Origin of the sequence: Paraburkholderia sp. UYCP14C, from assembly GCF_004197395.1 — a bacterium.
Lineage (GTDB): Bacteria > Pseudomonadota > Gammaproteobacteria > Burkholderiales > Burkholderiaceae > Paraburkholderia.
On the sequence record NZ_SELS01000028.1, the window covers coordinates 57,672 to 102,127 of the forward strand.

Below are 44,456 nucleotides of genomic sequence, written 5' to 3' on the forward strand. Positions count from 1 at the left end.
CGTCCAGCTATGCCCGCACCGTGTTGATCGAGGCATTGCAACGCGCGGGTGTCGTGGTGTCGGCTGCAGCCGTGGAGCCCAACCCTGTGCAGATCCTGCCGGCACCCGGCACCTATGCGAGTTCGTCACGCGTCGCGCAACTGGTCTCCCCGACCTACGCGCAATACGCGAGGTTCATTCTGAAAGTCAGCTACAACATCGGCGCAGACACGAGCCTCGTCCTGTTCGGACTCGCGAACAACGGCTCAACGACGATATCCGGCGCGCTCGTCGCAGAAAGCGGAGTACTGGCGAAGAAGTTCGGCGTACCGGTCGACCAGTTGCACTTCATCGACGGAAGCGGAGGAGGCGATACGACCGCAACCGGCGTTTCGGTCACCGCGATGCTTGACGGCATGCGCGGCAGTGCGGTCTTTTCATCATATGTCGATGCATTGCCGAACCTCGGTGTCGATGGTTCGCTTGCTACCGTGACCGCCTTCGAGGCCGACCCCACACTTGCGGGCGCACAGGGGCAGGTTCATGCGAAGACCGGGACGTTCGTCGCGGCAGCGACTGCTCCGGCTTCGGGAATCGTACTGAAGGGGCAAGCGCTGGCCGGCTACGTGGATGCGAAAAGCGGTCGGCGGCTTTCGTTCGCGCTGACCGTCAACAATGTGCCGATCAATGGCATCCCTGACGTGGTGAACGTATTCCAGGACGAAGGAACCATCGCGGCAACGATCTGGAAACTGCAATAGGGGAAAGGGCGGCAGCAGGTGATTCGAGTTTCGGGGAATCCTGCCTGCCGCCGGCGTGCAGTCGTAAGCACATCATCGAGATCGGTGACGAGAGCCATTGCGATAACCGTCCCCGGTGACAACGCCCCGACTCAGACGTCTTCCCCGTCAGCAAATACACCGTTCTCCGGCTCCGTCTGCTCGACGTCAACGCATTGCACACGCCAGTGACCGCTGATCAGGCTGCGGCCGCGTTCGGCGCACCACTGCACGCGGCCGATCTCGCCTTCGAACGGCCCGTCGACCTGGTTCAGATCGAGCCCCTCCAGCACGCAGACCGGCGCCGAGCTATGCGGCGCGCACACGAGCGTATTGCCGCAATCCACATGCAACTCGCCCCATTCGGGCAACTCGAGCCCGAAATGACCTTCGCGCGACCATTGCCGCGTGTCCTTGTCGAGCCAGAGAATGGCGAAGGCCATCGGGTTGACACGATCGAACGTGTCGAGATGAACGGTCAAACGCATGACAAGTCTCCGCAACGTAAACGACTGATTCGCATTGCCGCCGACATCGCGCGTCGGCGGCGGCCCCGATGCATGCGCATCGAGTCACTATTGGCTAAGTACCCATTGCACGAGCGTGTGCGCGTCCTCCGCCGATAGCGGGCCGCCGCGCTCGGCCGCCGGCGGCATCGGCGTATCGCCCCAGTGCGCCTTGCCGCCGAGCCGCAGCTTGTGCTCGAGCATCGTCTGCGCGTTCGGCACGTTGCGATAGCGTTCGGCGATCTGCTGGAACGACGGCGCGAGAAACGGCGCATCGTGCGTATGGCAAAACATGCAGTGCTGCTGATCGACGAGCGCGCTCGGCTCGGGTTCGCCATAGGCGACGCCGGCGCTCAGCGCGCACACGAGCAGACAATTTCTGATTCGCGTAATCACGGCACGTCCTCCCGTATCAGGAATAAGATCAGTCTACGGCCGACAAAACGGCCCTTGTTGACCTCGATCAAACGGTGCACGGCAGGGGGCGATTGCGCGACACAATGGCGCGCCTATGCTGGTGAGGCGGTGCACGCGGCGGCCGGTCACGGCGACAGCGCGGCGCCGCCCACGCGTCCGAAGGAGAACCCAATGCGAGCGATGGTGTTCGACGGCAGCTCGGCGACGCTGAGCGAGCGGGTAGTGCCGGATCCGCAGCCCGGTGCCGGCGAGATCCTGATCGACGTTCATGCTTGCGGTGTGTGCCGCACGGACCTGCATCTGGTCGACCGCGAGCTGGAGCATCCGAAGCGGCCGGTGATTCCCGGTCACGAAATCGTCGGCGTGGTGGCCGGATTGGGCGCGGGCGTCAGCGGTTTCGCGGTGGGCGAGCGGGTCGGCGTGCCATGGGTCGGGCGCACCTGCGGTCACTGCCGCTACTGTCTGTCCGCCCGCGAAAATCTCTGCGACGACGCCCGCTTCACCGGCTACACGATCGACGGCGGCTACGCCGAGCGCACGGTCGCCGATAGCCGCTACTGCTTTCATCTGCCGCCGCACTACAGCGATATCGAGGCCGCGCCGTTGCTGTGCGCGGGTCTGATCGGCTATCGCACGTTGAGCATGGCGGGCGACGCCGAACGGATCGGCATCTACGGCTTCGGCGCGGCCGCGCATCTGGTCGCGCAGGTCGCGCGTCATCAGCAGCGCACCGTGTATGCGTTCACGCGTCCCGGCGATCACGCGGCCCAGCAACTCGCGCTGCGCCTCGGCGCGGTCTGGGCCGGCGGCAGCGACGAGGCACCGCCCAGCGAACTCGACGCGGCGCTGCTGTTCGCGCCGGTCGGCGCACTGGTGCCGCTGGCGTTGCAGGCGGTCGCCAAAGGCGGCGTGGTGGTATGCGGCGGCATTCATATGAGCGCGATTCCGTCGTTCCCGTACGCGTTTTTGTGGGGCGAGCGACGCGTCGTGTCGGTCGCGAATCTGACCCGCGACGATGGGCTCGCGTTCATGCGCTGCGCCGCCGAGATCCGGCTCGCGATCGAGAGGACCACCTATGCTTTGCGCGACGCCAACCGTGCGCTCGACGATCTGCGCAACGGCAGGCTGACCGGCGCGGCCGTGCTGTCGATCCGCCCGTGATCCGCTCGCGGGCCGTTGGCGCTTGATGCAGATCAAGCCGCCCGCCGCGCCGGCGTTCATCATGTAAGTGCGAACCGTTGGGGTCGCCGTCGCCGGCCGACGCGTAGAGCGACGCGACCGACGCGCCGCCGCGCGGTGCGACGATCCGAGGAACACTGATGAACACTGCTGCCGAGCGCAACACCTTCCACCGCGTGATGATCGCGTCCGCGGGCGGCACCGGACTGCCGTCCGGCACGCGCATCGCCAGGCAGTTCGCCGCCGCGGATGCGCGCTTTCGTCTCGTCGATATCGTCTGCAACCCGGCCGCGCGTTATCCGACGCTGATGCTCGGCTATCCCGACTGGTGCGAGGCGCATCGCGCGATGCTGCACGGCGCGCAGGCCGCGCTGCGCGACGCGGTGCTCGCGTTGCACGGCATCGTCGCGGCGACCGATGCGGAGATCGTGGATCTCAGCGCGCTGCATCAGGGCGCGGCCGAAGCGCTGGCTCACACGGCGAAGCAATGGGACGCGGATCTGGTCGTGGTGGCCGCGCATTCGCGCGAACATCGCTGGGACGGCCGCATCGATCCCGAGGAACTGGTCGCGTCGATAGGGCGCCCGGTCCTGTACATGCCGGCGGGGTCGACCGACGCGAGCGATGCGTCGGCGGTGAGCCGCGTGCTGGTTGCGATCGACGGCAGCGACACAGCGCTCGACGCGTTGCGCACCGCGCTCGCGGTCGCGCCGCCCGACGCGCGCATCAAGGTCGTCTACGCGGCCGACGACCGGTTCGCGTGGTGCGAATGGCTGCCGTTCGAAGTCGTGTCGCAGCATCGCATCGATGTGTTGCGGCGCGGCGCGACGATGCTCGACCAAAGCGGGCGCGCGGCCGAAACCGCGTTGCTCGAGTTCGACGACGATTCCGGCGATGCGTCGAGCGCGATTCTCGACGAAGCGCAACGCTGGCACGCGGACCTGATCGTGATGGGTTCGCACGGTATGCGCGGCGCGCCGCATCCATTGCCGGGCCACGTGACGTCGCGCACCTTGCGCGACGCGGCGTGTCCGGTGCTCGTGTGTCCGCGCGGCGCGTCGTCGTTGCGGACGGACGCGGTGCCGCGCGGCGAGTTCGCGCAGCCCTACCCCGGCAGCGCGGGCGGGCTCATTTATCTGTAACAGGGGCGCGTCACGCGCATTGACAAATCCAACCTCAGTGGAGAATCGGCATGTACCAGCATATCCTCGTCGCGCTCGACGGCAGCAGCTTCTCGAAACGCGCGCTGAAAGAAGCGGTGAATCTCGCCGGGTTGACGAAGGGCGTCGTGCATCCGGTCTATGTGGTCGACAAGACGCCGATCTTTTCCTATGCCGGCTATTACGATCCGATTACGCTCGTCGACGCATTGCGTAAGGACGGCCACTCGGTGCTCGACGAGGCCGAACAGGCCTGCGCCGCCGCCGGCGTGCCTTGCCGCCCCGAACTGATCGAGTCGGAGAGCCTGTCCGACGATGTCGCCACTATCGTGTTGCGCCACGGGGAGCAGATCCACGCCGATCTGCTCGTGCTGGGCACGCATGGTCGGCGCGGCGTGCAGCGTCTGGTGATCGGCAGCGTGGCGGAGCGGGTGCTGCGTTTCTCGCGCTGTCCGGTGTTGCTGATGCGCGAGCGGAGCGCCGACGAAGCGCCCGCCGAGTAGTCCGCGACAGCGGGGCGCGGCAGCGCGTGAGCATTACACGAGCGCGTCGGCCGGTATCTGGATCGAGATCCTGAAACCATGGCCCGGCGAGCTGGTGAACGACACATTGCCGCGCAACTGGCGAACGCGTTCGCGAATGCCAAGCAAACCGAACGAATTGGTTCCCTGCGGCTGATCGAGTGCGACACCGACGCCGTCATCCTCGATATCGAGCGATACGATGGGGCCCGTGCCGGCCATCTCGATGCGTACGCGCCTCGCCTTGGCGTGCCGCGCGACGTTCGTCAACGCCTCCTGAACGATGCGAAACAGCGCTGTCGCCGCGAACTCGCCGCATACCGGCTCGGCCGGTTCGAGGTGCACGCTCGAGAGCACGTTATAGCGCTTGGTGAAGTCTTCGGCGAGCCAGTCGAGCGCGGCGGCGAGTCCGAGGTCATCGAGCAGCGGGGGCCGAAGATCGGCGGCGATGCGCCGCAGCGAAGCGGCCATCCAGTCGATCTGCTTTTGCAGTTCCTGCGTCTGCGTCGCGAGCGGCTCGGTGTCGGCCTGTTTAGTCAGCTTCGCTTCGAGCAGCACGACGCTCATTTTCAGCGCGGTCAGCCGTTGGCCGAGATCGTCGTGCAGTTCGCGCGCAATGCGTTTCTGCTCGTTTTCACGAGCGATCTGCACGTGCGTGGATACCTGATCCGCGCGTTCGAGTTCCGCGAGGCGCATGCGCTCGGTCAGGTCGCGGGTGATCTTGGCGAAGCCGAGCAACGCGCCCGACGCATCGTGCACGGCGGAAACGACCACGTTGGCCCAGAAGCGCGAGCCATCGCGACGCACGCGCCAGCCCTCGTCCTCCGCACGGCCTACGGTCGCGGCGGTTTCCAATTCGCGGGCGGGCTTGCCGGCCGCGATGTCTTCGGGGGTATAGAACTTCGAGAAGTGCTGGCCGATGATCTCTTCGGGCGTGTAGCCCTTGATGCGCTGTGCGCCGGGATTCCAGCTCGTGACACGGCCGGCGGGATCCAGCATGAAGATCGCGTAGTCCTGCACCGCTTCGATCAGCATGAAATAGCGATCCTCGACGGGCACCTCCGCCCCGGACGCCGTACCGGTGAAGCGCAAAGACTCGCCACTCGACACACTCATCGCTCCTCCACGCGGTCGCGCAAGGTCGCGCACCGCATCGCACTGAGTTATATCAGGTCAGGAGCGCCGGTTCCACCCGGCATGTCCCGCGAACGAACGCGAGGCGAGCGTCGCGCCGGCCGCTCAGACGCGAGCCAGTCTTTCCGCGTCTTCGATGCGAATCGTTTTGCCGTTCGCCTTGACGAGGCGCTCGCGCTGGAACTTCGAGAACATCCGGCTTACGGTTTCGAGCTTCATGCCCAGAAAGCAGCCGATTTCCTCGCGCGTCATGCGCAGATGAAACTCCGCCGCGGAAAAGCCGCGCGCCTTGAAGCGTTTCGACAGGTTCAGCAGAAACGTCGCGACGCGCTGTTCGGCGGTCATCGTGCCGAGCAGCATCATCTGGCTCGATTCGCGCACGATCTCGCCGCTCATCATCTGGTAGATGTGATGTTGCATCGGCTTGATCTCGCGACAGATCGTCTCGAGCTGCGCGAACGGAATGATGCACACGACGCTGTCTTCCAGCGCGATCGCATCGCAATTCTGCTTGCCCTCGCCGATCCCGTCGAGGCCGAGCGAGTCGCCGGCAATCTGGAAGCCGGTCACGTGCTCGCGGCCGTCGCGATGCATCACCACCGTCTTGAACGACCCGGCGCGGATCGCGTAGATGCTATGAAACGCGTCGCCCGCGCGATACAGCGCGTCGCCGCGTTTGATCGAGCGCGTCGAGCAGATCACGGCATCGAGTCGGCTCAGTTCGTCCGAGCTCAGATCGGGCGGCATGCAGATCGCACGCATCGCGCAGGCGGAGCAGCGCGGCACGACGTGGCGTGCCGCCGCGCCGCGTGGCACGACGTGGATCGGTACGACGTGCGAGATGCGGGGCGCGTCGTGGCGGGGTTCACAGACTGCGGCAACTTGCATGATCGGCTCCTGACGGTCAGACCGGATGCGCACGACGCGCATGGGCAATCGCTTCGATGGCACGGCAGGCGAGCTCGAACTCCGAGGTCTTGTCGAAGAAGAAGTCGGCGCCCGCCGCTTCGCACGCGCGGCGGAACGCCGTCGCGCAATGGTTGGTCAGCACGATGCTGACGATGGACGGCCGCACCCGCGACAGCGCCGCGAGCAGCACCAGGTCGGTCTTGCCCGAGAAGCACGGGTCGAGCACCGCGACATCGGCGCGACTCGCGACGATGTCGTCGAACGTTTGCTCGACGCCGGCGGACTCGCCGGCGATTTCGATGCCGGGAATCAGCGCGATCAGGCAAGCAAGCAGACGCCGGACCTCGATCGCATCGTCGACGAGGAAGACTCTCGATACCTTGGCTGACAGGGTGGTGTCCATGTCGACCAGTATTGGCGACCTCATCTCAGAAATATATCGGCGGCGCTTTAAGTGACGCTAGGAGTTCAGGCAACGGCTGTAGGAATATTCCTAGTGCGTGGTTGGCGAGGCCCGATGGGGCGGGACGAGATGCGGTTTGCATCGATTGCAACGGAAGACATATAACGGTAATCGTGAGGCCGCGCGCAAGCGGGGGCGCCGCGCGGCGGCCCATTGACCTGTGTCAAGCCGCGCGGCGGCGCGCGCTTCACACTGTCGGTACAGACGCGCGATGGCACCGCTTCGGGGCGGGCCAGCGCTTTCAGAGGGAGTCCAACATGTATGAACGAATTCTGGTCGCGCTCGACGACAGTCCCAGTGCTCAGCGCGCCTTTGGCGAGGCGCTGAAGCTTGCGAAGCTGTCGGGCGCCACACTCGAAGCCTGCTGCGTGGTGGCGCACGGCAAGTGGTCGGACAACGCCGATGTGGCTTTCGAGCCGGAACCGGCGGGCGCGGCGCAAGAATTCGCCAGCCGCGCGCTCGATGGGCCACGCGAGCTGATGCGCGAGGCGCAGGTGCCCGGCACGGTGCGGGTGATCGACGCGTATGCCGAAAGCGTGTCGGCGGTGCTCGCGCGCGTCGCCGACGAAATCGAAGCCGATCTGATCGTGCTGGGCACGCACGGCCGACGCGGCGTGCAGCGGTTTCTGCTCGGTAGCGTCGCGGAGTCGCTGGTGCGGGCGACCGACAAACCGGTGCTGATCGTGCGGCATGACGAACGGGAGCAGGCGCGGCCCTGAAGCGCCGCGCCGCAGCCGGGCTTCGGCGGCTCAGGTGAGTTCTTTTTCGGCGCAGACCGGCACGGGCTCGTCGGGGGTTGCGCCGTTCGCTTGGGCCGGAATCATCAGCACCGGACAACGGGCGCTGCGCAGCACCCGCTCGGCGACGCTGCCGAGCATCAGGCGCTGGAAGCCCCGGCGGCCGTGCGTGCCCAGCACGATTGCGTCGGCGTGCCAACCGAGCGCCGCCGCGACGATGCGATGCGCGACGTCTTCGCCGGTGAGCGCGGCTTCGACGGTGCGTGGCGTGCCCTTGACGCCGCGCGCGGTCATCCGGCTCTGGGCGTCGGCCGCGATCCGCTTGCCTTCCTCGATGAAGGCGTCCTGAATCACGCATGGGTTGAACCCGGGCGCGTCGTAGGCAATGACGGGCACGTCGATCACATAGAGCGGCATCAGCTCGGCGCCCGACTCGGCGGCGAGGGTCAGCGCGGCGTCGAACGCGCGCGAGGCGGTGTCGCTGCCATCGAGCGCGACGAGAATGCGTTGAAACATGGTGGTCTCCTTACGCGCGAACTTCAGCGCGAACTTTAGTGCGAACTTCAGTGCGACAACAGCACGGGCACGGTCATCGACTCGAGCATGGTGCGCGTCGCGCCGCCCAGTACGACTTCGTGCAGACGTGAATGCGCGTAGGCGCCCATCACGATCATGTCGCAGCCGAGCTCGGCCGCCTGCGACAGCAGCGCGTCGCCGACCGGCGTGTCGGCTTCGACGCTCAGTTCGCGCACGTCGATCTTGACGCCATGGCGCGCGACGGCGAGTGCGATGTCGTCGCCGGGTACCGTGTCGCGCGGCGAACGATCGGCCGACGATTGAACCGTCAGCAGTGTGACTTTGGCCGCGTGCGCGAGGAACGGCAGCGCGTCGTGGATCGCGCGGGTGGCCTCGCGGCTGCCGTCCCACGCGATCAGCACGTGGCGGCCCGGCGCCGCGAAAGTGCCACTCGACGGCACCAGCAGCACCGGCCGCCCGGCCGACAGCACGACGTGCTCGACGAACTGTTCCGCGACGAACGCCTCGGGGTCGGTCGGGTCGGTCTGTCCGAGCACGATCAGATCGGCGAGGCGCGCATAGGGCGGCACGACGTCGTTCGCGTAGCCGTTGACGGCGGTCCAATGACCGTCGACGTTCGCGCGCGCGAGCTCGGCGCGAAACAGCCGCTCGAGCGCGCCGGCACGCTCGTGCCGCAGGCGCTCGTGCTCCGCGTAGTAGTCGGCGGTGCCGGCCATCACGAAGAACGCATGACGCGGTGGCACGTATGTCGAAAACAGGCCGGTCAGCGTCGCATGAAAGCGGTGTGCAAGCTGCAATGCGATCTCGAGACGCGGATGTGCACGAACGCTCGTATCGAGGTGAACGAGAATGCTTTTGTAGCTCATCGCCAATGCTCCGTGACAGAACGTGGGGAAACGGGCGCGAGCAGCCGCGAGCCCGTCGTCAAATGGAGTCTATGGGCCAGGCGGCCGCGGCTGTTGATGCAGATCAAGCGGGGACCGCCGGGCGCTCAATACAGTGGAAGGCGCGCTCGACGGTTTGCAACCGCCGCAGGCAATCCTATGCTGTGCTCTGGAGGGCAGTGATGATGGTTTCCGAATCCGATGCGCCGAGCGGGCGCCCCGCGTCACCATGGGCCTCGACGGCATCCGCACAGCCCGAAGGCTGGTTCGACTACGCTGCGGCGTATCAGGGCGCGCAGTGCGCGGCTCGCGAGTACGCGGAACGGAGCTTCGCCGACTGGAGCAAGTCGCTCGCCTTCGCCGCGCAGCACGAGGCGGACTGGTTCGACCAGATCAACCGCGCGTTCGCCGCCTGGTATGCGTGGTGGCAGGCGGCGTACGGCATCGCCCCGGGCGTCGCGCCTTTCGCGGGCGGCCTGAACGCATGGTGGTGGGGCTCGCAGAACGCGCTGCCGTTCGCGGGCGTCGTTTAGCCGCGCGAGCCGGCCAGGCCGGCTCGCGCACCGTCAATCGCAGACATGGCAAGGAGGGGCTCAGATGGGAACGGATCGCGTGGCATTGGTCACAGGCGGGATGGGCGGGTTGGGCGCGGCGGTCAGCCGGGCGCTGCATGACGCGGGCATGACGGTCGCGGTCACGCACTCGACGCACAACGATCACGTGTCGACATGGCTGCAGCACGAGCGCGACACGGGGCGCGAGTTTCACGCGTACGAAGTCGACATCGCCGACTTCGATTCATGCGCGCGCTGCGCGCAACGCGTGCTGTCCGAACTGGGCGGCGTCGACGTGCTGATCAACAACGCTGGCATCACGCACGACGCGAGCTTCGCGAAGATGAGCAAGGAGCATTGGGACGCCGTGCTGCGCACCGATCTCGACGGCCTGTTCAACATGACCAAGCCGCTGTTGCCCGGCATGCTCGAGCGGCGCCACGGCCGCATCGTCAACGTGGGGTCGGTCAACGGTTCGCGCGGCGCCTTCGGGCAAACCAATTATTCAGCGGCCAAAGCGGGCGTGCACGGCTTTACGAAGGCGCTCGCACTCGAAACCGCGAAGCACGGCGTCACGGTGAACACGGTGTCGCCCGGTTATCTCGCGACCGCGATGGTCGAAGCGGTGCCGAGCGAGATTCTCAACGCGAAGATCCTGCCGCAGATTCCGGTCGGCCGGCTCGGACGTCCGGATGAAGTGGCGGCGTTGATTGCGTTTCTGTGCTCAGAGGATGCGGGTTTTATCACCGGCGCGGACATTGCGATCAATGGGGGGATGCATATGCATTGAGGGCGCGCGCCTTCACCGCGCTTGACCCACGTCAATGACCGCCTTTCGCACAAGAACAAGATAGGCCCATAGCGAGCGCCCGGACCGGTGTGTATCGGGAACAGGCCCGATCAATGATCGTACCGGGAGGCGAAGATGGGCATCGACATGCAGATCGTCTACCTCGGCTTCGCGGGTGCCGCGCCGCTCGAAGCGGAAGCAGGTGCGCAACTGGTGCGTCTCGCGCGGTTCGGCGCACTCGTGTCGCACTGCCATCTCGCCATCGAGGCGTTGCGGCCGGAATCGGCGCATCCGTTCTATGCCGTGCGGCTCGATCTGGTCACGCGCACGCTAGAACTCAGGCCCGTTGCGCACAGTGCTGGCGACGACGCCGAAGCGGCGATCCGCCGTGCATTCGATGCGGCGGAAACGGCCCTCGAAGCAGCGATCGGCATGGAGGGCGGGCACTGAGTCAACCTGCGTCGTGACGTTACGTTCAACGATTGCCCGATGCGTACTGCCGACGTTTTCTCAACTGCCTTATGCCGACCTGTGGCTTGCCGGAACCCCGGCCGCGCGGCGCGGCCGCCGAACCTCCAGCGCGGCGTGCTCGACCTCGCGCCAGAATTCGCGGAGCCCCGGATAAACCGCGTCGCGCCAACGCGGCCCGATGAACAGATCGTAGTGATTGCACTGCTCGATGGTCAACTGCCGCGCGGGCCGCATCGGCGATGCATCGCACAGCGCATGCGCGCAATGCGTTTGCCCCGCGCCGGTGATCTCGTCGCTGTCGCCCTCGATCGTGCACAGCGGGGTATCGCGCAGCGCGGCGATCCGCACCGGACGTCCGGCGACCGACCACAAATCGCGCGGCAATAGATGTTCGTGAAACACCACACGAAGCATATCGAGGAAATAGCACTCCGCCATGTCGAGGACCGCGGCATATTCATTGGCCGAGCGCAGCGCCTGCTGCGCACCGGGCATGTCGCCGACGAGCCAGCGGGACCAGTAATCCGCTTCGAGTCGCAAGTGCCGCTCCGGATGCGCGGCAAAAATCGCGGCCTGCTGGATGAACCCCGGATACACGAGGCGTCCCGCGCCGCGATACGGCGGTGGAACGATGTCGATTGCATGGTCGTGAAACCACTCGAGCGTATGCGAACTCGCGAAGCGGTCCATGACGGTCGGGTTCAACCGCGTATCGATCGGGCCGCCGAGCAGCGAGACGCTCGCGATCGGCGCGGCCTCGTCCGTGGCAAGCAGCGCCGCGGCGCCCAGCGCGGGCACGCTCGCCTGACAGATCGCGACCACATGAACCGGCGACCCGAACGAGCACGCGGTGCCGACGAAGCTTTCGAGCGCCTGTACGTAGTCGGCGAGCGAAAGCGGGCCCGCCTCGCGCGGCACGTCGCGCGCGTCTGCCCAATCGGTCACGAACACGTCACGTTCTTCGAGCAGTGTTTCGACGGTCTCGCGCAGCATGACCGAATGATGGCCGGCGAGAGGCGCGCACAACAGCACCGGCAGCTTTGCGTCGGCAGGCGGCGTAGACGGGTTGCGCCTGAACCTGAGCAGCGTGCCGACCGTCAACGAGGCGACGACGCTTTCGTCGACCGCAACGCGGCTACCGTTGGCGGCAACGGAGTGGATTGCGAACGGCGGCGTTCGCTCGAAAGCGCAGCTCGACCTGAGCAGCCAGTGGCTGAACGCGTCGGCCGCCTGTTCCGGCCCGAGCCAGCCCGCTTGCGCGTTAGGCACCGACCCCGATTCGGTCAGCATTCCCCCGACCATCGCGCGAGCGAGGCGTTGCTGTGCATCGATGAAGGCGTACCACATGATGAACTCCGGCGTTCGTCGATCATGAGGGCAGCGTTGCCGCACGGGCACGAACTCGTGACGCGGATACGCTCGCAAAGCTTACCGCGAAACGTCGGGGCGAGGGGCGCGAAATCGGCGCGCACGCGGTGCGTTTTCACGCGATGGCGTGAGTCTGAAGCGAAGCTGAAGGCATCGGGCGAGCGCGTGATGTCTAGTGTCGCTCACGGTTCGGGTCGACGCTTGACGTGGATCAACGATAGAGGCGTGGCACAGTCTTACGCTGACGGTGGCAGCCGCTCGCGACAACAGGAGGAGCATCCAATGAGCATCTCAGCAAACGCGCAGCAAGGAACCTGGTCCGTGAGTGTCGAGACGGAGGAGGCACAGGAAGGCGGATTTCAGGCGACGATCCATGTCAAACATACGTCGCCCGAAGGTGATTTCGAACGCAGCTTTCATCAATCGCGAGTGTTCGCCGTCGAAAGAGAAGCGGTACTCGAAGGACTGCGCGAAGGCATGACATGGATCGCGCTGAAGACGACGCGGACCATCGGCGTGTAAAGCCGAACCGGCCCGCGCGGTGTCGTGACGACTTGTGTCGTCAACGCATCGCGCCGAAGTAAGCGACGGCCAGCACGTCGGCAATATCGAGCGCCTGGCCGATATAGCCCTGGCCCTGTACTTCGCCCATCAGCAACGCGTTGCGGCGGATGCGGTGGGCACGCTCGGCGAGCGTGACCGACTCGGTGATGGTCTCAGCGTCCATCGGTAACGCCTGTAGCAGGTCGTGAAAGAGAATCATCGGTTCACGGATCGGGCGGGCACCAGAAAGACCAGCATCGCGCCCAGCGTCACCGAGACGGAAATGAAGATCAGCCCGGCGGTGGACTTGCCGGTCAGATCGTTGAGCCAGCCGACGATCGCCGGAGAGAAGAAGCCCGCGAGGTTCGCGAAGCAGTTCACCGCGGCGATGCCTGCCGCGGCGGACATGCCGCCGAGCAGCGCGGTCGGCAGCGACCAGAACTGCGACGACGACGCGAGAATGCCCGCCGACGCGACGCTCAGACACACGATCGACGCACCGACGCTGCCGAGCAGCGGCAACGTCGCGAAGCCAGCGGCGGCGACCAGCATCGGAATCGCCAGGTGAAAGCGACGCTCGCGGCGGCGATCGGCGCTCATGCCGATCAGCGGCAACGCAACGATCGCGCACAGATACGGAATCGCGGTGAACACGCCGACCCACAAAGGATCCGCAACGCCGGCCTTGCGGATGATGGTGGGCAGCCAGAAGGTGAGGCCGTACTGGCCCAGCACCACGCAGAAGTAGATCGCCGCCATCAGCCACAAGCGCCGGTCGCCGATGAAGTCGCGAATCGAGACATGCGAGACCGTCTGTTGCGCATCGTTCGCGACGTTGCGTGCGAGCAGCGTTTTCTCCGCGTCGCTCAACCACTTCGCTTTGGCGATGCCGTCGTCGAGATACAGCAGAATCGCGATGCCGAGCACGAGCGAGGGCAACGCTTCGAGCAGGAACAGCCATTTCCATCCCGACATCGCCCACGCACCGTGCAGCGAATGCATGATCGCGCCGGACAGCGGCCCGCCGATGATGCCCGCGAGCGGAATCGCCATGAAGAACAGCGACAACGCCTTGGCGCGGCGCTCCGCCGGAAACCAGTAGGTCAGATAGAGGATCACGCCGGGCGCGAAGCCTGCTTCGGCCACGCCGAGCAGAAACCGCAGCACGTAGAACGCGTTGGGCGACCTGACGAACACGAAGCTCGCGGAGATGACGGCCCACGTCAGCATGATTCGCGCGAGCCAGCGGCGCGCACCGACGCGGTGAAGAATCACGTTGCTCGGCACTTCGAACAGGAAGTAGCCGAGAAAGAAGATGCCGGCGCCCATCCCATACACCGTTTCGCTGAAGCGCAGATCGTTGAGCATCTGCAGCTTCGCGAAGCCGACGTTCACGCGGTCCAGATACGCGCCGAGATAGCACAGCATCAGGAAGGGAATCAGCCGGCGGGCGACTTTCGCATAGGTCCGCGCTTCGAAGCTGAGCTTGTCGTTTCGCGGCGTTACGTTGCTGGCAACGGTCGCGGTGTATTTGGCTTTCATCGATGTCTCCTGGGTGCCACGGCAGGCGCTGTTGCGCGTGCCCGCGGCCACGTGCCCCGGATTGTGTTCCGGGTGCGTTGCTCGTGCCGAAACGCGCCGACTGGCGGCGCGCGGCGTCAGTGGGTCAGCATGCCACCGTTGACGTCGAGTGTGATCCCCGTCAGGTAGCTCGACAGGTCGCTGAGCAGAAACAGGCACGCGTTCGCGACGTCGGTGGGGTCGCCGAGCCGGCCGAGCGGAATGCCTTTGATGATGTCCTCGCGCATCGCGGGCGTCAGCTTGTCGCCGGTGATGTCCGTTTGGATGAGGCCCGGCGTGATCGAGTTCACGCGGATATGATTCGCGCCGAATTCACGCGCCATCGCTTTGGCGAGACCGAGCACGCCCGCTTTCGCGGCGGCCGCGCAGATTGACGTCGACGATCGCGTCGAAGTCCTTGCCGCCGATGTCGAGCGTGCGCACGCCGTACATGTCGCAAGCGGTGCTTCCGGCGATGCAGGAGCACAACGGCAGCATCGTCTGCATGTCGTCGGTATCGGCGCAGCGCGGCGGCGGCATCTTCGGTGGCCCGCATTACAGCAGATCAGCCGATGCGACAGCAGGTCCTCCGGCGTCTTCACCGGATACTGTGCGAGGTACTTCGGCGACGCGAGCGGCGCGATGAATTCGCCGCGCACCGTTTTGACTTCGACATGGGTCCAGTTACCGTAGCCGTGGCGCACGTCGATATCGTAGAAGCCGTTCGGGAACGACACGTTTTCGTATGAGCAGGCGACGTTCAACTGGATGTCGTCGTTCGCTTCCTGGAACGACGACAGCCTTGCGCAGGAGACAGACCGCCATGCATTATCCGTTTTTCCTCCGCCTGTTCAGCAGTTACGACGCGGTATTCAACGCGTTCAAGGCCATCACGAAAGACTTTTCAGCGCAGGAGCGGCTTGCGCTGTTTCATAACAATGCCGAGCGGGTTTATCGGCTTTGACGGGTGCGAGGCCGCAGCACGTTAGCGCATTGTGGCTTCGCTTTGCTGCTCGTTCGTTTGGTTCGGGGCGTTCGTCGGAACTCCTGACGGCGGCAACTTTGCACTGTCGCCCGGTTGTGGCGGCGCCAGACAGGCGGCGACAGATCGCACATCTCGACGCCCCCCATTACGCCCCGCGTACGCACAGCAGGCGCCGACCACAAAAGCGCCCAATGCGGGCAGCGGAAGCGCGAGCGTCAGAAATACAGAACCCGTGCCGATAGCCACCCACGCCACGTAGGAGAGATTTTTTCGATTAGCTAGTGTGCGTCGGATCATCGTCATTGCACCTCCGCTGCGCGGTAGTCTGCCGGCAGCTGATTTGACATCGCGCTCGCACCTCTTTGCCGCCAACAACGTGGCGTGCGTGAGGGGATTGGTGCTCGAGGCGTCTTGATGAGTGTCCTTAGATCCCGGTCGTCGGATCGACACGTGTGGCGGGATCGTTTTCGACGACAGCGCGTGTGGCTTCCCAGTACGGTTCGCGGTGATAGAACTGGTGCACCGACGTGCCCCATGCGCGGTCGGCCATCGATGGCCAATGGTCCTTGTCGAAGCCCGGCGAGCTTTTTACCTGCTCGGCCGTTGCGTCCAGCTGGAAGCACTTGCGGTCGGTGTCGAGTGTCAGCGAGCGCCACGGAATCGCATGCAAGGTTCCGCCGATACCGAGAAAAGCGCCCTCCGTCAGCACCGCGTATGCGATGCGGCCGCTGCTCACGTCGAGCATGATGTCGGAGATCTTGCCGAGGTCCTGACCGTCGGAAGATATGACCTTATTGCCGTCGAGCGTGGCGGCGGCCATGACCTCCGGTCCGGGACCGTCGCCGACGCCGACGTCGCCGCCGGCGATACGGGCGCCGCTGCCCGGCTGGGCGGGAGTCGCGGAGGCGTTCGGGTCGAGGGGATCGAGCGGGTCCATGACGAAACTCCTGATTTCCACGGAATACCCGCACTGCGCAAGATGCGTACCTGATACAGGATTCGAAGACTAGAATGAAACCACGCCGTGTCGAGACGGCTGCGCTGCGCCCGGACAGGGGGAGCGATCATGCGTTGTGGAATCGTTGGTCTATGCACTGGCCTGGCGGGCGTTTTTGCGCTGTCCGGCTGCGTCTATTACGGCCCCTATTCGTACTATCCGGGAGCGGGTGGCTATTACGCCTGCACCAATGGCACCGCCGCCGTCAACACCACGGCCACCACTGGTTCTGCGACTGGCAACGCGCCTATGCCGCCGAGCGGGACGGCCGGCGCGAATGCGACGCCAAACGCGTTGCCGTTGTCTGGACAGAATTGCACATACGTCGCGGTGCCTGCGCCTGCTTATTACGGCTACCCCGGGTACTACGGCTACCCCGGGTACTACGGATATCCAGGCTATTACGGTTATCCCTACGGCTATCCATGGCCAGGCTACTACGGATGGTGGGGACCGTCAGTAGTGATCGGAGGCTATTGGGGCGGTGGCTATGGCCATGGCTATTACGGCCACTGGCACGGAGGATATGGCGGGCATTGGCATTGAGCAGCCAGTACGCCATCAACGGCCGCTTAAGAAGATGCAAAACGTAAATATTGAGTCGATATAAACATATCGAAATAGAATGATTCTCAGCGCGGTTGTTCGTCGCTACGCTGTGTTGCACATCGACAGCGAGGACCTATGACCGCATCTGATTCAACGTCCATTTCCACACGGCGGCGCACGCTGCTTCGTGCGCTGGCCGCGACGCCCTTCGCCGCGGTATCCGCGTTTGCCAGTACGAGCGATGCCCGCGCCGCGGAAAACGTGACCCTCGTGCTCGGCGATCAGGCCGGTGGCACGCGCGCCCTCGTGGAAGCGGCGAAAGTGCTGGACGGCACGCCGTACGCGTGGCGCTGGGCCAACTTCCAGGGCGCGGCACCGCTGTTCGAAGCGCAGCGCGCCGGTTCCGTCGATCTCGCGCCGGCGGGCGACTTGCCGGTACTCGCGGCGGCCGTCGGCGACCCGTCGCTGAAAATCGTCGCGACGCGAGTAGGGTCGGGCGCGCAACTCGGTATCCTGGTCGCGCCGCACTCCACGATCAGTTCGGTCTCCGATCTAAAGGGCAAGACGGTGTTCGTGTCGTCGGCGCGCGGCAGCATTTCTCAGTTTCAGCTGTATGGCGCACTGGCCGAGGCGGGTTTGTCGAAGGACGACGTATCGGTGCGCTTCATTCTGCCCGTCGATGCGTTCGCGGCCTTCGCGTCGGGTTCGATCGAGGTTTGGGCGACGTTCGATCCGTACTACGGCATCGCCGTGCAGCGCGGCGGCCGCGTGCTGCGCGACGGCACCGGCATCAACAGCGGGCTCGGCTTCATCACGGCATCGGGCGGCGCTCTGGCGGACCCGCGCAAGCGCGCCGCGATCGCGGACCTGCTGTTACGTTATCAACGCGCGGGCGACTGGGCGATCGCAAATCCAGAGGCCTACGCGCAGATCTATGCGACGCTCACGCGCTCGCCAATCGATGCCGCGCGGCAGATCACGAAACGGGCGGCGCTGAAGCAGCATTTCGTCAACGACAGCGACATCGACGCGCTGCAAAAAGTCGCGGATCGCGCTCAGCGTGACGCGATTCTGCCAGGCCGCATCGATGTGCGCGCGATTTCGGAGACTCATCTTACCAACGCATGATCTCGTCTCGGCGGAGCGTGACGCCCGTCTGTTAGAGAATCACCGACGTTAAATGACGGAGGCCGAGCCTTCGCCATTCAACGTCATCCTATTGGCTCGATGCGAAGCATTCACAGCGCCATTATTCCTGTCCGGCGCAGTTAGAACGGGAACATTCCAGCCCCGCCCGCTTTGCCACTGTCCGTATCCGCATCGGACTCCCTGGCGTGCCGGAACCGGAATGCATCGAACAGGTCTCCAAGCGCCGGTGCATTCGTGGGGACGTATGGGCTGGAGGGCAACTGAACGGGGTTGGGAAGGTTGTCACGGCTGCGCGACGTGATAGGTCCCAGCGACCAGTTCCTTTCTATGAATTTTATGAGCGAAACGTGATCCGAATAGTCGTGAACCACCCGGCCGCCACGCGAATAGGGCGACACGACAATGAGAGGAATGCGTGGCCCGTCCCCGAAGAAGTCAACGGGTTGAATGTAGCCAGAGTCATAGTAGCCGCCTCCCTCGTCGGTCGTAATGAAGATTGCAGTGGATTCCCACAACTCGGGATTCGCCTGAACCGAATCCATGATCTTATGCACGAATCCCTCATAGAGACCAAACTTCGAAGAAGCCGGATGTCCGTCGAGTAACCCACCCGGTTTCACAAACGAAACCGCGGGTAGCGTGCCGTTTGTGATGTCCGAATACAGGTTCGTCGTATCCTGAAGATGCGCGGCCACCAGTGACGGATCGGTCATGATCGCCGTCTCGTAGAGAAACGGATTGCAAATATTGCAGTAGACGCTCGTTGACGGACTGTTTACGAAGCTGGTCCAGCCCTCGCCATAGTACTTCCATGAAACATTGCGCTCGAGCAGGGTATCGGCGATAGTGCGCACCGGCGAAGGCGGAATGGTGAATGTACTCGTATTGACGCTACCGTCACCGTTGTAGCCAGGGTTGTAGTTATTCAGCAGATAGTACGTGCCGGGCGCGCAATTGGCATTGGGGTGATACGGCAGGCTGTCGAGGTAGTGTCGGATTGCGCCCACTCCAGGTTGCTTCGGATCCGAGCAATTGCTATACGACCCACCCGAGTAGCCGTCCTCCTTATACCAGTTGTTGGTGCCGGGCTGCGGCCGCGGGTTTTCGACCTCGTTCTGGGGAGGGGTCGTCGGATTGCCGTTGCCGTCCGTGTAATAGAGCGCATCGGCCGTGCCGATCATGATGCTGTTCGCGCCCGTACCGCCCATCACCGGTTGATGATAGTTGTCGCTGATCGTGTATTTGCGCGCGAGCTCCGTGAAGTAGGGCATGTCGCCATGATTCACGTTATAGAATCCGAGCGCGGTTGCGCCTTCGTTGGTCGACTGATCGTTGAAGTCTGCGGCCTGCGCTTTGCCATTCGATCCCGCGCCTATCGAAACCTCCACCCACGCAAACAGATCCATGCTGCAACCGCTCGGGTTATCGGACGTCGCGTGGGCGACGTTGCAGTCGGCCTGCTGCCAGTTCTGATAGAAGCGATGGACCGGACTGTTCATGTATTGGTCGTAGTTCGGACCGACACGTGAGATCTGATAGGGACCATTCTGCAGGTTGTACAGGTTCGAACCAAAGCGCGTATCAGGAACGTCTTTGGGGAGGCCCGTTGCCCCCGTAGTCAATTGAGTGACATCGGCAGTTTCGAGGGCATACCCTTCGACTTTCTGTGCCGCCGCAAGTGTTGCAAACGGCGGCGGACTCGCGTCGCTTGCAGCGCTCGGCGCCGAGCCCGTGTTCGGCGCGGGCAGTGTCGAGTAAGGGTGCTTCGACTCTGGGCTGGCGTCGAACCGTGACGGATTCGTGGCCTTGGCCATGTATTGCTCAGCGAGCTTGAAGTTGGGTCCTGGCCTGCCGTCCGCCTTGATAATGCCCTTGGACAACAGGTTGGATATGGTCTGGCCACCGCTCGGCTGATAAGCGCCGAACACGTGATCGAAGGTCCGGTTTTCGCCCACGATGACGATGACATGTTTGATCGGCGTTACCGTGTCCGAAGATCTATCCATCGTGGATTGAGGCTTGCTGTCCGCCGCAGAGCAGTAGATTGCCGCAGCCGCTAGCGAGACCGCGCTCAGCAAGGCCAATACGGAAGGTCGAGGGAATGTCGATCTTGATGTCTGGATCATGGGGATCTCCATTGAAGCGTTGAACTTCTTTGCATGACTGTTGAACCGCGTCTACCTCTCTTCGAGTCATTGCGGCGTGTTACAGCCTGGAAAACTAGACCTTCCAAATGACGTTGAGGAGGCGGCGACAAGTCGTTTTTGTGCAGGTCACATGACCACGCCTACGATTGACCTGCACTGATCTTTCGAAAGCTTCAGAACTTTTGTCGTGCCCGATGGCAGGTGTGCCGAGGCGGCAAATCCGTGCAAGGAATTTGCGCTTGTCTCTGTGGTTCGTTGATGTCCATCGGATCTTTAGTCTGCTGAATGGCGGCGCTCGTGACTGGCGCTTGCGGTTCTCGAGTGGAGTCACGCATTCTTCTCGCTGAATTCACAAAGCGATCCTAATTATTGGCAACGCGCACTATCGGGAATGTTCCGAATGCTGATTCAGTGGGCTTGACGCATTTTTTGTTTGACCGGCAGAGATAGTGTCTTTCGCAGTTACCCTCGACGTGCGAACCCCATAAGTATTCCTTCAGCAATGCGTGATAGTGTTTGTAGAAGACGTTGCTGCGCCGACCTGGGCCAGCTTCGCAATATAGAAAAACAATCCGGTTCGACTGTCGGTGAGTGTGTCGACTTAATTTTGTTGTCATTCGAGACCGGAAATCATGCGAAAAAAAACCGTCACGCCTAGCTGATACAGCTATCGGCAGCCAACGCGTAGTGGGATCGTCCCGCTCAGGATTGGCACGCGAACATGCATGAGTACGTTGCATGTCACTGCCGCAAGCCAAATGCAAGGCTTTCTTCCCATGTGCCAGCCTGGTGCCATGGCCAGTGCATGGGTACCAAAGCGTCGAACGAGCCGGCCGGCAATACGGAGCGGAGACCTGTATGTACCTGAGGATTGACCTGCCATGCTGATGCTGGCTACGCACGCAGCGGATTAGCAGCAACGAAGACAATCCAGCCCATACTGACCACGGTGACTTCATCTTGAGCTACGAACTGGCAGAGCAAGATCTGGCGCACATCAGACATGTACTCGACTATCTCGAGTGCTCGACTCGGTACGTGTACGAGGTCGAAGGGGGAGCAGTCGCCAGCCTGAACTACTGGCGAGGCAGGGTGCGGATGACTCTGGTCATGCCATTGCTGCCTATGCACATCGAGAAACAGGCGAAAGCGCTGCTCTGCCGCATGGATAGCCTGGAAGGCATGCACCGCCGCGAGGGCACTTCGAGTAACGCCAGGTCGCCATCCGCGCACTGAGCGACACTTGATGGAGGCGGTGCCGCCTGCCGTAAGGACAACGGCCTAATGCTGGTGACGATGGTGGATGTCCGGGAAATGCGCATGCGAATGCGTGATGGGCAGATGGACGTGCAGATGGGTATGAGGCTCGTCACCGGCATACGGAAAGTCGTGCTCGTGCTGATGATGCTCGTCGTGCCGGTGCCGGTGTGAGTGCTCCATCAGTTCGTGAGTATGCTCGTGCTCGTGCCGCTCGCGTACGTGCAGCCAGATGCCAAGCCCCATCAGCGCTGCGGCAATCCAGAAGGTGACGGCCGGAAGTTCAGGCCAGATGAGCAGCGAGATGGCGACACCGAACAACGGTGCAATCGAGAAGTAAGCGCCCGTGCGTGCCGTTCCAAGATGACGAAGCGCGACGACAAATAGAACAAGACTCACCCCATAGCCTGCAAGCCCTGTGAGCATGGCTGCACCCACCGTGATTGCCGATGGCAGTGACGCTCCAGTCGCGATCGCAATCGCAAGATTCACCGGGCCGGCGATGAGTCCCTTCAGGCATGCGATTACCATCGCGTCGTTCGCGGACACCTTGCGCGTGAGATTGTTGTCGACTGCCCAGCACAGACACGCTCCGACGATGAGCAGCGCACCGGCCGGCACACCCGCTTTTCCGGGAGTCCAGGACAACATCACGCCTCCGGCGACGATCGCAACCATGCCGAGAAACACTTGCAGATCGACGTTCTCCCGGAAAACCACCCATGCAACGATGGCGGTGAGCACGCCTTCGAGATTCAGCAGTAGCGAACTCGTTGCGGCCGGCGTGCTCGACAGGCCCAGCATCAGCAACGCGGGCCCGGCGACCCCGCCGGCGGCGATCGCGCCGGCGAGCCACGGCAATTCTGCTTTCTGAATCCGATGATCATGGCTGGCGTGTGTCGACGCCTGTCGCATCCGGCGGAAGATGATGCCGACACCGAGTCCGACGCCGCTTCCCAGGTAGAACAGGCCCGCGACCATGAACGGGGACATCGAGCCGAGCAGGGCTTTGGCAAGGGGCGTCGCCGCTCCGAACAGTGCCGCGGCACAGAGGGCGGTCAAAACCGCGGCGTGAAGTCTTGGTTTCATGACAGGGAGGGGTGTGGGAACGCCAGATGGTGGGCTTGAGCAGGCAGTTTACCCCACGTGATGGGTGTGCTTTTGGGGGCGCCGGATGGGGATTGCATGACATATTCGCAGCCCGGGTTGATGCATCGTTCGGTCGACACAGCGCCTGGTTGACCCGGGCCTCCACCTTGCGAGAGTGCGAGGCCGCAGCTGGACGGCTGTCGACTTCGCGCGGTACTCGAATGTAGTGAAGCAGTCAGTTCTGGTTTGGGACTCCGCTCAATCAGCGGACCATCGTGCCGGGGTCGCGCCAGCCAGGTCGTTGGCCAAACCGACATTCACGCCCGCAGTCATCGCCACCTCGACAGTGTGTCCGTGCCCACACACGCCACAAAAACACGGTCTCAATGAGGCGTGCGCTCGCCTACGATTGGTGAACTCAGCGACGCTCGGGCGCGCTGACGAAAACAGATCGACCCATTGGCACATCCATATACTATTTGCTCCAACTGTCTGCGACGAAAAACTGAGTGCCGCATTCGCGGCGCCTCCGGAGGAATCGAAGCAGGTTTTGCAAAGGTACGACGATGTCAGCTCTTCAGCCATTTGCGCAGAATATCTGGACGGCATTTGCCCCGCATTCTTTCTTGGGTTTGCATGTCGGAACGCGCATGGCCGTCATCCGGCTGTCATCGGGCAAACTGCTGCTGCACTCGCCGATCCCGTTGAGCAGCGAATTGCGGACTTCCATTGATGCCTTGGGGCCGGTCGCGCATATCGTCTGTCCGAACCTGTTTCATCACATGTATGCCGCGCAAGCCGTGGCGGCTTATCCGCAGGCAATGCTTCACGGCCCGGCGGCCTTGCAACGCAAGCGAAAGGATCTCCGCTTCGACGCGGTGTTGACGGATCAGCCTCATCCGGATTGGTACGACGACCTTGAACTGCTAACGATCGAAGGCTGCATGCTGGGCGAAACGGTTTTATATCACCGGGCCACGCGGACTCTGATCGCCTCCGACCTGGTGGAGAACTTTCACCAGTCGCCTCACTGGTTGACGCGCAATTATCTGCGGCTGGGAGGTGTTCTCGGCCGGGTCGGATGGCATCCGTTGCTGCGAATCGCCTATCGCGACCGCAAGCGCGCCCGTGCTTGCGTCGACCGGTTGCTCGCCTGGCCGTTCGAACGCGTCGTGCTCGCACATGGCGACCTCCTGACGGACAACGCCCACGCATTGGTGCGCGAGGGCCTCGCCTGGCTCTGAATGAGCATCGCGCAGCGCGAGCGAATCGGCATGGCGCTGCGCCCGCGCGGTCATCGCGCGTCTAGAGGAAACTGCCGGTCGAAGCTCGGCGTGACGTCGAGGCGCGTCTTGATCACGTCCGCGCGGTGATACAGGTCGGCGGTCTTTTGCTGCTCGGCGACCAGACCGTCGTCGATCGCGACGGGATGCAATTGCGCGCGCTGGTAGACCGTCTTCAGCACGTCGGGCGGCAAGCCGGTCACCTTCGATTGCATCGCGGCCACTTCGTCGGGATGTGCAAGCGCCCAGCGCTGACCGGCGGCGACGCGCTTCAGGAAGTCGGCGATTTCCGCGTGCTTGGCGTTGATCGAAGTCTCCGTCGCCGCCTGGAAACTGAGTCCCGACGAAAGGTCGATGCCGTTGGCAATGCTGCGGTCATGATCCTTTTGCTCGGCGAGCGCGACATATGGGTCCCACGTGGACCATGCATCTACATTGCCCGACGCGAGCGCGGCTTTCGCATCGGCCGGCTGCATGAAACGCAGCGATACGTCGGACAGCTTGATGCCGGCGCGCTCCAAGGTCGCAATCGCGAGGTAGTGGCCGATCGAGCCGCGCGTCGTCGCGATGCGCATGCCCTTGAGATCGGCGGCCGTTTTGATCGGCGAGCCGTCGGGCACGATGATCGCGAGGTCGCGTGGTATCGAGCGTGTTGCCGCGACTGCACGCACCCGCGCGCCCGCGGCGTAGGCGAAGATCAGCGGCGCATCGCCGAGACCGCCGACGTCGATCGCGCCCGCATTGAGTGCTTCGCCGAGTGGTTGCGCGGCCGGGAAGTTAAACCATTCGATCTTGTACGGCAGATTGTTCAGTTGTCCGGAGGCTTCGAGAATGCCGCGAGTCTGCAACTGCTGGTCGCCAACTTTCAGCGTGGCATCGGCCATCGCCGCAAAGGGAGTGAACGCGCCGAGCGCGCCGAGCAGAAGACCGGAAAACTTCCGTAGAAACCGATTCAAAAGATAGGACATGGGATGCGCTGCGCAGACGAGGTAGAAAAACACACGATACGTATGCACGTTTTATAAGGCAAACGCATTGTTCTGCTTTGTTAATATGCGAGCGAGGAAAGCACGCGCCGCTTGAAAACCGGTGCGTCGACACGCTAAGCTCACGCAAGGGTCATGCATGCGCGGGCCATTCAACGTTCCATCCAACCACACAGCATTCCATGAAACTCGATGAGATCGAGGCCTTCGTCGCCGTCGTGCGCAGCCAGTCGCTGAGTCAGGCTGCCGATTCTCTCGCGCTCACGCAACCTGCCGTCACGCGACGCATACAGAACTTCGAGGAAGCGCTCGGCGTCGAGCTGCTCGACCGCAATACCAAGCCGTTGAAGACCACGCCAATGGGCCGCGCGGTGTACGAGCAATGCCGCGCGATCGTCCGCGAAGTGGATGCGCTCAGGCATCTCGTCACCGACGACGCACCGCTTGCCGGCGTGCTGCGCCTCGGCGTCGCGCAGACGGTCGCCGACGTCGCGATGCTGAAGGCCTTGCACGCGTTGCGCGGCGCGCATCCGGAGTTGCAGGCGCGCGTGTCGACGGGATGGGGCACTCCATTGCTGCAGAAGGTCGATGACGGCGAGCTCGATGCCGCGATCGTGCTGTTGGCGGCCAATCGCGTGTTGCCCGACACGTTGGCCGGAGAAACCCTCGGCGAGCTGAAGCTCGCGGTCGTCGCGCGAAAGGGCAGTCTGAAAAAGCGCACGCACACGCTGGCCGAATGCCAGTCTTATGGGTGGGTGCTGAATCCGGACGGCTGCGGTTTTCGGGCGGGGCTGCAGCAGGCGCTCGCCGCGCAAGGCTATGCGCTGAAGCTGAACCTCGAGACGCTCGGCACCGAACTGCAACTCGGACTCGTCGCCGATGGCGTCGGGCTGGGGCTGGTTCCGCTGCCGTTGTTGCGCATCAGTGCGCATGCCGCGCGGCTCGATGTGGTTCAGCTCAGCGACTTCAAGCCTGAGATCGCGGTGTGGATCGTCAGGTCGCGCGCGCTCGGCAAGATGCAGTCGGCGCTCGCCGTGCTGTCGGAATGCGTCGCGCAGAGCTTCAAGGCGGCGCGCCTGTCGCGCGCTGCGTAACAGCGACGATGCGAGCGCACGCGTGACGCGGCGCCCGTGTTGGATCCGTCGATCAGATCACGAAGAAGCCATGCGTGCCATCGCGCTCGAGCTGCGCGACGAGGCCGTACTCCCATTCCAGATACGCGTTCATCGCGTCGCGCGCGTTGTCGGTGCCCTCGTACGGACGCCGGTAACGATCGATGCGCGGCGACGCGAGACGAGCGTCGCCGGTTTCGGTCGGTTGCCCCGCGCGAATCCATGCGGAGGTGCCGCCTTCGAGTACGTGCACGGGCTTGCCGGTCAGGGCGGCAATCTCCGGCGCCGCGAACGGCGCGAGCGCACTCGTCGCGCACGTGACCACGTAGCGTTTCGCATCGGGGAGCGTGCGCAGATCGTCGAAGGTGTTCGACAGTCGCGAGCGCACGAGCCACCAGGCACCCGGAATATGGGCCTTCACATGATTGGCGCTGGCCGTCACGTCGATCACGACCGTCCCGCTCGATGGGTCGGCGAGGAGCGCGGCCAGTTCGTCCGCGGACACGTTTGGCGTGGGTGCCGGCTCGGGCTTTGCGCCGCGCCATGCGCCGCTCGCGCTCAGGTCTTGGGGTGTAGCCCCGTCGACCACATACACGTCGATGTTCGTCTGCGCGAGCCACGAGGCGGTCATGTTCGCGCGCACGCCGTCGTCGTCGAACAGCACGACACGTGCGCCGCGCACGGGGGCGAACATCTCGGTTTCCTGCACGAGCTGGCCGCCCGGCGCGCCCTGAAAACCAGGCGCATGCGCGCGTTCGTATTCGGCGGGCGCGCGCACGTCGAAGCGATAGATGCTGCGCGACGCTTCGGCGGCCCAGCGCGCGGCTTCGTCGAGTGTCGTGCGGCTCACGCCCGCGCGGTCCGCAAGCGCGCGCGCCGCGCCACGCGACGCGGCGAGGTAGTGGGTATTGAGGCCGGCTCGCGGATCGAACTGCCGGTCGCTGCCATGTTCGAGCGGCTGCCCCGCGAGCGTCCAGCCGATCGTGCCGTTGCGCAGCGCCGCTACCGGATTCGGCAGCCCCGCGTTGACGAGCGACTGCGCGCCGATGATGCTGCGCGTGCGCCCCGCGCAATTGACGATCACGCGCGTCTTCGGGTCCGGCGCGAGCGCACGCGCACGCAGCACGAGTTCGGCACCGGGAACGCTGACGCTGCCGGGGATGTTCATCGTCTGGTATTCGTCGAAGCGCCGTGCATCGAGCACGACGACGTCAGCGGCATCGGCAAGCAGCGTCTGGACGGCCTCGGCTGACAACGACGGCGTGTGCCGGCGCGCTTCGACGAATTCGCCAAATGCCTTGCTCGGCACGTTGACGTCGCGAAACACCTCGCCGCCGGCGCGAATCCAGCCGTCGAGCCCGCCCGCGAGCAGCGCGACCTGCGTATAGCCGAGCGCCGTCAGTTTGTCGGCGGCGCGTGCGGCGAGTCCTTCGCCGGCGTCGAGCAGCACGATCGGCACGTCGCGGCGCGGCAGACGCGTATAGGCGTCGAGTTCGAGTTTCGACAGCGGAAAATTTGCCGCGAATAGCGGATGAGCCTGCGCATGCGGGTCTTCTTCGCGGACGTCCAGCAGCGCGATTTCGCGGCGTGCGAGCAGCGCTTCGCGCACGTCTTCGTAGGTGCGAATCTGATAGGTCTTCATCAGTGATGCTGTTCCTTGCTGAGGTCCCACAGGTTGGGGAGCGTGTCGTTCGAGTAACCGGAGATGAAGGGCTTCGGCAGGCCGTCGGGCGTGTACGTCGAGCGGCGCACCGCGCCGATGTTCGCGCCATACACGTGGATGCTGATCGACGTGCGGTCGTCGTAGGCGTTGCGAACGCGATGAATGTCGCCGAAGCGCGGCGACACCGCTTCTACGTCGCCCGCTTCGAGGCGCACTTCGGCGCCCGTCTGACGCAGCGTGCCGTCGTCGTGGCGCGCATAGGGCGCCGCGAGTTCGGCGCCGCGCAGCACGCCGATCAAACCCCACACCGTGTGGTCGTGAATCGGCGTCTGCTGGCCCGGTCCCCATACGAAGCTGACGACGCTGAAGCGCTGGCGCGCATCGGCATACAACAGAAACTGTTGATAGCGCTCGGCCGACGCTTGCACGTAGGCGTCCGGCAGCCAGTCGTCGACGCGGATCAGCTCGCGCAGCGCGTGTGCGCCTCGATCGAGCAATTCGGCTTCATTGACGCCAGAATCGACGAGCGTGGCGATTTCGCCGATGAAACGCCGCAGTTTATGCATGGCCATCAGTCGAGCAGTTCCGGTTCGGCTTCGACGAGCCCTTCATACAGGCTGTCGAATGCGTGTCGTGCGCCGTTCGCGCGGCCGACCTGCTGATGCGTGAGAGCCGCCACGTCGTGCGGAATCGGCTGCGGCGTGCCGGCCGCCTGCGCGAGCAGTTGGGCATGGCACGCGTTGTCGAGCGCGATGTACCACCACGCGGCTGCCTCCACGGAAGAACCGGCCGTCAGGATGCCGTGGTTCTTCAGGATCACGGCCTTGTGCGAGCCGAGCGCGTCCGCAATGCGCGCGCCTTCAGCGGTGTCGAGCACGACGCCGCGAAAATCGTCGAACAGTGCGTGGTCTTCGTAGAACGCGCACGAGTCCTGCGTCAATGGATCGAGCTTGCGCCCGAGCGTCGACCATGCCTTGCCATGCAGCGAATGCGTATGCGCGGCGGCCACGACGTCGGGCCGTGCCTCGTGAATGGCCGCGTGAATCGCGAACGCGGCCTGATTCACCGGTCCGTCGCCGATCACGATCTCGCCGCGACTGTTGACGAGCAACAGATCCGACACGCGGATACGGCCGAAATGGCGGCCAAGCGGATTGACCCAGAAATGATCGGTCCATTCGGGATCGCGCGCGGTGATGTGACCGGCCAGACCCTGCGCGAAGCCGTAACGCGCGAACAGTCGGAACGCGCCGGCGAGGCGCTGTTGCCGGTGCAGACGCTCCTGCGCGAGCGAGCGGGGCGGCTCGGCTGCGTCGTCGAACCAGAATTGGCGCAATGGGGTGGGGCGAAACGCAAGCGAGGGCGTATCGGCGAGTACGGTGCTCATGATGTCGTCGCGCTCCGGTTACGCCGCGTGGCGTGCGCGCGACGTCAGTTCGCGCGTGGCGGGAATCAGTTCGCGGCCGTAGTCGATCGCGTCTTCGAGCGGGTCGAAGCCGCGGATCAGGAACGTCGTGACGCCGAGCGCGTGATATTCGGCGAGCGTTTGCGCGACCTGTGCCGGTGTGCCGACGAGCGCCGTCGAATTCGAGCGGCCGCCGATCTCTCTCGCGACCGCGGTCCACAGACGTTCGTCCGCGCGCACGCCGTCACCGGCCGCCGCAAGCAGGCGCTTCGCGCCTTCGCTCTGTTGCGGGCCACCACGCGCGAAGCCTTGTTCGACGCGCAACCGGCGCGTCTCGTCGAGGATGTGTTCGGCGCGTTCCCACGCGGCTTTTTCCGTCGACGCGAGGATCGGCCGGAACGACACAGAGAAGCGCACGCTGCGGCCATGTTTGGTGGCTTCGGCTTGCACCCGCGTGATCTGCTCGTGGACCTGCTGTTTCGATTCGCCCCACAGCGCGTAGACGTCCGCGTGTTTGCCCGCGACCGCGAGCGCGGGTTCCGAGGCACCACCGAAATAGATCGGCACGTGTGGCGTCTGTTTCGGCTTCACATCGGAGAAGGCTTTTTCGAAGCGGTAGAAACGGCCCTCGTGATCGAACGGACGCTCTTCGGTCCAGACCCGGCGCAAGATCTGCAGATACTCGTCGGTGCGCGCGTAGCGCTCGTCGTGGCTCAGGAAGTCGCCGTCGCGTCGCTGGTCTTCGTCGCTGCCGCCGGAGATGAAGTGCACCGCGAGGCGGCCGCCGGAAAAATGATCGAGCGTCGCGAGCTGGCGCGCTGCCAGAGTCGGCGCGACGAAGCCCGGCCGATGCGCGAGCATGAAATGCACGCGCGAGGTCACGCTCGCGGCGTAGGCGATCGTGATGGTCGCGTCGGGACTGGTCGAACTGTGGGGCACGAGGATGCGGTCGAAGCCCGCGTTTTCATGGGCTTGCGCGAAGACGCGCACGTAATCGGTATCGACCGCGGGGCCTTGGGGAGCATGTGTCTCCGAGACTTTGCGTTGCTGGATCATGCCGATGAATTCGACGCTCACGGTAGCTCCTTGCCGGATATTCGTTTCGATGGAGAAATGGCAGCGGACGCAGACGTGGCGCGGCGCACGCCTGCGGGACGAATTCAGGCTAACACCGGGTTATGCAAAGACTAAATATTGAATTGAGCTAAAGATATAGATTGTGCATGTTAGCGTGGGCGGATTTCCCCCTCTGGTGAAGGCATTCGGACTCGGCACGGGCACGCGGGTCGGCGTGCACGACCTTCACGAACGGATCTAACGACGCCAGTCGGCATTATTTGATCGTGTCGGCCGCGACCTTGCACACGGCGGAGCCCTGCTCGGCGGTGCCCCCGCTGCATCCGATAGCACCGATAAGCTTTCCTCCGTCCAGCAGCGGAAATCCTCCCGGCGACGCGACCAGCTGCGGATCCAGCGTGCTCAAGTAGGTATGTCCGGCCTCGAACTGGTTGTAGAAGACGCGGGTTTCGCGACGAAATCGCGCCGACGTGCGAGCTTTGTTCTGCGATATCGCAATCGATGCGTATTGCGCGCCGTCCATGCGTTCAAATGCAACGAGCTCACCATGTGTATCGACAACGGCGATGTTCATTTTCCAATCGCGTCTCTTTGCTTCCGCTTCTGCAATCGCGAGCAGCTTCTTTGCGGTGTCTACACCGATTGGCGTGCCGTAAGGAATGTCGAATGGCATCTTCTCCGGCATCGCGCCAGAGGAGGGTGGTGAGGCTGGGGTTTGTGCCATTGCCGCGGTCGTTGCGACGAGGCAGGCCAGACATGCGATATGGACGAGCTTTTGCATCGCGCCATCTCCTGTTGATGGCCGGAGGCTCGTGTCTTTGATTTGTCCTCAGCCCCTGACCGACAAAAAAACGTAACGCAGAACCACTTGATGTAGATGTATTGATTCAAATCGAACGGTAGACGTTAGGCGCGCTTTTCTCCTTCCGTGTTTTCCTTGACGGACACAAATTAGTCGGACATGCACTGCATGTGCGCAATGTCGTCTCGTGAAGGCTTGGCGAATTGCGGAAAGCTCCAGGTAAGTCCAATTGCCGCTTTCAGTTAATGTACTTACGCGGCGCTTTCACGGTGGGAACCAACGTGCGTTTGCCAGGTTCGTGGCGCTCGATCGTTTTCAGAATCCCATTGCGCGATCGTTGCTGAATTCTTCTCTTAAGGACATGTTGATTCGTCGTTGGGTTTATTTCGAAGCTGAGCCACGCGATCAGACCGCCTGAACGATGCGCCACGGCTGTCAACGAAATGTCATCTGAACCGCTTAAGTTTGAAAGTTCGAGCGTTGGGGAAGGTTCGACGCGCGGGCACGATGAAGCATCAGGCGGGCCAGAGCGGAGCGGACACCACCGAAGAAAGCACCGCGCACCTGCGCAAGTAGCGGGTGGCCAGCGGAGCCAGCGTGGGCCCGCAAGATGCATGGTCGAAGAATTGCATCGCGGAGCGAAGCTTGCTGCAACTATTGATCCGGTCAGTCAATCTCGTGGAGGCAAACCATGCTGTTCAAACGAGGAATTGCAGTTCTTGCCGTTGCTCTCCCCCTCGCGGCCGCGCAAGCGCAAACCGCGGACATCACAGGCGCGGGCAGCACTTTCGCAGCCCCGATCTATAACAAGTGGGCTGACGCTTACCATAAGGCGGGAGGCGGCAAGGTCAACTACCAGGGCATCGGTTCAGCGGGCGGCATCAAGCAGATCATCGCGAAGACCGTCGATTTCGCAGGCTCCGACGCGCCGATGAAGGACGACGAACTGTCGAAGACAGGCCTGTTCCAATTCCCGACGGTGGTCGGCGGCGTGGTGCCGGTCGTGAACATGCCCGGCGTGAAGCCCGGTCAACTCGTGCTGTCCGGCCCGGTCCTCGGCGACATCTATCTGAACAAGATCAAGAAATGGAACGATCCGGCCATCGCCGCGCTCAATCCGGGCATGAAGCTGCCGGATACGGACATCGCCGTGGTGCGTCGCGCCGATGGTTCGGGCACCAGCTTCATCTGGACCAACTTTCTGTCGAAGGTGAACCCGGAGTGGAAGTCGAAGGTCGGCGAAGGCACCACGGTGAACTGGCCGACCGGTACCGGCGGCAAGGGCAATGACGGCGTCGCCGCCTTCGTGCAACGGCTGCCGGGCGCGGTCGGTTACGTCGAGTGGGCGTATGCGAAGCAAAACAACATGATTTACACCAGTCTGAAGAATTCGGCCGGCGCCGTGGTTGCGCCGAAGACCGAAACCTTCAAGGCGGCTGCCTCGGGCGCGGACTGGAAGACGACGTTCTACCAGATCCTGACGAACGAGCCGGGCAAGGACGCATGGCCGGTGGTCGGCGCGACCTTCGTGCTGCTGCATGCGACCCAGGAAAAGCCGGCGCAAGGCGCGGCAACGCTGAAGTTCTTCGACTGGGCGTTCAAGAGCGGCGGGCAGGCAGCCAGCGATCTCGACTACATCTCGCTGCCGGATGCGGTCGTGTCGGAAATCCGCGCGCAGTGGAAGACGAAGGTCAAGGACGCGTCGGGAAAACCGGTGTTTCAGTGAAGACCTCGCCGTAAAGCGCCTCGACCAACGCGTAAACGGCCATAGATCAGGTCAATTGACACAGGTCAATTGACCTGCGTACCGGGGCGCGTACCGTGTGTGCGACGGTCTTTTATCACCGCACGCCGGGAGCAAGCAATGGTCACGCGCAACGTCGAAGATGTCATCAAGCAGATTGCGGCCGCTACCAACACGCCCGAGGAAACGGTCTCGCAGATGTACGCGGAAACGTGGATCCAATACAGCGAAGGTGCACGAATCACCGATTACCTGACGGTTCTGGTCGCCCGTCGTGTCCAGGACAACCTGCGTAGGCGGCAACAGGATTCGCATTGAGAGTCGGTGCCGGGCGTTCAACGCACCGACGCTGCGGCCTGGGCGCCGAAGCGCTCGACGATGAATTCAATGAAGCTCCGAAGCTTCGGCGACGTCTGCCGCTCACGCAGATACAGCAGATTCAGTGGCCGCGCGGGCGCGGCAAACTCCGGCAGCACTTCGACCAACCGCTTCGCTCGCAGATCCGCGGCCACCAGAATCTCGGGCAGCATCGCGATGCCGAGACCACGCAACACCGCCCGTCGCAGCGCTTCCGAATTGTCGATCCTCAGCCTGCCGTCGACGGGCACGCTGACGCGTCCGTCCGGACCCTGCAGGCTCCATTCAGCCTGCGCCGCGTGCCATTCCGAGCGCGGCGGATACGCATACGTCAGGCACTGATGCGAGCGCAGCGCGTCGGCCGATGACGGCGCGCCGTGCGTCGTCAGGTACGCGCGCGACGCGCACAACACGAGACGGTACGGCTTCAGAGGCCGGGCGACGAGATCCGGATTGCCCAGCGCGCCGATGCGGACCGCCGCCTCGAAGCCGTCGTCGAGCAGGTCCGACAGCGCATCGGTGGCGACGATATCGAGCTTCACCTCGGGATAGCGCTCGCAGTAATCCGCGATCGCCGGTATCAGGCATTCGTTGCTGAACACGACGGGCGCGGTCACACGCAGGCGTCCGCGTGGCGTCGCGAGATGATCGAGCGCGAGTCGTTCCGAATCGTCGACCAGCCCGAGGATCTCGACGCATCGCTCGTAATAGGCCTGACCAAACGCGCTGATCTGCTGCTTGCGCGTGGTGCGATGAATGAGTCGCGCGCCTAGCCGCGTTTCCAGCGCCTGAAGGTGATTGCCGACCATCGTCGGCGACAGGTCGCAAGCCACCGCCGCCGCCGTCAGGCTGCCGCTTTCGACTACGCGCACGAATACGGTCATCGCTTTGAGGAGATCCATTCCTCAATAATAATTGGTTCTGTTGCTATTCGCCGTGCGTTTATCAATCTTCGCTATAGGAATACAGTCCGCGTACACGTCGTTTGCGGCCCATCCCGGCTCCGCATTGCCCGACTTCATGCACGGACATCATGCGCAATCAGCTCAGCTCACCGGCCCGATCACCACGCCTTGCCTTGCTCGCGACGAGCCTCGGCTTCGTCATCATCTGTCTCGACGTCACGGTAGTGAACGTCGCGCTCGCACGAATGCGCGACAGCCTCGGCCTCGATTCGACGGCGCTGGAATGGGTCGTCAACGCCTACACGCTGGCGTTCGCGAGTCTGCTGCTGTCGGCTGGCGCGCTGGCCGACCGCCTCGGCGCACGCCGCATGTTTCTTGCCGGGTTGGTGGTGTTCACCTGCGCCTCGGTGGGGTGCGGGCTGTCGGGCAGCGCGGTGCTGCTGATCGTGGCGCGGGTGGTGCAGGGCATCGGCGCGGCGCTATGCGTGCCGTCGTCGCTGGCGCTGCTCGGCGCGGCGTTTCCGGACCCGCACGCGCGGGCCAGGGCCGTCAGCGTGTGGGCGGGCACGGCGGCGCTTGCATTGGGGGCGGGTCCGCTGGTCGGCGGCGTGCTCGTCGACCGCTTCGGCTGGCCGGCAATTTTTCTGATCAACGTGCCGATCGGCGTCGCGGGCATCTGGCTTACCATTGCTCACGCGCCTGACACCGAGGCGCACGCGGCGCGTCGCATCGATCTGGCCGGCCAGACGCTTGCCGTCGTTGCGTTGGCGGGGCTGACGTATGCGGTGGTCGAAAGCGGCAGGCTGGGTTGGACCAGCATGACCGTATTGATGGGATTAGCCGTCGCGGCCGTTGCGGGCGGTTTGTTCGTGATGGTCGAGGCGCGGCATCCGCAACCGCTGTTGCCGCTCGCGCTGTTTCGCAATGCCGCGGTGAATGTCAGCGCGCTAACGGGGCTGTCGCTGAATTTCGGCTACTACGGACTGATGTTTGCAATGAGTCTGTTTTTCCAGAGCGCGCGTCACTACACGCCGCTCGAAACCGGCCTCGCGTTTGTGCCCATGACGGCTGTGGTGACCGTCGCGAATGTCGCGTCAGGTTCGCTCACCGCGCGCTTCGGCTATCGCCTGCCGATGCTTGTCGGCCAGGCGCTGGCGGCGCTCGGCTATGTTTCGCTTGCGTTCGTGCGGGTGGATAGCAGCGCGCTGGCAGTGGCGTTGCCGTTGCTGACGGTCGGCATCGGTGTGGCGCTCGCGGTGCCGTCGATCAACACCGCGGTGCTGGCGCACGTGGACTCGTCTTGCATGGGCATCGCATCGGGCGTGTTGAACACCGCACGTCAGATTGGTGGCGTGCTCGGCGTGGGCTTGTTCGGTGCGCTGGTGCGGCCGGAGTTCGACCGTCTTGCCGAAGGACTCCATCTCGCTGCGATTCTGGCCGCAATGGTGACGCTTTTAAGCCTCCTGAGCATAGTCATGGGTCTCAGGACGTCCGAAACGATGGTCACGGACGGCGCGCGTTGAGAGCAGGATCCGCCGCTTCCGGTGATCTATTCCCGGCCGGCCTGTGGCGCGTTGGCGCCGGCCATGACGCGCCAGCTGTCGCTTTCGAGTACGGTCTGAGCATCGATGCGCCCGAACATATCCAGCAGAGGTGCCACGAGGCCCGTCCAGCCCGTCTGATGACTGGCCCCTAGCCCCGCACCATTGTCTCCGTGGAAATACTCGTAGAACAGGATCAGGTCGCGCCAGTGCGGATCGTCCTGGAACTTGCTGGTCCCGCCATAGACGGGACGCTGTCCATCCGCGTCGCGCAAGAATGTGCCCGTCAGTCGCCGCACGATTTCCTGCGTCACCTCGAACAGCGTCATGTAATGGCCGGACCCGGTCGGGCATTGCACCTTGAACTCGTCGCCGAAAAAGCTGTAGAGATTCATCAGTGCCCTGACCACGAGCAGGTTCACCGGCATCCATACCGGACCGCGCCAATTGGAGTTTCCGCCAAACATGCCCGTATTCGATTCGGCCGGCAGGTACTGCACCTTGTAGTCGGTCCCGCCGACGTTGAGCACATACGGATGGTCGAGATGATAGCGGGAGAGCGAACGGATCCCGTGCGGGCCGAGGAACTCGTTCTCGTCGAGCAGGTAGCCGAGCACGCGTTCGAGCTTGCGCCTGTTCAGGATCGACAGGAGCCTGCGCTCCCGATGGCCGATGAAGCCCGAATCTGTCGGCGCCACGTGGGCGAGCAACTCCGGGTAGCGTTTGCGGAACTGGGCGATCAGATCCATCAGTTTCGGATAGCGTGTCACCGCATCTGCTTCGAACACCGTCGACGCGCACAGCGGCAGCAGCCCCACCATCGACCTTATCTTCAGGCGCTTGGTCTGTCCGTCGGGAAGCCGCAGCAAATCGTAGAAAAAGCCGTCCTGCTCGTCCCACATCTCGTCCGCATGTTCGCCGCGCCGATCCATCGCGTAGGCGATCCACATGAAGTGCTGGACGAACCTGAAGGCGATCTCCTCGTACATCGGATCGTATTCCGTCAGGATGATTGCCATCTCCAGCATGCACTGGCAATAAAACGCCATCCACGCGGTTCCGTCCGCCTGTTCCAGCGATCCACCCGTCGGCAGCTGCGCGCTGCGATCGAACACGCCAATGTTGTCCAGCCCCAGAAAGCCACCGGAAAACACGTTGCGACCTGACGGGTCCTTGCGATTCACCCACCAGTTGAAGTTGAGCATCAGCCCCTGGAACGAGCGCTCGAGAAAGCGCGGGTCGGCCCGTCCCAGCTGTTTGCCGTAGCGGTAGAGCCAAAGCGTGGCGGCGGCGTGCACGGGAGGGTTGACGTCGCTGAAGTTCCACTCGTAGGCCGGGATCTGGCCACTCGGATGCACATACAGCGTGCGCAACATGAGCAGCAATTGCTCCTGCGCGAAATCGAAGTCGACGAGCGCCAGAGAGATCGTGTGGAACGCCAGATCCCAGGCCGCGTACCACGGATACTCCCATTTGTCCGGCATGGAGATCACGTCCGCGTTCAGCATGTGGAACCACGCGGTGTTGCGCACATCGAGCCGCTCGCCTTCGAGCAACGGATGACTGCCATGCTCGCGCAGCCACAGTTCGAGATCGAAGTAGTAGTACTGCTTGCCCCACAACATGCCTGCCAAAGCCTGACGGTGCACCCGGCGCGAATCTTCCGTCAGCGATTTCGGCGCGATGTGCGCGTAGAACGCGTCCGCATCGGCGATGCGTTCAGTGAAGGTGTTCTCGAAACCGTCGAACGGGTTGTCGCGGCTCGCTGCACTCAGGCGCAGCCGGATCGTCACGCTGTCCCCGCCGGGGACGTTGCATACGTAATGAGCGGCCGCCTTGGTTCCCGTCCGGGCGGGATTCACAGCCTCGCGCTGCCCGCCGATCACATACGCGTGGAATGCGTCCTTCACATAGGGCGACGCATTGGGCTGATTCCACAGACGCTGCGCATTGCTTTCGTTTTCCGTGAACAGCAGTTCCGTTGCGCCGTCGCAATAGAGCCAGTAATCGCCCAGTTCATGATGGCTCGCCCGAATGACGCCCGGACCCGCTTCACTCAGCGACGGCCTGCGATCGTCATGGCCCCACGACCAGGTGTTGCGAAACCATAGCGTCGGCAGGATCCGCAGCTGTGCCGCGTCCCGCCCGCGGTTGTGCGCGGAAATGCGCACGAAGATGTCTTGCGGATCGAGCTTCGCGTATTCGACGAAGACATCGAAATACCGGTCGTCGTCGAATACGCCGGTATCGATCAGTTCGTACTCGAGTTCGTCGCGCGATCGCTTCCGGTTCGTCTCGATCAGGTCGAGGTACGGATATTCGCGCTGCGGATATTTGTACAGATACTTCATGTACGAGTGCGTGGGCGTGCTGTCGACATAGAAGTAATATTCCTTCACGTCCTCGCCATGATTGCCCTCGCTATTGGTGAGGCCGAACAGGCGTTCCTTCAGAATCGGGTCACGCCCGTTCCATAAGGCGAGCGCAAAGCAGAGTTGCTGCCGGTCGTCGGATAGGCCGCCGAGCCCGTCCTCACCCCACCTGTAGGCGCGGGAGCGGGAATGATCGTGAGTGAAATAGTTCCACGCGTCGCCATCCTGGCTGTAGTCCTCGCGGACCGTTCCCCATTGCCGCTCGCTCAGATACGGCCCCCACTTCTTCCACGGCACCTGCGCCGTATGCGCGTCGTTCAAGCGCTTTTGTTCCGCGACATCGACGATTACAGGCGCCATGTTGGCCTCCGTTATGGCCGCATCAATACGATTTCGATTGCACGAAGACGCGTTTCGCGTGTAGTTCAGGCGCCCTCCAGAGCTGGGCACGGGTGTGAAGTGCCGCGCGATTGATATCGGCGTGGTCAAGCGGCTGAGTGTCCGCCAGGATCATGCGTTCTCAGCTACGACCCGGCCCTGCGCGGACAGCTTACTTCGCTTCTCGCGATGTCTGCGAACCGAGGGCCGCAAACGAATGCTCGCAAGTTGTGATGGGCGCAGTCGTCATCCCGCCAATCAACTGTAGTCGCTCGTTGCGGAAATGCGCGGGTGGATGCCGAAAGATTCTTTCGGTGTCGCGCACGTGTCTGACACACGGGTATCACAGCAACGGTGTTCGAAACGCGAACCTCACGCGCACGGGCTGACGGACCAGGTCGCGCAAAGCGGCGCAGGGATCGGAATCCTGGTCAGATGCTGAATCAACAGCCTCCGTCTCGGATGAGCCAATGTCCCGCGCGCAACGCACAGGCTCGCACCTCCCTGGTTCACGGCACGAGATGTCGCCGCAGATACGCGGCCGTGCGGCTCTGCTTTTCGCGCGCGACCTCAACCGGCGTGCCGCATGCCACGATCGTCCCGCCGGCGTCGCCGGCACCCGGGCCGACGTCGATGATCCAGTCGCTTTGGGCGGCCACCCTCATATCGTGCTCGACCACCACCACGGTATTGCCCTCGTCGACGAGCCGCTGCAGTTGCACCATCAGCCGGTCCACGTCGGCGGGATGGAGGCCGGTAGTCGGTTCATCGAGGATGTACAACGTGTCTCCGCGCTGCGCGCGTTGCAGTTCGGTGGCGAGCTTGATGCGTTGCGCTTCGCCGCCCGATAGCTCGGTGGCGGGCTGGCCGAGCCGCAGATAGCCGAGGCCGATGTCGCGTAGCGCATTCAGCGCGCGCATCACACCGGCTTCGTCGACGAAGAAACCGCACGCGGCGTCGACGGTCAGGCCGAGTACCTCGGCAATGTTTTTATCGCGCCACGTGATCTCCAGCGTCGATGCGTTGTAGCGCGTGCCGTGACAGGTCGAACAAGGTGCGTACACGCTCGGCAGAAATAGCAACTCGACGCTGACGAAGCCTTCGCCTTCGCAGGTCGGGCAGCGCCCTTGTGCGACGTTGAACGAGAAGCGCCCTGCGCTGTAGCGACGCTTGCGCGCGCTGGGCGTGTCCGCGAACAGCCTGCGAACGTGGTCGAAAAGACCCGTGTAGGTCGCGAGGTTGGAACGCGGCGTGCGCCCGATCGGCTTTTGATCGACCCGCACGAGCCGCCGCAGCGCGTCCGTCCCCTCGGCGATATGGCCGCTCGTTGGTGTCGTCGCGGTAGCGAGCAGCGGGTCCGGTTCGTCGTCGTCCGCGCTTTCGATGATCTTTCCCAGCCGCCTCGCGACCAGTTCGGGCAGCGCCTGGCTCACGAGGCTCGATTTGCCAGAGCCCGAGACGCCCGTGACCGTGGTCAGGCAGCCGAGCGGGAACGCGACGTTCAGCCCGTGCAGATTGTTGCGGGTGATATTGCTGAGCCGCAGCCAGCCGGTCGCGTCGCGCGGTGTGCGATCGACCTGCGCGGGCGGCGCGAACAGATGCAGGCGGGTCTGCGACGCTTCGACTTTCGCGAGTCCCGCGGGTGGCCCGCTATAGACCACGTGACCGCCCGCTTCGCCGGCCGCCGGACCGACGTCGACCAGCCAGTCGGCGCGCCGCATCGTCTGCAAATCGTGCTCGACGACGAACAGCGAGTTGCCCGCTGCCTTCAGTTCCTGCAGCGCGCTGAAGAGCGCTTCGCCATCGGCGGGATGCAAGCCGGCCGATGGCTCGTCGAGCACGTACACGACCCCGAAGAGCTGCGACGACAACTGCGTGGCCAGTCGCAAGCGCTGCAATTCACCCGACGACAGCGTGGGCGTGCTGCGCTCGAGCGAGAGATAACCGAGGCCCAACTCGACCAGAGTGGTCAAGCGTTCCAGCAGTTCGGCGGCAATGCGCTGCGCGGCGAGGCGCTTTTCGCCGGACAGGTTCGGCGTGCGCCGCACATCGGGCGATGCCTTGTGCGCGGAACCGCCGGCGGCGACCCGCTGGTCGATGGCTTCACGCATCGCGCTCTTGCTGAGTACGCTGCCCTGGCCGGTCGTCGCCGTATCTGGCTTCGGCCATTCGCCGCGCGCAATCGGCGCGAGAAGCGCGGCGAGCTCCGCGAGCGGCAACTGTGAAAACTGGCCGATGTCGAACCCGGCGAATTTCACCGACAGCGCTTCTTTCTTGAGCCGCTTGCCATCGCAAGTCGGGCAGATGCTGCCGACCATGTACTGCGACACGCGCTTTTTCATCAGTGCGCTTTGGGTGGTCGCAAAGGTGTGCAGCACGTAACGGCGCGCGCCCGTGAACGTGCCCTGATAGCTCGGTTCGTCCTTGCGTTTGAGCGCGGCGCGCGTCTCCTTCGGCGTGAGGCCGGCATAGACGGGCACGGTGGGCTGTTCATCGGTGAAGAGGATCCAGTCGCGATCTTTCTTCGGTAGATCGCGCCATGGCGTGTCGACGTCGTAGCCGAGGGTGACCAGGATGTCGCGCAGATTCTGGCCGTGCCACGCTGGCGGCCACGCTGCGATCGCGCGCTCGCGGATGGTGAGCGAGTCGTCGGGCACCATCGATTTCTCGGTGACCTCGTACACGCGGCCCAGCCCATGACAGGTCGGGCAGGCGCCTTGCACCGTGTTCGGCGAGAAGTCCTCGGCGAACAGCATCGGCTGTTTCGGGGGATAGTCACCGGTTCGCGAATACAGCATGCGCACGAGGCTCGACAACGTCGTCACGCTGCCCACTGACGAGCGCGCGCTGGGTGCGCCACGTTGCTGTTGCAACGCAACCGCGGGCGGCAGCCCTTCGATCGCATCGACTTCGGGTACGCCGACCTGTTCGATCAGGCGCCTCGCGTACGGCGCGACCGATTCGAAGTAGCGCCGCTGCGCCTCCGCATACAGCGTGCCGAACGCCAGCGATGATTTGCCCGAGCCCGATACACCCGTGAACACGACGAGCGCATCGCGCGGAATCTGCACGTCGACGTTTTTCAGGTTGTGCTCACGCGCGCCTCGCACGCGTACGAAGCCGGTGCGACTGTCGGAGGGCGGCGAGTTCGGGCCGGGTTTGCTGCGGGGAGCGTCCATGTCGATCGATAGCGGGTGGGGGCGGTGCCTGGGGGGCTGCGCGAACGGTGAGGTGGGACGCAGGGAACATGCCAGGCACAGCGCGAGAAGTTCGCGTTGGATGGCATTGAAGTGTAGGCCCCGCAGCGGAAGACGTCGCCGCGCACGATGGCGGCGTCAGGCGCGCAATGTGCTTGGAGATAGACCCGTTGATCGCTTCTTCGGCGAGGGCGTCGTGTGCACCGCGACCCGCGCCGATGGAAGCGATGTCAGCGGATCATCGGAGCATCGGGGCGCCCGGTAAATCTTGCAGCGCAGGCAACCGGCGCCATTGGGCCGAAACCGCAAGGAGAAAAACGATGACCCTGCTCATCTATCTGGTCGGATGGATCATTTTCATTGGCGGCGTCGCGTGGGGATTGATGGCGCTGCATGTCGCGCAGCACATCATTGCTATCGTGGCGGTGATACTGCTCGGCATCGCGGTGATCACGGGTGCTACGCGAGCGCGTAGTCGCGATCGGTCGTCGTAGGCGTAGGTAGAGGCATAGGGTTTGGGTGGCCGGATCTCTCTCTTCATGTTTCGAGACCTGTCATCGGCGGGAGTCGCCGCGGCGATGCGCATCGGCGACGACACGTATTTCAATCCCGCGCAATAGGCCGTCGACTTCGCTCACGCAGCGCAGGCAAGTGGCGCGGCGTTACGGCCGAACACAAATCGATTGGCAGATTGGGAACCCGCCCGTGGCCGGACGACGAATTGATCAGGCAGTCCGCGTGGCAGTACCGTCATTTCTACGGTGCGAGATAACTCAGGCACCGGCGTGTTCTTCAACGCGTCCGGGCCTTGCGCGCGCCGGGCGTCGACGTGGTGTCATCAGCTGTGGTGCTCCGCGGTGATTTGCGGAATGATGTGCCTCGATAGGGCGACGCACATAATGATGACCGGCACCAGAAATGCAAGCGTTGCGGCCTCGATGTGGCCTGCAGTGCCGGGGAACGCCATTAACAGCACCGCGGCGACAATCGGTCCGGCTGCGAGCGTGCCGATCAGACTGGCCCACCACAATTTTCCGTTGACTTCCGTTGTCGCAACGATCGCGGCTAACGAAACCCCAAAGACGAAAAAACCTGCAAGCGCGTCCATCATTTGTCTCCGTGCAGATCTCCTTGGGAAATTCTATGGAGAAAGGGCGTCCGACGCGTTGGAATCGGCACCGAAGTGTGTGGCAGTCCACATATCGAGCCCAAAGGGAAGCCGCTTGACCAAACCGGGACCCGAATTCGTCACAAAGATTTGCTAACTGTCGATTCCCGGCGAGCGGCGAGATAGTTGGGCTGCGAGAGCGGGCTCTGCCAGCGGCTCTACGGCAGCGCTTCCAACGTTTTCTTCAGCCGCGCGACCGCCTCGTCGGACTCCTGCTGGATTCGCGCGCGCACGAACAGGACATTCGCTGCCGCAAACCATAGTGACGGGGAGCGGTACACGAACACACGCTCAAATCGTGTCCCGGACGCTACGGGCGTCAGCGAGTAGCGCACCGTGCCGGCGGGCTTGCCATCTATCTTGCCGATAATGACCCATTTACGCGGACGGTCCCGCACGGCAACCGTCCACACGACGCTGCCCCGCCGACCCGCCACGCGAAATTCTTCCGTAACCTGTTCGCCAACGCTCAACGGGTGATCGGTCGCCCCTCTTACCGATAGCGAAGACGGGTGCCAGTCGGGCCAGTGCGCGGGTGTCGTCACGTAGTCGAAAACCGCCGAATCCGGCCGCTCGATCGAGGTCACGGTGACGATCTCCGTCGTCAGGTCGACGGACTCAGGCAACGGTAGAGCAAGCAGGGCAGCGACCGCAACGGCTGCCAGGATAGCGCCAATCCATCTCAATGGCCGTTTCATCTGCGACTCTGCGAAGTATCGGGCACACGCGGACTGCCGGGCCTCTAAACAGCGCCGAAAACACCGCGGCTTCCACAACCGGATAGCGGCGAAGCCGGACGTAGATCGATAGATCGAAGCTCGCGCGCCGTGCGCCGATATTACCGCATTGCTTCGCTCGTTCCGACCAGTCATCGGGATTCACGCCGTGCCGTCAGTCGCGCCCAATCGACGGGAGTGCCCGTTCGCGACGCCCGGCTCAAAGATACGTGAAAACGTCGCTCGCCAGATTGCGCAGTTCGTCGAACTGCATGATGAGTTGGATGCTCAGAATAAAGGCCAGCATCGCTGAAGGCGATGGGTGGCGTTCGATCCAGCGCAGCAGCGGAGTCGCGTAGCGCACGCGGATCGCATCTCTCGTCATGATCCAGGTGATCGCAATCCCCATGACGGCACCCATGAGCAAATCGCTCGGGTAGTGAAAGCCGAGATAGGCGCGCGGGACGCAAATGAAAAGTACGGTATAGATCAGCGCCAGCACACCGATGCGCCGCTCCACGAGGAAGATGCCGGTGGCGATGGCCATCCATAGCATTGCGTGATCGCTTGGGAACGAACTCCAATCTGCCAGGGCCGCACCCGTGGTCGCACTGCTTGCGAACTGCAGATGAAGTTCGGTGTTGTAGAGAGGGCGCGCTCTGAACGGCAACCAGTGAGTCAGCAGTCTTGCGACGAAAAACGCCACGATGCCGCTGAGAAGTGTCGCGACAAGCAATTCGCGCCGCCATGCGCGCCGCTCGTCTTGCTGGAACCACATCCACCACAGCACGGGAATCAGAACGAGGCCTTTGCAGGTGTACAGGCCGGCGATGGCTTGTATGGACTGGGTCGAGAAATGGCTGAAATGGATGGTGGACAGATATGTTTCGATAGACGAATCGACGCTATTCATTTTCTGGTCTTTTCTATGAGCCAGTCGCAACCTAACAGGCTGTTGAAAAGCGCCTCGTCATGAGGACCGAAGCGATGATCAGGAGTGTTTCGCGTGCAATTTCCAGCTGAAATCCGGATGCGCCGATCAGTTTGCGCAGGCAACGCGCCTGAGCGGGGTTGCCAGGCCTCGCA

The 44,456-nt window shown here is 63.5% G+C and carries 42 protein-coding genes and 4 pseudogenes (1 of these 46 only partly in view); 19 read left to right on the forward strand and 27 right to left on the reverse strand.

What is annotated here, in order from left to right; all coding sequences use genetic code 11:
- Nucleotides 1-740 carry the final stretch of a D-alanyl-D-alanine carboxypeptidase gene (locus EVC45_RS24410; protein ID WP_129960797.1) on the forward strand. It extends 904 nt beyond the left edge of the window, so 740 of the gene's 1,644 nt are visible here — the last part of the coding sequence; its start codon lies beyond the left edge, outside the window; its stop codon occupies nucleotides 738-740.
- A gap of 131 nt (nucleotides 741-871) precedes the next feature.
- Here the strand turns inward: EVC45_RS24410 and EVC45_RS24415 are convergent, their stop codons facing one another.
- A complete protein-coding gene (locus tag EVC45_RS24415; protein WP_129960798.1) occupies nucleotides 872-1,246 on the reverse strand; it encodes a DUF3564 domain-containing protein in 375 nt (124 codons plus the stop codon).
- An 87-nt stretch (nucleotides 1,247-1,333) separates the two neighbouring features.
- Nucleotides 1,334-1,660, reverse strand: a complete 327-nt coding sequence (locus tag EVC45_RS24420) for a c-type cytochrome (RefSeq protein ID WP_129960799.1) — start codon at nucleotides 1,658-1,660, stop codon at nucleotides 1,334-1,336.
- A gap of 192 nt (nucleotides 1,661-1,852) precedes the next feature.
- Between EVC45_RS24420 and EVC45_RS24425 the strand changes: the two genes are divergently transcribed.
- The 3 genes from EVC45_RS24425 (at nucleotide 1,853) to EVC45_RS24435 (ending at nucleotide 4,523) form a co-directional block, all read left to right on the forward strand.
- Nucleotides 1,853-2,842, forward strand: coding sequence for a zinc-dependent alcohol dehydrogenase family protein (locus EVC45_RS24425; protein WP_129960800.1), 990 nt, complete (start codon nucleotides 1,853-1,855; stop codon nucleotides 2,840-2,842).
- 158 nt (nucleotides 2,843-3,000) lie between these two features.
- Nucleotides 3,001-4,002, forward strand: a complete 1,002-nt coding sequence (locus EVC45_RS24430; RefSeq protein ID WP_129960801.1) for a universal stress protein — start codon at nucleotides 3,001-3,003, stop codon at nucleotides 4,000-4,002.
- Nucleotides 4,003-4,052: 50 nt separating this feature from the next.
- Nucleotides 4,053-4,523, forward strand: a complete 471-nt coding sequence (locus EVC45_RS24435; RefSeq protein WP_129960802.1) for a universal stress protein — start codon at nucleotides 4,053-4,055, stop codon at nucleotides 4,521-4,523.
- A gap of 33 nt (nucleotides 4,524-4,556) precedes the next feature.
- On the opposite strand, the gene EVC45_RS24440 is transcribed toward EVC45_RS24435, so the two are convergent.
- From EVC45_RS24440 to EVC45_RS24450, 3 genes are all read right to left on the reverse strand, one after another.
- Entirely contained in the window at nucleotides 4,557-5,657 is a 1,101-nt protein-coding gene (locus EVC45_RS24440; protein ID WP_129960803.1) for a PAS domain-containing sensor histidine kinase, read from the reverse strand.
- A gap of 123 nt (nucleotides 5,658-5,780) precedes the next feature.
- Nucleotides 5,781-6,563 carry a fumarate/nitrate reduction transcriptional regulator Fnr gene (gene fnr, locus EVC45_RS24445; protein WP_168991527.1) on the reverse strand — a complete coding sequence of 261 codons (783 nt, stop codon included), beginning with the start codon at nucleotides 6,561-6,563 and terminating at the stop codon, nucleotides 5,781-5,783.
- 16 nt (nucleotides 6,564-6,579) lie between these two features.
- On the reverse strand, nucleotides 6,580-6,987 hold the full coding sequence (locus EVC45_RS24450) for a response regulator (protein WP_129960845.1): 408 nt from the start codon (nucleotides 6,985-6,987) through the stop codon (nucleotides 6,580-6,582).
- 317 nt (nucleotides 6,988-7,304) lie between these two features.
- Between EVC45_RS24450 and EVC45_RS24455 the strand changes: the two genes are divergently transcribed.
- On the forward strand, nucleotides 7,305-7,766 hold the full coding sequence (locus EVC45_RS24455) for a universal stress protein (protein WP_129960805.1): 462 nt from the start codon (nucleotides 7,305-7,307) through the stop codon (nucleotides 7,764-7,766).
- A 30-nt stretch (nucleotides 7,767-7,796) separates the two neighbouring features.
- Here EVC45_RS24455 and EVC45_RS24460 read toward each other — a convergent pair whose 3' ends face one another.
- Both EVC45_RS24460 and EVC45_RS24465 read right to left on the reverse strand, forming a co-directional pair.
- Entirely contained in the window at nucleotides 7,797-8,300 is a 504-nt protein-coding gene (locus tag EVC45_RS24460) for a universal stress protein (protein WP_129960806.1), read from the reverse strand.
- A gap of 47 nt (nucleotides 8,301-8,347) precedes the next feature.
- Nucleotides 8,348-9,187, reverse strand: coding sequence for a universal stress protein (locus EVC45_RS24465; protein WP_129960807.1), 840 nt, complete (start codon nucleotides 9,185-9,187; stop codon nucleotides 8,348-8,350).
- 200 nt (nucleotides 9,188-9,387) lie between these two features.
- Here EVC45_RS24465 and EVC45_RS24470 point away from each other — a divergent pair, with 200 nt between their 5' ends.
- The 3 genes from EVC45_RS24470 (at nucleotide 9,388) to EVC45_RS24480 (ending at nucleotide 10,999) form a co-directional block, all read left to right on the forward strand.
- Nucleotides 9,388-9,738 carry a polyketide synthase gene (locus EVC45_RS24470; protein WP_129960808.1) on the forward strand — a complete coding sequence of 117 codons (351 nt, stop codon included), beginning with the start codon at nucleotides 9,388-9,390 and terminating at the stop codon, nucleotides 9,736-9,738.
- 64 nt (nucleotides 9,739-9,802) lie between these two features.
- Nucleotides 9,803-10,549 carry an acetoacetyl-CoA reductase gene (gene phbB, locus EVC45_RS24475; protein ID WP_129960809.1) on the forward strand — a complete coding sequence of 249 codons (747 nt, stop codon included), beginning with the start codon at nucleotides 9,803-9,805 and terminating at the stop codon, nucleotides 10,547-10,549.
- Between the two features lie 135 nt (nucleotides 10,550-10,684).
- A complete protein-coding gene (locus tag EVC45_RS24480; protein ID WP_129960810.1) occupies nucleotides 10,685-10,999 on the forward strand; it encodes a hypothetical protein in 315 nt (104 codons plus the stop codon).
- A gap of 69 nt (nucleotides 11,000-11,068) precedes the next feature.
- Here EVC45_RS24480 and phaZ read toward each other — a convergent pair whose 3' ends face one another.
- Complete coding sequence (phaZ, locus tag EVC45_RS24485; protein ID WP_129960811.1) at nucleotides 11,069-12,367, reverse strand: polyhydroxyalkanoate depolymerase; 1,299 nt, start codon at nucleotides 12,365-12,367, stop codon at nucleotides 11,069-11,071.
- Nucleotides 12,368-12,670: 303 nt separating this feature from the next.
- Here phaZ and EVC45_RS24490 point away from each other — a divergent pair, with 303 nt between their 5' ends.
- The gene (locus EVC45_RS24490) at nucleotides 12,671-12,910 is read left to right on the forward strand and encodes a hypothetical protein (protein ID WP_129960812.1); all 240 of its coding nucleotides are present in this window, start codon (nucleotides 12,671-12,673) and stop codon (nucleotides 12,908-12,910) included.
- A 43-nt stretch (nucleotides 12,911-12,953) separates the two neighbouring features.
- Here EVC45_RS24490 and EVC45_RS24495 read toward each other — a convergent pair.
- The 3 genes and pseudogenes from EVC45_RS24495 to EVC45_RS24505 form a co-directional block, all read right to left on the reverse strand.
- Nucleotides 12,954-13,115, reverse strand: a pseudogene (locus EVC45_RS24495) (transketolase); the annotation flags it as partial.
- 32 nt (nucleotides 13,116-13,147) lie between these two features.
- The gene (locus EVC45_RS24500; RefSeq protein ID WP_129960813.1) at nucleotides 13,148-14,473 is read right to left on the reverse strand and encodes an MFS transporter; all 1,326 of its coding nucleotides are present in this window, start codon (nucleotides 14,471-14,473) and stop codon (nucleotides 13,148-13,150) included.
- Between the two features lie 116 nt (nucleotides 14,474-14,589).
- Nucleotides 14,590-14,874, reverse strand: a pseudogene (locus EVC45_RS24505) (SDR family oxidoreductase); the annotation flags it as partial.
- Between the two features lie 59 nt (nucleotides 14,875-14,933).
- Here EVC45_RS24505 and EVC45_RS24510 point away from each other — a divergent pair.
- A pseudogene (locus EVC45_RS24510) lies at nucleotides 14,934-15,077 on the forward strand (short-chain dehydrogenase); the annotation flags it as partial.
- Here the strand turns inward: EVC45_RS24510 and EVC45_RS47675 are convergent.
- Nucleotides 15,055-15,294, reverse strand: a pseudogene (locus EVC45_RS47675) (LysR family transcriptional regulator); the annotation flags it as partial. The pseudogenes EVC45_RS24510 and EVC45_RS47675 sit on opposite strands and share 23 nt — an antisense overlap.
- 20 nt (nucleotides 15,295-15,314) lie before the next feature.
- On the opposite strand from EVC45_RS47675, the gene EVC45_RS45740 reads away from it, so the two are divergent.
- The gene (locus EVC45_RS45740; RefSeq protein WP_168991523.1) at nucleotides 15,315-15,455 is read left to right on the forward strand and encodes a hypothetical protein; all 141 of its coding nucleotides are present in this window, start codon (nucleotides 15,315-15,317) and stop codon (nucleotides 15,453-15,455) included.
- A gap of 445 nt (nucleotides 15,456-15,900) precedes the next feature.
- Here the strand turns inward: EVC45_RS45740 and EVC45_RS24530 are convergent, their stop codons facing one another.
- Complete coding sequence (locus EVC45_RS24530) at nucleotides 15,901-16,413, reverse strand: PRC-barrel domain-containing protein (protein WP_129960816.1); 513 nt, start codon at nucleotides 16,411-16,413, stop codon at nucleotides 15,901-15,903.
- Nucleotides 16,414-17,157: 744 nt separating this feature from the next.
- Here EVC45_RS24530 and EVC45_RS24540 point away from each other — a divergent pair.
- Nucleotides 17,158-18,150, forward strand: coding sequence for an ABC transporter substrate-binding protein (locus EVC45_RS24540; protein ID WP_129960818.1), 993 nt, complete (start codon nucleotides 17,158-17,160; stop codon nucleotides 18,148-18,150).
- A 140-nt stretch (nucleotides 18,151-18,290) separates the two neighbouring features.
- Here EVC45_RS24540 and EVC45_RS24545 read toward each other — a convergent pair whose 3' ends face one another.
- Nucleotides 18,291-20,297 carry an alkaline phosphatase family protein gene (locus EVC45_RS24545; RefSeq protein ID WP_129960819.1) on the reverse strand — a complete coding sequence of 669 codons (2,007 nt, stop codon included), beginning with the start codon at nucleotides 20,295-20,297 and terminating at the stop codon, nucleotides 18,291-18,293.
- Nucleotides 20,298-21,278: 981 nt separating this feature from the next.
- Between EVC45_RS24545 and EVC45_RS24550 the strand changes: the two genes are divergently transcribed.
- The gene (locus EVC45_RS24550; RefSeq protein ID WP_129960820.1) at nucleotides 21,279-21,554 is read left to right on the forward strand and encodes a hypothetical protein; all 276 of its coding nucleotides are present in this window, start codon (nucleotides 21,279-21,281) and stop codon (nucleotides 21,552-21,554) included.
- A 45-nt stretch (nucleotides 21,555-21,599) separates the two neighbouring features.
- On the opposite strand, the gene EVC45_RS24555 is transcribed toward EVC45_RS24550, so the two are convergent.
- Nucleotides 21,600-22,664: a DMT family transporter gene (locus EVC45_RS24555; protein WP_129960821.1), complete on the reverse strand. Its 1,065-nt coding sequence runs from the start codon at nucleotides 22,662-22,664 to the stop codon at nucleotides 21,600-21,602.
- Between the two features lie 566 nt (nucleotides 22,665-23,230).
- Here EVC45_RS24555 and EVC45_RS24560 point away from each other — a divergent pair.
- Nucleotides 23,231-23,908 carry a DUF4336 domain-containing protein gene (locus EVC45_RS24560; RefSeq protein WP_129960822.1) on the forward strand — a complete coding sequence of 226 codons (678 nt, stop codon included), beginning with the start codon at nucleotides 23,231-23,233 and terminating at the stop codon, nucleotides 23,906-23,908.
- Nucleotides 23,909-23,958: 50 nt separating this feature from the next.
- On the opposite strand, the gene EVC45_RS24565 is transcribed toward EVC45_RS24560, so the two are convergent.
- On the reverse strand, nucleotides 23,959-24,915 hold the full coding sequence (locus EVC45_RS24565; RefSeq protein ID WP_211193470.1) for an ABC transporter substrate-binding protein: 957 nt from the start codon (nucleotides 24,913-24,915) through the stop codon (nucleotides 23,959-23,961).
- 200 nt (nucleotides 24,916-25,115) lie between these two features.
- On the opposite strand from EVC45_RS24565, the gene EVC45_RS24570 reads away from it, so the two are divergent.
- Nucleotides 25,116-26,027 carry a LysR family transcriptional regulator gene (locus EVC45_RS24570; RefSeq protein WP_129960823.1) on the forward strand — a complete coding sequence of 304 codons (912 nt, stop codon included), beginning with the start codon at nucleotides 25,116-25,118 and terminating at the stop codon, nucleotides 26,025-26,027.
- A gap of 52 nt (nucleotides 26,028-26,079) precedes the next feature.
- On the opposite strand, the gene EVC45_RS24575 is transcribed toward EVC45_RS24570, so the two are convergent.
- From EVC45_RS24575 to EVC45_RS24595, 5 genes are all read right to left on the reverse strand, one after another.
- A complete protein-coding gene (locus EVC45_RS24575) occupies nucleotides 26,080-27,687 on the reverse strand; it encodes a rhodanese-related sulfurtransferase (RefSeq protein WP_129960824.1) in 1,608 nt (535 codons plus the stop codon).
- The gene (locus EVC45_RS24580) at nucleotides 27,687-28,280 is read right to left on the reverse strand and encodes a cysteine dioxygenase (RefSeq protein ID WP_129960825.1); all 594 of its coding nucleotides are present in this window, start codon (nucleotides 28,278-28,280) and stop codon (nucleotides 27,687-27,689) included. The genes EVC45_RS24575 and EVC45_RS24580 overlap by 1 nt, the downstream gene beginning before the upstream one ends.
- A complete protein-coding gene (locus tag EVC45_RS24585; RefSeq protein WP_129960826.1) occupies nucleotides 28,280-29,095 on the reverse strand; it encodes a class II aldolase/adducin family protein in 816 nt (271 codons plus the stop codon). Before EVC45_RS24585 ends, EVC45_RS24580 begins: the two co-directional genes overlap by 1 nt.
- Before the next feature lie 18 nt (nucleotides 29,096-29,113).
- A complete protein-coding gene (locus EVC45_RS24590) occupies nucleotides 29,114-30,190 on the reverse strand; it encodes an LLM class flavin-dependent oxidoreductase (RefSeq protein WP_129960827.1) in 1,077 nt (358 codons plus the stop codon).
- A 256-nt stretch (nucleotides 30,191-30,446) separates the two neighbouring features.
- Nucleotides 30,447-30,971 (reverse strand): heme-binding protein, encoded by a 525-nt coding sequence (locus EVC45_RS24595; RefSeq protein WP_129960828.1) that lies wholly within the window; start codon nucleotides 30,969-30,971, stop codon nucleotides 30,447-30,449.
- A 712-nt stretch (nucleotides 30,972-31,683) separates the two neighbouring features.
- Between EVC45_RS24595 and pstS the strand changes: the two genes are divergently transcribed.
- Nucleotides 31,684-32,718: a phosphate ABC transporter substrate-binding protein PstS gene (pstS, locus tag EVC45_RS24600; protein ID WP_129960829.1), complete on the forward strand. Its 1,035-nt coding sequence runs from the start codon at nucleotides 31,684-31,686 to the stop codon at nucleotides 32,716-32,718.
- A 138-nt stretch (nucleotides 32,719-32,856) separates the two neighbouring features.
- Nucleotides 32,857-33,054, forward strand: coding sequence for a DUF3562 domain-containing protein (locus EVC45_RS24605; protein ID WP_129960830.1), 198 nt, complete (start codon nucleotides 32,857-32,859; stop codon nucleotides 33,052-33,054).
- A 17-nt stretch (nucleotides 33,055-33,071) separates the two neighbouring features.
- Here EVC45_RS24605 and EVC45_RS24610 read toward each other — a convergent pair whose 3' ends face one another.
- Nucleotides 33,072-33,995 (reverse strand): LysR family transcriptional regulator, encoded by a 924-nt coding sequence (locus EVC45_RS24610; RefSeq protein WP_129960831.1) that lies wholly within the window; start codon nucleotides 33,993-33,995, stop codon nucleotides 33,072-33,074.
- Nucleotides 33,996-34,126: 131 nt separating this feature from the next.
- Between EVC45_RS24610 and EVC45_RS24615 the strand changes: the two genes are divergently transcribed.
- Nucleotides 34,127-35,521, forward strand: a complete 1,395-nt coding sequence (locus EVC45_RS24615) for a DHA2 family efflux MFS transporter permease subunit (protein ID WP_129960832.1) — start codon at nucleotides 34,127-34,129, stop codon at nucleotides 35,519-35,521.
- Nucleotides 35,522-35,547: 26 nt separating this feature from the next.
- On the opposite strand, the gene EVC45_RS24620 is transcribed toward EVC45_RS24615, so the two are convergent.
- Together EVC45_RS24620 and EVC45_RS24625 are read right to left on the reverse strand one after the other, a co-directional pair.
- Nucleotides 35,548-38,271 (reverse strand): glucosidase, encoded by a 2,724-nt coding sequence (locus EVC45_RS24620; RefSeq protein WP_129960833.1) that lies wholly within the window; start codon nucleotides 38,269-38,271, stop codon nucleotides 35,548-35,550.
- Between the two features lie 527 nt (nucleotides 38,272-38,798).
- Nucleotides 38,799-41,468, reverse strand: a complete 2,670-nt coding sequence (locus tag EVC45_RS24625; RefSeq protein WP_129960834.1) for an excinuclease ABC subunit UvrA — start codon at nucleotides 41,466-41,468, stop codon at nucleotides 38,799-38,801.
- Between the two features lie 338 nt (nucleotides 41,469-41,806).
- Between EVC45_RS24625 and EVC45_RS45745 the strand changes: the two genes are divergently transcribed.
- Nucleotides 41,807-41,980, forward strand: coding sequence for a hypothetical protein (locus EVC45_RS45745; RefSeq protein ID WP_168991528.1), 174 nt, complete (start codon nucleotides 41,807-41,809; stop codon nucleotides 41,978-41,980).
- 344 nt (nucleotides 41,981-42,324) lie between these two features.
- Here EVC45_RS45745 and EVC45_RS24630 read toward each other — a convergent pair whose 3' ends face one another.
- The 3 genes from EVC45_RS24630 to EVC45_RS24640 form a co-directional block, all read right to left on the reverse strand.
- The gene (locus EVC45_RS24630) at nucleotides 42,325-42,597 is read right to left on the reverse strand and encodes a hypothetical protein (protein ID WP_129960835.1); all 273 of its coding nucleotides are present in this window, start codon (nucleotides 42,595-42,597) and stop codon (nucleotides 42,325-42,327) included.
- A gap of 215 nt (nucleotides 42,598-42,812) precedes the next feature.
- Nucleotides 42,813-43,352, reverse strand: a complete 540-nt coding sequence (locus EVC45_RS24635) for an SRPBCC family protein (RefSeq protein ID WP_129960836.1) — start codon at nucleotides 43,350-43,352, stop codon at nucleotides 42,813-42,815.
- Between the two features lie 238 nt (nucleotides 43,353-43,590).
- Nucleotides 43,591-44,283 (reverse strand): phosphatase PAP2 family protein, encoded by a 693-nt coding sequence (locus EVC45_RS24640; RefSeq protein ID WP_129960837.1) that lies wholly within the window; start codon nucleotides 44,281-44,283, stop codon nucleotides 43,591-43,593.
- Nucleotides 44,284-44,456 lie beyond the last annotated feature (173 nt).

Coding starts and splice junctions, on each gene's coding strand:
- EVC45_RS24415 (WP_129960798.1), bottom strand. CDS start 1,246: ATGCGTTTGACCGTTCATCTCGACACGTTCGATCGTGTCAACCCGATG.
- EVC45_RS24425 (WP_129960800.1), top strand. CDS start 1,853: ATGCGAGCGATGGTGTTCGACGGCAGCTCGGCGACGCTGAGCGAGCGG.
- EVC45_RS24430 (WP_129960801.1), top strand. CDS start 3,001: ATGAACACTGCTGCCGAGCGCAACACCTTCCACCGCGTGATGATCGCG.
- EVC45_RS24435 (WP_129960802.1), top strand. CDS start 4,053: ATGTACCAGCATATCCTCGTCGCGCTCGACGGCAGCAGCTTCTCGAAA.
- EVC45_RS24440 (WP_129960803.1), bottom strand. CDS start 5,657: ATGAGTGTGTCGAGTGGCGAGTCTTTGCGCTTCACCGGTACGGCGTCC.
- fnr (WP_168991527.1), bottom strand. CDS start 6,563: ATGCAAGTTGCCGCAGTCTGTGAACCCCGCCACGACGCGCCCCGCATC.
- EVC45_RS24450 (WP_129960845.1), bottom strand. CDS start 6,987: ATGGACACCACCCTGTCAGCCAAGGTATCGAGAGTCTTCCTCGTCGAC.
- EVC45_RS24455 (WP_129960805.1), top strand. CDS start 7,305: ATGTATGAACGAATTCTGGTCGCGCTCGACGACAGTCCCAGTGCTCAG.
- EVC45_RS24460 (WP_129960806.1), bottom strand. CDS start 8,300: ATGTTTCAACGCATTCTCGTCGCGCTCGATGGCAGCGACACCGCCTCG.
- EVC45_RS24465 (WP_129960807.1), bottom strand. CDS start 9,187: ATGAGCTACAAAAGCATTCTCGTTCACCTCGATACGAGCGTTCGTGCA.
- EVC45_RS24470 (WP_129960808.1), top strand. CDS start 9,388: ATGATGGTTTCCGAATCCGATGCGCCGAGCGGGCGCCCCGCGTCACCA.
- phbB (WP_129960809.1), top strand. CDS start 9,803: ATGGGAACGGATCGCGTGGCATTGGTCACAGGCGGGATGGGCGGGTTG.
- EVC45_RS24480 (WP_129960810.1), top strand. CDS start 10,685: ATGGGCATCGACATGCAGATCGTCTACCTCGGCTTCGCGGGTGCCGCG.
- phaZ (WP_129960811.1), bottom strand. CDS start 12,367: ATGTGGTACGCCTTCATCGATGCACAGCAACGCCTCGCTCGCGCGATG.
- EVC45_RS24490 (WP_129960812.1), top strand. CDS start 12,671: ATGAGCATCTCAGCAAACGCGCAGCAAGGAACCTGGTCCGTGAGTGTC.
- EVC45_RS24500 (WP_129960813.1), bottom strand. CDS start 14,473: ATGAAAGCCAAATACACCGCGACCGTTGCCAGCAACGTAACGCCGCGA.
- EVC45_RS45740 (WP_168991523.1), top strand. CDS start 15,315: ATGCATTATCCGTTTTTCCTCCGCCTGTTCAGCAGTTACGACGCGGTA.
- EVC45_RS24530 (WP_129960816.1), bottom strand. CDS start 16,413: ATGGACCCGCTCGATCCCCTCGACCCGAACGCCTCCGCGACTCCCGCC.
- EVC45_RS24540 (WP_129960818.1), top strand. CDS start 17,158: ATGACCGCATCTGATTCAACGTCCATTTCCACACGGCGGCGCACGCTG.
- EVC45_RS24545 (WP_129960819.1), bottom strand. CDS start 20,297: ATGATCCAGACATCAAGATCGACATTCCCTCGACCTTCCGTATTGGCC.
- EVC45_RS24555 (WP_129960821.1), bottom strand. CDS start 22,664: ATGAAACCAAGACTTCACGCCGCGGTTTTGACCGCCCTCTGTGCCGCG.
- EVC45_RS24560 (WP_129960822.1), top strand. CDS start 23,231: ATGTCAGCTCTTCAGCCATTTGCGCAGAATATCTGGACGGCATTTGCC.
- EVC45_RS24565 (WP_211193470.1), bottom strand. CDS start 24,915: ATGTCCTATCTTTTGAATCGGTTTCTACGGAAGTTTTCCGGTCTTCTG.
- EVC45_RS24570 (WP_129960823.1), top strand. CDS start 25,116: ATGAAACTCGATGAGATCGAGGCCTTCGTCGCCGTCGTGCGCAGCCAG.
- EVC45_RS24575 (WP_129960824.1), bottom strand. CDS start 27,687: ATGAAGACCTATCAGATTCGCACCTACGAAGACGTGCGCGAAGCGCTG.
- EVC45_RS24580 (WP_129960825.1), bottom strand. CDS start 28,280: ATGGCCATGCATAAACTGCGGCGTTTCATCGGCGAAATCGCCACGCTC.
- EVC45_RS24585 (WP_129960826.1), bottom strand. CDS start 29,095: ATGAGCACCGTACTCGCCGATACGCCCTCGCTTGCGTTTCGCCCCACC.
- EVC45_RS24595 (WP_129960828.1), bottom strand. CDS start 30,971: ATGCAAAAGCTCGTCCATATCGCATGTCTGGCCTGCCTCGTCGCAACG.
- pstS (WP_129960829.1), top strand. CDS start 31,684: ATGCTGTTCAAACGAGGAATTGCAGTTCTTGCCGTTGCTCTCCCCCTC.
- EVC45_RS24605 (WP_129960830.1), top strand. CDS start 32,857: ATGGTCACGCGCAACGTCGAAGATGTCATCAAGCAGATTGCGGCCGCT.
- EVC45_RS24610 (WP_129960831.1), bottom strand. CDS start 33,995: ATGGATCTCCTCAAAGCGATGACCGTATTCGTGCGCGTAGTCGAAAGC.
- EVC45_RS24615 (WP_129960832.1), top strand. CDS start 34,127: ATGCGCAATCAGCTCAGCTCACCGGCCCGATCACCACGCCTTGCCTTG.
- EVC45_RS24620 (WP_129960833.1), bottom strand. CDS start 38,271: ATGGCGCCTGTAATCGTCGATGTCGCGGAACAAAAGCGCTTGAACGAC.
- EVC45_RS24625 (WP_129960834.1), bottom strand. CDS start 41,468: ATGGACGCTCCCCGCAGCAAACCCGGCCCGAACTCGCCGCCCTCCGAC.
- EVC45_RS45745 (WP_168991528.1), top strand. CDS start 41,807: ATGACCCTGCTCATCTATCTGGTCGGATGGATCATTTTCATTGGCGGC.
- EVC45_RS24630 (WP_129960835.1), bottom strand. CDS start 42,597: ATGATGGACGCGCTTGCAGGTTTTTTCGTCTTTGGGGTTTCGTTAGCC.
- EVC45_RS24635 (WP_129960836.1), bottom strand. CDS start 43,352: ATGAAACGGCCATTGAGATGGATTGGCGCTATCCTGGCAGCCGTTGCG.
- EVC45_RS24640 (WP_129960837.1), bottom strand. CDS start 44,283: ATGAATAGCGTCGATTCGTCTATCGAAACATATCTGTCCACCATCCAT.